The organism is Stenotrophomonas sp. 01N47 (assembly GCF_056399165.1).
In genome coordinates, this window is record NZ_JBFTQU010000003.1 from 1 (window position 1) to 57,099 (window position 57,099).

At 67.9% G+C, this 57,099-nt stretch carries 46 protein-coding genes and 1 pseudogene (1 of these 47 only partly in view); 25 read left to right on the forward strand and 22 right to left on the reverse strand.

Going from position 1 to position 57,099, the window contains the following annotated elements; genetic code table 11:
* Window positions 1-603 precede the first annotated feature (603 nt).
* The gene (locus AC1DKR_RS06265; RefSeq protein ID WP_099786370.1) at window positions 604-1,794 is read left to right on the forward strand and encodes a benzoate/H(+) symporter BenE family transporter; all 1,191 of its coding nucleotides are present in this window, start codon (window positions 604-606) and stop codon (window positions 1,792-1,794) included.
* Here AC1DKR_RS06265 and AC1DKR_RS06270 read toward each other — a convergent pair.
* The 4 genes from AC1DKR_RS06270 to egtB all read right to left on the reverse strand — a co-directional run bounded on the left by AC1DKR_RS06270 (window position 1,788) and on the right by egtB (window position 6,897).
* On the reverse strand, window positions 1,788-2,348 hold the full coding sequence (locus AC1DKR_RS06270) for a DUF2628 domain-containing protein (protein ID WP_363734088.1): 561 nt from the start codon (window positions 2,346-2,348) through the stop codon (window positions 1,788-1,790). The two genes, AC1DKR_RS06265 and AC1DKR_RS06270, sit on opposite strands and share 7 nt — an antisense overlap.
* A gap of 30 nt (window positions 2,349-2,378) precedes the next feature.
* Window positions 2,379-4,514, reverse strand: coding sequence for a lytic murein transglycosylase (locus tag AC1DKR_RS06275; RefSeq protein WP_478032174.1), 2,136 nt, complete (start codon window positions 4,512-4,514; stop codon window positions 2,379-2,381).
* Between the two features lie 137 nt (window positions 4,515-4,651).
* Window positions 4,652-5,629 carry an L-histidine N(alpha)-methyltransferase gene (egtD, locus tag AC1DKR_RS06280; RefSeq protein WP_363734090.1) on the reverse strand — a complete coding sequence of 326 codons (978 nt, stop codon included), beginning with the start codon at window positions 5,627-5,629 and terminating at the stop codon, window positions 4,652-4,654.
* On the reverse strand, window positions 5,626-6,897 hold the full coding sequence (gene egtB / locus AC1DKR_RS06285; protein WP_312786627.1) for an ergothioneine biosynthesis protein EgtB: 1,272 nt from the start codon (window positions 6,895-6,897) through the stop codon (window positions 5,626-5,628). Before egtB ends, egtD begins: the two co-directional genes overlap by 4 nt.
* Before the next feature lie 146 nt (window positions 6,898-7,043).
* Here egtB and AC1DKR_RS06290 point away from each other — a divergent pair, with 146 nt between their 5' ends.
* Entirely contained in the window at window positions 7,044-8,345 is a 1,302-nt protein-coding gene (locus AC1DKR_RS06290; protein WP_363734091.1) for a GGDEF domain-containing protein, read from the forward strand.
* Here the strand turns inward: AC1DKR_RS06290 and AC1DKR_RS06295 are convergent.
* Complete coding sequence (locus tag AC1DKR_RS06295) at window positions 8,327-8,719, reverse strand: YchJ family metal-binding protein (protein WP_032978546.1); 393 nt, start codon at window positions 8,717-8,719, stop codon at window positions 8,327-8,329. The genes AC1DKR_RS06290 and AC1DKR_RS06295 overlap by 19 nt on opposite strands.
* 73 nt (window positions 8,720-8,792) lie before the next feature.
* Between AC1DKR_RS06295 and AC1DKR_RS06300 the strand changes: the two genes are divergently transcribed.
* The gene (locus tag AC1DKR_RS06300; RefSeq protein WP_312110237.1) at window positions 8,793-9,572 is read left to right on the forward strand and encodes a sulfite exporter TauE/SafE family protein; all 780 of its coding nucleotides are present in this window, start codon (window positions 8,793-8,795) and stop codon (window positions 9,570-9,572) included.
* 169 nt (window positions 9,573-9,741) lie between these two features.
* On the opposite strand, the gene AC1DKR_RS06305 is transcribed toward AC1DKR_RS06300, so the two are convergent.
* The 4 genes from AC1DKR_RS06305 to folE all read right to left on the reverse strand — a co-directional run bounded on the left by AC1DKR_RS06305 (window position 9,742) and on the right by folE (window position 16,017).
* A complete protein-coding gene (locus AC1DKR_RS06305) occupies window positions 9,742-13,122 on the reverse strand; it encodes an ATP-binding protein (protein WP_478031821.1) in 3,381 nt (1,126 codons plus the stop codon).
* Window positions 13,123-13,138: 16 nt separating this feature from the next.
* The gene (locus AC1DKR_RS06310; protein WP_059065677.1) at window positions 13,139-13,840 is read right to left on the reverse strand and encodes a DUF4194 domain-containing protein; all 702 of its coding nucleotides are present in this window, start codon (window positions 13,838-13,840) and stop codon (window positions 13,139-13,141) included.
* Entirely contained in the window at window positions 13,827-15,296 is a 1,470-nt protein-coding gene (locus AC1DKR_RS06315) for a DUF3375 domain-containing protein (RefSeq protein WP_025875659.1), read from the reverse strand. The genes AC1DKR_RS06310 and AC1DKR_RS06315 overlap by 14 nt, the downstream gene beginning before the upstream one ends.
* A 109-nt stretch (window positions 15,297-15,405) precedes the next feature.
* A complete protein-coding gene (gene folE, locus AC1DKR_RS06320) occupies window positions 15,406-16,017 on the reverse strand; it encodes a GTP cyclohydrolase I FolE (protein ID WP_025875657.1) in 612 nt (203 codons plus the stop codon).
* A 597-nt stretch (window positions 16,018-16,614) separates the two neighbouring features.
* Between folE and AC1DKR_RS06325 the strand changes: the two genes are divergently transcribed.
* The 6 genes from AC1DKR_RS06325 (at window position 16,615) to AC1DKR_RS06350 (ending at window position 22,336) form a co-directional block, all read left to right on the forward strand.
* Window positions 16,615-17,070: a MarR family winged helix-turn-helix transcriptional regulator gene (locus tag AC1DKR_RS06325; protein WP_025875653.1), complete on the forward strand. Its 456-nt coding sequence runs from the start codon at window positions 16,615-16,617 to the stop codon at window positions 17,068-17,070.
* Window positions 17,071-17,177: 107 nt separating this feature from the next.
* A complete protein-coding gene (locus tag AC1DKR_RS06330; protein ID WP_025875651.1) occupies window positions 17,178-17,387 on the forward strand; it encodes a DUF1656 domain-containing protein in 210 nt (69 codons plus the stop codon).
* Entirely contained in the window at window positions 17,384-18,301 is a 918-nt protein-coding gene (locus AC1DKR_RS06335) for an efflux RND transporter periplasmic adaptor subunit (RefSeq protein ID WP_312787693.1), read from the forward strand. The genes AC1DKR_RS06330 and AC1DKR_RS06335 overlap by 4 nt, the downstream gene beginning before the upstream one ends.
* On the forward strand, window positions 18,298-19,758 hold the full coding sequence (locus AC1DKR_RS06340) for an efflux transporter outer membrane subunit (protein WP_428704823.1): 1,461 nt from the start codon (window positions 18,298-18,300) through the stop codon (window positions 19,756-19,758). The genes AC1DKR_RS06335 and AC1DKR_RS06340 overlap by 4 nt, the downstream gene beginning before the upstream one ends.
* 3 nt (window positions 19,759-19,761) lie before the next feature.
* A complete protein-coding gene (locus AC1DKR_RS06345; RefSeq protein ID WP_478031827.1) occupies window positions 19,762-21,801 on the forward strand; it encodes an FUSC family protein in 2,040 nt (679 codons plus the stop codon).
* Between the two features lie 136 nt (window positions 21,802-21,937).
* Window positions 21,938-22,336, forward strand: coding sequence for a hypothetical protein (locus AC1DKR_RS06350; protein WP_478031829.1), 399 nt, complete (start codon window positions 21,938-21,940; stop codon window positions 22,334-22,336).
* Window positions 22,337-22,524: 188 nt separating this feature from the next.
* Here the strand turns inward: AC1DKR_RS06350 and recD are convergent, their stop codons facing one another.
* Genes recD through recC form a run of 3 tightly spaced genes read right to left on the reverse strand, consistent with a single transcriptional unit; the run spans window position 22,525 to window position 31,414 of the window.
* Window positions 22,525-24,405 (reverse strand): exodeoxyribonuclease V subunit alpha, encoded by a 1,881-nt coding sequence (recD, locus tag AC1DKR_RS06355; RefSeq protein WP_478031831.1) that lies wholly within the window; start codon window positions 24,403-24,405, stop codon window positions 22,525-22,527.
* Window positions 24,402-28,076 (reverse strand): exodeoxyribonuclease V subunit beta, encoded by a 3,675-nt coding sequence (gene recB, locus AC1DKR_RS06360; protein ID WP_478031832.1) that lies wholly within the window; start codon window positions 28,074-28,076, stop codon window positions 24,402-24,404. The genes recD and recB overlap by 4 nt, the downstream gene beginning before the upstream one ends.
* Window positions 28,073-31,414, reverse strand: a complete 3,342-nt coding sequence (recC, locus tag AC1DKR_RS06365; RefSeq protein ID WP_478031834.1) for an exodeoxyribonuclease V subunit gamma — start codon at window positions 31,412-31,414, stop codon at window positions 28,073-28,075. Before recC ends, recB begins: the two co-directional genes overlap by 4 nt.
* 194 nt (window positions 31,415-31,608) lie before the next feature.
* On the opposite strand from recC, the gene AC1DKR_RS06370 reads away from it, so the two are divergent.
* From AC1DKR_RS06370 to AC1DKR_RS06395, 6 genes are read left to right on the forward strand one after another with little or no spacing between them, the layout of a single operon-like run.
* Window positions 31,609-32,397, forward strand: coding sequence for an ABC transporter ATP-binding protein (locus tag AC1DKR_RS06370; RefSeq protein ID WP_478031836.1), 789 nt, complete (start codon window positions 31,609-31,611; stop codon window positions 32,395-32,397).
* Complete coding sequence (locus tag AC1DKR_RS06375) at window positions 32,397-33,146, forward strand: MlaE family lipid ABC transporter permease subunit (RefSeq protein WP_006404088.1); 750 nt, start codon at window positions 32,397-32,399, stop codon at window positions 33,144-33,146. Before AC1DKR_RS06370 ends, AC1DKR_RS06375 begins: the two co-directional genes overlap by 1 nt.
* A 58-nt stretch (window positions 33,147-33,204) precedes the next feature.
* A complete protein-coding gene (gene mlaD, locus AC1DKR_RS06380; RefSeq protein WP_006404090.1) occupies window positions 33,205-33,729 on the forward strand; it encodes an outer membrane lipid asymmetry maintenance protein MlaD in 525 nt (174 codons plus the stop codon).
* A complete protein-coding gene (locus AC1DKR_RS06385; protein ID WP_478031840.1) occupies window positions 33,726-34,388 on the forward strand; it encodes an MlaC/ttg2D family ABC transporter substrate-binding protein in 663 nt (220 codons plus the stop codon). The genes mlaD and AC1DKR_RS06385 overlap by 4 nt, the downstream gene beginning before the upstream one ends.
* A complete protein-coding gene (locus tag AC1DKR_RS06390) occupies window positions 34,378-34,689 on the forward strand; it encodes an STAS domain-containing protein (protein ID WP_176022423.1) in 312 nt (103 codons plus the stop codon). The genes AC1DKR_RS06385 and AC1DKR_RS06390 overlap by 11 nt, the downstream gene beginning before the upstream one ends.
* A gap of 1 nt (window position 34,690) precedes the next feature.
* On the forward strand, window positions 34,691-35,692 hold the full coding sequence (locus AC1DKR_RS06395; protein WP_353102192.1) for an MlaA family lipoprotein: 1,002 nt from the start codon (window positions 34,691-34,693) through the stop codon (window positions 35,690-35,692).
* A gap of 110 nt (window positions 35,693-35,802) precedes the next feature.
* On the opposite strand, the gene AC1DKR_RS06400 is transcribed toward AC1DKR_RS06395, so the two are convergent.
* From AC1DKR_RS06400 to AC1DKR_RS06410, 3 genes are all read right to left on the reverse strand, one after another.
* On the reverse strand, window positions 35,803-36,348 hold the full coding sequence (locus AC1DKR_RS06400) for a glutathione peroxidase (protein WP_442244247.1): 546 nt from the start codon (window positions 36,346-36,348) through the stop codon (window positions 35,803-35,805).
* 135 nt (window positions 36,349-36,483) lie between these two features.
* Window positions 36,484-36,885 (reverse strand): hypothetical protein, encoded by a 402-nt coding sequence (locus AC1DKR_RS06405; RefSeq protein ID WP_478031846.1) that lies wholly within the window; start codon window positions 36,883-36,885, stop codon window positions 36,484-36,486.
* Between the two features lie 71 nt (window positions 36,886-36,956).
* Window positions 36,957-38,504, reverse strand: a complete 1,548-nt coding sequence (locus AC1DKR_RS06410; protein ID WP_478031848.1) for a DNA recombination protein RmuC — start codon at window positions 38,502-38,504, stop codon at window positions 36,957-36,959.
* A gap of 45 nt (window positions 38,505-38,549) precedes the next feature.
* Between AC1DKR_RS06410 and AC1DKR_RS06415 the strand changes: the two genes are divergently transcribed.
* A complete protein-coding gene (locus AC1DKR_RS06415; RefSeq protein ID WP_428704837.1) occupies window positions 38,550-39,155 on the forward strand; it encodes a glutathione S-transferase family protein in 606 nt (201 codons plus the stop codon).
* Between the two features lie 341 nt (window positions 39,156-39,496).
* On the opposite strand, the gene AC1DKR_RS06420 is transcribed toward AC1DKR_RS06415, so the two are convergent.
* The gene (locus AC1DKR_RS06420) at window positions 39,497-40,504 is read right to left on the reverse strand and encodes a zinc-binding alcohol dehydrogenase family protein (protein WP_080150189.1); all 1,008 of its coding nucleotides are present in this window, start codon (window positions 40,502-40,504) and stop codon (window positions 39,497-39,499) included.
* An 89-nt stretch (window positions 40,505-40,593) separates the two neighbouring features.
* Here AC1DKR_RS06420 and AC1DKR_RS06425 point away from each other — a divergent pair, with 89 nt between their 5' ends.
* Window positions 40,594-41,568 (forward strand): LysR family transcriptional regulator, encoded by a 975-nt coding sequence (locus AC1DKR_RS06425; protein WP_428704839.1) that lies wholly within the window; start codon window positions 40,594-40,596, stop codon window positions 41,566-41,568.
* Between the two features lie 12 nt (window positions 41,569-41,580).
* Window positions 41,581-42,210 carry a leucine efflux protein LeuE gene (gene leuE / locus AC1DKR_RS06430; RefSeq protein WP_165378510.1) on the forward strand — a complete coding sequence of 210 codons (630 nt, stop codon included), beginning with the start codon at window positions 41,581-41,583 and terminating at the stop codon, window positions 42,208-42,210.
* On the opposite strand, the gene AC1DKR_RS06435 is transcribed toward leuE, so the two are convergent.
* A complete protein-coding gene (locus AC1DKR_RS06435) occupies window positions 42,148-43,116 on the reverse strand; it encodes a LysR family transcriptional regulator (RefSeq protein ID WP_478031854.1) in 969 nt (322 codons plus the stop codon). The genes leuE and AC1DKR_RS06435 overlap by 63 nt on opposite strands.
* A gap of 110 nt (window positions 43,117-43,226) precedes the next feature.
* Between AC1DKR_RS06435 and AC1DKR_RS06440 the strand changes: the two genes are divergently transcribed.
* The 3 genes from AC1DKR_RS06440 (at window position 43,227) to AC1DKR_RS06450 (ending at window position 46,345) form a co-directional block, all read left to right on the forward strand.
* The gene (locus AC1DKR_RS06440) at window positions 43,227-44,303 is read left to right on the forward strand and encodes an aldo/keto reductase (RefSeq protein WP_080277669.1); all 1,077 of its coding nucleotides are present in this window, start codon (window positions 43,227-43,229) and stop codon (window positions 44,301-44,303) included.
* A 46-nt stretch (window positions 44,304-44,349) separates the two neighbouring features.
* The gene (locus AC1DKR_RS06445) at window positions 44,350-44,763 is read left to right on the forward strand and encodes a hypothetical protein (protein ID WP_140228099.1); all 414 of its coding nucleotides are present in this window, start codon (window positions 44,350-44,352) and stop codon (window positions 44,761-44,763) included.
* A gap of 154 nt (window positions 44,764-44,917) precedes the next feature.
* Window positions 44,918-46,345, forward strand: a complete 1,428-nt coding sequence (locus tag AC1DKR_RS06450; RefSeq protein ID WP_032978503.1) for an amino acid permease — start codon at window positions 44,918-44,920, stop codon at window positions 46,343-46,345.
* A 91-nt stretch (window positions 46,346-46,436) separates the two neighbouring features.
* Here AC1DKR_RS06450 and AC1DKR_RS06455 read toward each other — a convergent pair.
* Window positions 46,437-47,594 (reverse strand): annotated as a pseudogene (locus AC1DKR_RS06455) (dipeptidase); the annotation flags it as partial.
* 156 nt (window positions 47,595-47,750) lie between these two features.
* Here AC1DKR_RS06455 and AC1DKR_RS06460 point away from each other — a divergent pair.
* Window positions 47,751-48,569 carry a protein klaA gene (locus AC1DKR_RS06460; RefSeq protein ID WP_478031860.1) on the forward strand — a complete coding sequence of 273 codons (819 nt, stop codon included), beginning with the start codon at window positions 47,751-47,753 and terminating at the stop codon, window positions 48,567-48,569.
* Entirely contained in the window at window positions 48,566-49,432 is an 867-nt protein-coding gene (locus tag AC1DKR_RS06465) for a hypothetical protein (protein WP_478031862.1), read from the forward strand. The genes AC1DKR_RS06460 and AC1DKR_RS06465 overlap by 4 nt, the downstream gene beginning before the upstream one ends.
* Before the next feature lie 72 nt (window positions 49,433-49,504).
* On the opposite strand, the gene AC1DKR_RS06470 is transcribed toward AC1DKR_RS06465, so the two are convergent.
* Window positions 49,505-50,674, reverse strand: a complete 1,170-nt coding sequence (locus AC1DKR_RS06470) for a class I SAM-dependent rRNA methyltransferase (RefSeq protein ID WP_033832636.1) — start codon at window positions 50,672-50,674, stop codon at window positions 49,505-49,507.
* Between the two features lie 350 nt (window positions 50,675-51,024).
* On the opposite strand from AC1DKR_RS06470, the gene AC1DKR_RS06475 reads away from it, so the two are divergent.
* Together AC1DKR_RS06475 and AC1DKR_RS06480 are read left to right on the forward strand one after the other, a co-directional pair.
* The gene (locus tag AC1DKR_RS06475) at window positions 51,025-51,981 is read left to right on the forward strand and encodes a TerC family protein (protein ID WP_025875596.1); all 957 of its coding nucleotides are present in this window, start codon (window positions 51,025-51,027) and stop codon (window positions 51,979-51,981) included.
* A gap of 106 nt (window positions 51,982-52,087) precedes the next feature.
* Entirely contained in the window at window positions 52,088-52,858 is a 771-nt protein-coding gene (locus AC1DKR_RS06480; RefSeq protein ID WP_428704847.1) for a rhomboid family intramembrane serine protease, read from the forward strand.
* Between the two features lie 196 nt (window positions 52,859-53,054).
* On the opposite strand, the gene AC1DKR_RS06485 is transcribed toward AC1DKR_RS06480, so the two are convergent.
* The 3 genes from AC1DKR_RS06485 to AC1DKR_RS06495 all read right to left on the reverse strand — a co-directional run.
* Entirely contained in the window at window positions 53,055-54,170 is a 1,116-nt protein-coding gene (locus AC1DKR_RS06485; protein WP_312786213.1) for a glycerophosphodiester phosphodiesterase, read from the reverse strand.
* A 110-nt stretch (window positions 54,171-54,280) separates the two neighbouring features.
* Complete coding sequence (gene mnmE, locus AC1DKR_RS06490) at window positions 54,281-55,630, reverse strand: tRNA uridine-5-carboxymethylaminomethyl(34) synthesis GTPase MnmE (protein ID WP_478031867.1); 1,350 nt, start codon at window positions 55,628-55,630, stop codon at window positions 54,281-54,283.
* 3 nt (window positions 55,631-55,633) lie between these two features.
* A protein-coding gene (locus tag AC1DKR_RS06495; protein ID WP_478031872.1) for a polysaccharide deacetylase family protein crosses the window boundary here: on the reverse strand, window positions 55,634-57,099 show its 3' portion. The gene runs 1,204 nt beyond the window's last position; the window shows 1,466 of its 2,670 coding nt (coding positions 1,205-2,670); its start codon lies beyond the right edge, outside the window; the stop codon is at window positions 55,634-55,636.

Genomic DNA, 57,099 nt, shown 5'->3' on the forward strand with positions numbered 1-57,099 from the left:
GAATGATTCTGGCAACGTATCGCTTGCTTTAAAACAATTAATAGTTGCTTGATCAAACGTCTGCAAGATGGACAATCATCCTTCCTGCAGGCGCCTTCACAAGATACCTGCGCATACTTTCAAAGATCCTGGGAAGTGGCCTCAGCGCCATTCCCGTGTGCTGCGAAGTTTCCTTCGTAGCGAGCCGCCCATTATAGCCGGCTTTTCCGCTTCGTCAACACCTTTTTTCAAGGCCGTCTCACCGAAGTGGACGTTGTTGCCGATGCTGCTTCGTCGTTGGGCCCGAAGGCCTTTCGTCGTTGCGAGCCGCCTATTATGCCGGACTTTTCGAGTCCGTCAACACCTTCGTCCGATGATCTCGTCCGGCGGTGGTGGCGTTGCTGTTCGCGTTGCCGGCTTCCGAAGAAGTCGCCGCGCTGCAGCAAGGGAGCGAATTCTAGAGATCCTGCAGAATTCGTCAACACATTTTTTTCAGCAGCATGACAACGCCTCGGCTGCTGCATGCACAACGGGCGTGCAACGATCACGGCGGCGTTGCCCGCGCGTTGCGCGGTCAACGCCGCAGGCGCTATCTATAGTCGGATGCATACAGGAAGGAAGACGATGGACACGACGGTACGACAGGGATGGTGGCGCGATCTTTCGATGCCGGCGATCGTCGCCGGCTTCATCACCGTGCTGGTCGGCTTCGCCAGCTCGGCAGTGATCGTGTTCCAGGCCGCGCAGGCCGTGGGTGCCGACCAGGCCCACATCGCCTCGTGGATGTGGGCGCTGGGGCTGGGCATGGGCGTGACCTGCATCGGCCTGTCACTGCGCTACCGGGTGCCGGTGGTCACCGCATGGTCGACGCCTGGGGCGGCGATGCTGGTCGTCGGTGCGGGTGGCGCCTCTCTGTCCGAGGCCACCGGTGCGTTCCTGCTTGCGGCCGTGCTGGGCATGCTCGCCGGCTTCTCGGGAGTGTTCGCCCGGTTGATGAAACGCGTGCCCATGGCCCTGGCCGCCGGCATGCTGGCCGGTGTACTGCTGCGCTTCGGGCTGGACGTGTTCGTGGCGATGAACACCCAGCGCGTGCTGGCGTTGGCCATGTTCGCTACCTGGCTGCTGGGCCGCCGCCTGTTCCCCCGCTATGCGGTGATCGCCACCCTGCTGGTCGGCATCGCCATCGCTGCCAGCCAGGGTCTGCTGCATGCACAGCAGGTGCACCTGCAACTTGCGGTACCGCAATGGGTCACTCCCTCGCTGTCGTGGACGGCGATGGTCGGCATCGCCCTGCCCCTGTTCGTGGTCACCATGGCGTCGCAGAACATTCCCGGTGTGGCGGTGATGCGCGCCTCCGGCTACGACGCGCCGGTGTCACCGGTGATCGGCTGGATCGGCGTGGTCAACACGCTGCTGGCGCCCTTCGGTGCCTACGCATTGAACCTGGCCGCCATCACCGCGGCGATCTGCATGGGCCGTGATGCCCACGAAGACCCGGCACGGCGCTACACGGCGGCGATGGCGGCCGGCGCCTTCTATATCGTCATCGGCCTGTTCGGGGCCACCGTAGCGGCCCTGTTCGCTGCCTTTCCCAAGGAACTGGTGGCCTGTGTGGCCGGCATCGCCCTGTTCGGCACCATCGGCAACAGCCTGGCCAGCGCATTGGCAGTGGAGCGCGACCGCGAGGCCGCGCTGGTCACTTTCCTGGTGACCGCCTCGGGCATGACGCTGGCCGGTGTCGGTTCTGCGTTCTGGGGCCTGGTCGCCGGAACGCTCTGCCTGTGGGTGCTGCGGCCGCGTTCGCCGGCTCAGTGATAGGTCTGCAGGAGGCCCTGGGTGATGTAACGCAGCGCGTAGATCAGGCCCAGGCAGACCACCACGGCCGAGGCACGGGTGCCACCACGGCGAAGCAGCTCGGCGCGGATGCGGTTCGGCTGGCCGGCGTGGGTCGCCTGCACCCTTGCCAGCAGACGGCTGCAATGGCGCAGGTACAGGGCGTTGGCGAAGATGGCCAGGGCGATACGCGGGAGCAGCATGCCAAAGGCGATCTGCGGTATGCCCGCGTCGGCCAGCAGCATCAGGATCGGCAGCAGCGTGGTGACCAGGTAGAAGCCGATGGCGGCCAGGTACATCCGGCGATGCACCATCCACAGGGTGCCGAACAGGAAGGCGGGCCAGTTCCAACGGCGCGGAGGCTTCGGCAGCGCACTGTCCACATGCCAGAAACGACGGTAGGCGGCGGCATTGGGCCCGACCACCAGCGTCAGGTAATCGGCATCTTCCAGCGCCGTGTCTACATCGGCGTCAGCGCCGGGCGCCAGATAGGGGTTCTCGCTACCGTGCGAGGTCTGCGGATCGAGGGTGCTCATGCTGGCCATCCATGCCAAAGGGGGAGCCCGCTATAGCGGCGCGCTGGACAGGATCTGAAGCAGCACATGACGCCCGCCCGGTGCGACGGTGACCACGTCGGGACCGGCGTTGGCGGCCTCCAGGCAGACGTAGTCGCGCCAGCCGTCGCCGACATCGGCCATCCTGGCGGCACCTTCGGCGCCAGGGTTCCATGCCACCAGCGAGCGGCTGCCTTCGGTGCGGAGGTCGATGCGGCGCTTGAGCACCGGGTCGCGCAGCACATAGTGCCCGCCGGCCTGGGTGTAGATGCGGTCGCTGCGGCCCGGGTCACGCGGATCGCGCAGCGACCAGGGGCCCTGCTGGCGGCGCGGCTGGGCGTAGTTCTCGAACTTGTCGAGGTAGTCCAGGCCGTCGACGCCGTCGACATCGACCTTGCTGGCATCACCGACACGGAAGTAGTTGTGCAGCGCCTGGGTGATGGTGGCCGGAGCCTTGCCGGTGTTCTCGGTGACCAGCTGCTGGCGCAGTTCACGGCCGACACGGACGGTCATGGTCAGGCGCAGGCCGAGGTTGTCCAACGCCGGCGGGGCCAGGATCAGCTCGATGCTGCCATCGTCGAGCCGGCGCGCCTGCTGCAGTTCCCAGGGCAAGGTGCGCACGAAACCGTGGGCGGGCACGTCGTCGCCCTGCCCCTGGCGGCCGAAGTAGGGCCAGCACACCGGGCTGCCGCCACGGATCGGCGCGGGCAGCGCAGCACGCTTGGGCGAGAGCCACATCACATCGGGCTGGCCCTTGGGCACGAACGAGAGCAGTTGCCCGCCGAATACGCTGATCGCGGCGGTGGCCTGCGGGGTTTCCACCAGCCAGGCGTCGAGTCCCTGGAACTGGCCGCTGCTGACACCCTTTATCTGTTGCACGCTGGATCGACTCCGGATGGCCGGCGATTGCGCGGCACTGTAGTTGGTGGGAAGGCTGAAGCGGGTGGGCGTGGCCGGAACCTTCGCCTGCGGTTCGCTCTGCAGCGCGCGCAGGATGCGCTGGCCGGCGCGACCATCGGCGTCGGCCCAACCGAGCCGGCGCTGCTCGACCTGGATGGCACGACGACTGGCGGTACCGATCATGCCATCGGCGGCACCGATGTCATGGCCGCGCGCCAGCAACAGGGTCTGCAGCTGGCGGCGCTCGTCGCGGCCAAGTCCGGGATCATCGGTTGGCCAGGCGGTGACCAAGCCGTTGCCGCCACGCAGACGGTCGGCCAGGGTGGCGATGGCCAGGGCATAGCTCTCGGCCGCGTTGTAGCTGTAGATCGCGTCGTAGTTGCGGAACACCAGCAGCGCCGGGCCCTTGTTGCCGGCCGGCAGCAGCAGCGCGGCGCGCGCATCGGCGGGCAGGCCGGCCGGCGCCAGCGCGCTGCCGTCCAGGCCGGTCACGCCCAGTGCGCGCCAGTCGGTCAGTGCCCGGCGCTGGGTGCGGCCGGCCTGGCTGGCGTTGAAGCCGGCGGGGACGCGGACTTCCATGCCCCAGGGTTCGCCGGTTCGCCAGCCGGCACGCTTCAGATAGTTGGCGGTGGAAGCCAATGCATCGGGAATGCTGCCGACCAGATCACGACGGCCATCGCCATCACCATCGACGGCAATGCGTGCGTAGGTGCTGGGCATGAACTGGGTGTGGCCGAAAGCACCGGCCCAGGAACCGGTCAGGCCCTGCGCCTGCAGGTCGCCCTGGTCGATGAGCTTGACCAGCGCCAGCAGTTCGCCGCGGAAGAAGGGCTGCCGGCGGCCGGCACAGGACAGCGTGGCCAGCGACTGCAGCAGCGGGCGTTTGCCGAACACGCGGCCGTAGTCGCTCTCCACACCCCATACGGCGACGATGGTGACTGGATCGACGCCGTACTGCGCCGATACGCGCTGAAGCAGGTCACGGTGCTGCTGCAGCATGGCGCGACCGTCGTCCACGCGCTGGCGATCGACCAGTGCGGCCAGGTAGTCCCAGATCGGCGTAGTGAACTCCGGCTGCGCATCGAGCAGCGGCAGCACGGTTGGGTCGGGCTGCAGTCCGGCGGTGATCGCATTGAAGCGGTCAGCGGCAATGCCCTGGCTGGCGGCCGTAGCCTGCAGGCCCGCCATGCAGCGGGCGAACGCGGGATCAGCGGTTGCCGCTGCTGCCGGCGGCGCGGACGCTGGCATGGCAAGCGCGGCGGCCAGGCCGAGCGTGGTCAGAATGGGCATGGCGTCCTCCGTGTTGCCGGTGCTGCAGCCATGGTAACGCGGAGGGAGAGCAAGGTTGGCCGAGATTGCCGGCCAGCGGCCGGTACTACCTGTGCCTAGGGTGAGGGGCGCAGGAGGCGCAGGCCATAGGCGGGATCGTCCGCGTTCCAGCATGCCGCCACCTCCAGCCTTGCCTGCTGCAGCAGGTGGCCGAAGCTGGCGTCGGTGTACTTGTGGCTGTACTCCACGCGGATCGGTTCGCCAGCGCTGAAGTGGAAGGTGCGGCCGTCGAGATGCACGTCCTGCTCGCGCTGGCTGACCAGATCGGTTTCGATGCGCAGGCGCGCGGTGCTGTAACGGGCCTGGTGACGGAAGCCGTCGAGATCGAAATCGCTGCCGACCTCGCGGTTGAGACGCGCCAGCAGGTTCAGGGTGAAGGCGGCGGTGACACCGTCGGCGTCGTTGTAGGCGGCTTCGATCAGTGCCGGGTCCTTGTGCAGATCGATGCCGACCAGGGCCAGGCCGTGCTTGCCCATGGTCTGGCGCATTGCGCGCAGCAGCGCGATCGCATCCTCATCGGCGAAGTTGCCCAGCGTGGAGCCCGGGAAGAACAGCAGCCGGCGCGCGGCAGGCCGCTCTGGCGCGGGGACCTGCACAGGGCGGGTGAAGTCGGCACACACCGGCAGCATTTCCACGTCCGGCAGCGCCGGGGCCAGATGGTCGATGCTGGACAGCAACGCCGCGCGCGAGATCTCGATGGGCGTATAGGCCACCGGGTCCTGCAGGGCAGCCAGCAGGCGCGCGGTCTTGCGGCCGCTGCCGCTGCCCAGTTCGACCACATGCACGCGCGGACCCACCGCCTGCGCGATCTCCGGCAGCACCCGGTCCAGCAGGGCCAGTTCGGTGCGTGTGGGGTAGTACTCGCGGGTGTGGGTGATCTGCTCGAACAAGCGCGAGCCGCGCGCGTCGTAGAAGTACTTGGAAGGCAGCTGGCGAGAGGCCTGCGACAACCCCGCCACGGCGTCGGCAAGGATCTGCTGGCGGCCGGGGGTAAGGTCGGTCAGCGCCTGCAGCGCATCCTGGACGGTACTCATGAAAGATCCCTTGCCAGGCGCACGCCTGAGAACTGCCAACGCGCCGGTGGCATGAAGAAGTTGCGGTAGCTGGCCCGTACATGGCCGCGCGGCGTGGCGCAGCTGCCACCGCGCAGGACCCACTGGCCACACATGAATTTGCCGTTGTATTCGCCGAGGTTGCCGGCGAAGGGACGGAAGCCGGGATAGGCGCCATAGGCGCTGCTGGTCCATTCCCACACGTCGCCGAACAACTGGCGCAGTCCATCGCCCTGCCCTGCCATCGGGTGCAGATGGTCGTCGTCGGCGAAGTGGCCTTCGATCGGCTGCGAGGCGGCGGCCGCTTCCCATTCGAATTCGGTGGGCAGGCGGGCGCCGGCCCAGCGGGCGCAGGCATCGGCTTCGTAGTAGCTGAGGTGACAGACCGGCGCATGCGGATCGAGCTCGTGCCAGCCACCCAGGGTGAACTCGCGCAGCAGGTCATCATCCCAGTACAGCGGATGCTGCCACTGCTCGGCCTCGCGCAGCGCCCAGCCTTCGCTCAGCCACCAGCGCGGATCGCGGTAGCCGCCGGCGTCGATGAAGGCGCGGTACTCGGCGTTGCTGAGCGGGCGTTCGGCGATGGCATGCGCAGGAAGCAGCACGCGATGCACGGGCGATTCATTGTCATAGGCGAAGGCCGTGTGCTGCGGCCAGGCGGACGCACCGATGCTGACGATGCGTTCGCCCTGTTCGACCCAACCCTGCGTGCCGAGGGCGCTGACGGCGATGGGCAGGTCTTCGCGGTACGGCGGCTGCAGCGGATTGCACCAGAAGGCATGCTTGATGTCGGTGAGCAGCAGCTCCTGGTGCTGTTGTTCGTGCTGCAACCCCAGCTGCAGGTGCTGCAGGGCGTCGCTGCCGAGATCGCCATCGCGCAGTCCTGCCAGCACCTGCTCATCCACATGCTGGCGGTAGGCGTGGACCTGCTGCAGCGAGGGCCGCGACAGCAACCCGCGCTGAGGCCGTGCGTGAGCGGGGCCGAGACTCTTGTAGTAACTGTTGAACAGATAGTCCCAGGCCGGATCCCAGGGGGTGTAGCCGGGCTGGCTGGCCAGCACGAAGCGTTCGAAGAACCAGGTGGTGTGGGCCAGGTGCCACTTGGCCGGGCTGGCATCGGCCATGCTCTGCAGCAGGGCGTCTTCCGGGCTGAGGGGTGCGGCCAGCTGCACGCTGCGCCCCCGCACATGGGTGAAGTGGCGGGCGAGGTCACGCTGCGGGGCAGCGACGGCGGCGGGTACGCTGTCCATGCGACCAGCTTCGACCGCGACCGGTGAGCGCAATGTCATGGCCCGGTGGCGCGGTGTTCACATCAGGCTGCGCGTATTCAAGAAGGTCGCTGCTGCGCCGCTAACGGCAGTGCTGCGGCCGCGTCGTGACCGCGCTGGAATTCCGTGTGTCCCATCATCCGCTTCGACAGCCTGTGCACTATCTGTTCGTGCTGCCCGCCGTGCTGGTCGCACTGGTGCTGTGGGCGAGCCTGGAAAGCGATGATGTCGGCCGCGCCGGGCAGCGCATCCTGCCGTGGTTGCTGGCCTGCCTGGGTGCAGGGCTGGCGCTGCTGTACAACCAGGTGCGCACGCTGTGCCTGTTGCTGCTGGTGGCGCTGGCCTTCGCGGTGCTGCACCAGGACCTTGGGCACTACCTGCGCGAGGGCCGGGTGACGGCGTTGACGCCATTGCGCTTCCACGCGATCTCGACCTGGCTGCCGTTGCTGTTCACCGTCCATGCGTTGTGGCCAGAACGTGGCCGCCGCCGCCAGGACCTGCTGCTGAGGGCCACGACCAGCGGTGTTGCGGTGGCGATCTTCATCCTGCTTGCCGCACAGCAGCCACAGGGCATGCACGACCTGTTGTCGAACCGGCACTTCCCCTGGATTCCGAGCAACTGGAACGCGCTGGCGCAGCTGCCTGCCGTGCTGTTCCTGCTGGCCACCGCTGCGCTGGGATGGCAGGCGTGGCGCCAGCCCCGGCCGTTGCATACGGCGATGCTGCTGGCCCTGCTGTGCCTGTGGTGGATGCTGCCGCGGATCTTCCTGCAGCCGGTGCTGCTGCCGGCGCTGAGCGTAGCGGCGCTGCTGCTGATGCTGGGCGCGACCCTGCAGGAGTCCTTCCACATGGCCTTCGGCGACGAGCTGACCGGCCTGCCCGGTCGCCGTGCGTTCAACGAGACCCTCAAGCGCGCCACCGGCACTTACAGCATCGCGATGATCGACGTGGATCATTTCAAGAAATTCAATGACACCCACGGCCACGACACCGGCGATGACGTGCTGAAACTGGTGGCCTCACGACTGTCGCGGGTGGGCGACGGCGGCCGTGCGTTCCGTTATGGCGGCGAGGAATTCGCCGTGGTTTTCCTCGACCGCCCGGCATCGGCCTGCGTGGATGCGGTGGAGGCGCTGCGACAGGGCATCGAACAGAGCCGCATGCAACTGCGCGACCGCAGCACGCGCACCCGCGACGATACGCTCGGCCAGCAGCAGCGCGGGCGCGGCGGTGGCGGTGCGGTGGTGCAGGTAACCGTCAGCATTGGCCTGGCCGACAGCCGGGTCGATCGGCGCCCTGCCGGGGTGGTCAAAGCGGCCGACCAGGCGCTGTATGCGGCCAAGGAGGATGGCCGCAACCGCGTGTGCGCGCATGGCGGCCAGCGCGTGCTGGCCGTGCGCGGCAGCCAGGCTCAGACGGCGTCGAGGTAGTACCAGCGACCCTCGACCCGCAGGAAGCGGCTGTGCTCGGTCATTTTCACCGCGCTGCCGCCACCGACGCGGTAACGGGCGGTGAAGCGGACCTCGGCGCTGTCGCTGCCGGTCACCTGGTGGTCCTGCACGGTCAGGCCCAGCCATTGGGTGCGCTGGCCGGGGGCATCATCGAGCGACAGTTCTGCCGGACGGGTGTCCGGGTGCCAGGTGGCACGCAAGTAGTCCGGCAGGTGGCGCACATAGGCGCTGTAACGTGAGCGCATCAGACGCTCGGCATCCGGCGCGGCGTCGCCGGCATGGAAGCGCCCGCAGCAGGCGGCGTAGTCGGCGGCCAGGCCACAGGGACAGGGATCGGGGGCGGTTCGGCTCATGCGGGTATTGTCGCGTGGGCGGCGGCAATGTGACAGGCGTATGCTGTCGCGCCCCCCACTTCGATCGATCGCCGTGCTGGAACTGATTCCTCCTGAGTTGTGGTGGCTGGTGGTGATCGCCTTCATTGCCGGCCTGGTCGATGCGGCCGTGGGCGGCGGCGGACTGGTGCAGCTGCCGGGCCTGTTCACGGTACTGCCGCAGCAGACCCCGGCGATGCTGTTTGGCACCAACAAGTTCAGCTCGATGTTCGGCACCGGCGCAGCGGCATGGCGCTATGCGCGCAACGTGCGCTTCCCGTGGAAGCCGGTGCTGTTCGCCGCCGGTACGGCCTTCGTGTTCTCCTTCCTGGGCGCTACGGCGGTCAGCCTGTTGCCCAAGGACGCAGTGCGGCCGCTGGTACTGGTGCTGCTGGTGGCGATGCTGGCCTACACGCTGTGGAAGAAGGACTTCGGCGCGCTGCACCGGCCGCAGGACATCGGCCGCCGCGAGCTGGTGATCGCGCTGGCGATCGGTGCGGCGATCGGCTTCTACGATGGCTTCTTCGGGCCCGGCACCGGCAGCTTCCTGATCTTCCTGTTCGTGCGCTTCTTCGGGCTGGACTTCCTGCGTGCGTCGGCCGCGTCGAAGGTGGTGAACCTGGCGACGAACGTGGCGGCGATCTCGTTCTTCGTACCGACCGGCAACATCCTGTGGCTGTTCGCGCTGCCGATGGCGGCGGCCAACATCATCGGTTCGGTAGTGGGCACGCGGTTGGCGCTGAAGGGCGGCACGCCGTTCATCCGCAAATTGTTCGTGGGCCTGGTGGTGGTGCTGATCGCGCGGATGGCGTGGGATACGTTCCGTAGTTCGTGAATGCGATTGCCGGCCAGCGATCGGCACTACCACTATCGGGATTCATGACCTGGTAGGTGCCAACCTTGGTTGGCACGCTGTTTCCGGTCGCGAAGAGCAGCCGAGCATGGCTCGGCTCTACAGGGGATTGCCGGCCAGCGGCCGGCACTACCAGGGCGGGCCGAAGCGATCAGGCTTCGGCTTCTTCCGGTTCGTCGGCCTGCTGGCGGCTGCGCTCCGGCAGCTTCAGGCGCTTGCCTTCTTCGTCGTACTCGATGAGCAGCACGCCCGAATCGTGGCGGCCGCTGATCTCGACGAAGCAGGCGCCACCGATGAACGGTTCCAGCGTCATCACCGATTTCAGCGGGGTGGCCACCACCATCTGGAAACCGAAGTTGTCGAAGATGTTCATCGCCAGCGCGGTGAACTCGTTGTCGGCCTTGTCGAAGGCTTCGTCGAGCACGACTGCGGCATAGCTGGGCAGCTGGCTGTCGGCGCCGCCGAGCTGGTAGCGCAGTGCCGCGGCCAGGCAGGTGGTGGCCAGCTTCTGCCGCTGGCCACCGGATTTGCCGGCGCCGCTGCGGTAGATCTCGACCTGCTGGCGCGTTTCCACATCCAGCTCCACGCCGATGAACTCCACGTGCAGGCGTACGTCCAGCACCACTTCGCGCCAGCGCTTGTCTTCGCCTTCCTGCGAGCCGAGGCGGTTGACCAACTGGCGCAGGACGGTGAACTGCGTTTCGGCCAGGTCGCGCTGCTCGGTCTGCTGCTGCGACAACACCTCGCGCAGCTGCTGGTGGAACTCCTGCACTTCCGGCAGGCGCCGGTCGTTCAGTTCGATGGTCAGCAGGGTGCCACGGTTGAAGGGCACCTGCTCCAGGCTGGCGTTGACTTCGTCCAGGCGCTGGCCGATCGACTTGCGGGCCTCCGCGCTGTGACGCTGCAGCGCGAGCAGGTTGTTCTTGCTCTGGTTCTGCAGCAGGTCGAAGAAGCGTTCTTCATGCTGCGGCAGGCCATCGCGTTCAAGGCGTTCGAGGCGAGCGAGGAAATCCTCGGCCGAGGCCACCGACACGGTGAAGTCGCCCGATTCTTCCGGCCACTGCTGGATGAAGCGGCGGAAGCAGCCCAGCAGCAGGTTCTCGATGCGGTTGACGTCCTGCTGCGAAGACGAGAGCTGTTCGTTCAGCGCGTTGCTGACCTGGCGCATGTGCGCTTCCAGCGTTTCCAGGCTGAGCGGGCCCTGCTCCTGCAGGCGCTCGGCCAGGCCGGCTTCCTGGTCTTCGGCCAGCGCTGGCAGGACCAGTGCACGGCTCTGCTGGCGGGCACGGTCCAGGCGGTCGCGTTCGCGCACCAGCTGGCCGCGCTCGACGCGGGTGTCTTCGTAAGTGCGGCGGGCCTGCTCGATATCGGCGCGGGTGGCGTCGATCTGCTGGGCGATCCTGGCCAGGTCGGCATTGCCTTCGCGCAGGGCGTGCAGGCTGGCCTCGATGTCGGCCAGGCGCTGCTGCGGCGCGGCGACGTCGATTTCGTTCCAGCTGATGCCGACCAGCTGGTGGCAGGCCAGGCGACGTTCGTTGTCGCGGTCACGCTGGCTGCGCAGGCGCGCGATGTCGGTATCGCAGCTGGCGATACGGGCGGCCAGCTCCTGGGCTTCCTTCTCGAAGACGGCCAGCTTGTCGCGGTTGCTGAAGCCCAGCAGCCAGCGGCGCCGATCATTGACCGCACTGCGGTCGTCCTTCTCGAAGCGATCGCCCGGATGCTTGACCTGGCCTTCGCGGGTGATGCCGCGGTCGACGTTGCGCAGCTGCTTGGCGTCCACGCATTCGTAGTCGAAGCGCTTGCCCAGCTCGCGACGCAGCCAGCTTTCGAACACGTGATCGCGCAGTTCCAGCTTGTGCAGCAGCGACTTGGCGGACGGTTCGCGGGCGAACGCATCATCATTGCGACGCACGCGGTAGTAGGTGAAGCGCATCCCCAGGTGGGTGCGGTTCACCCACTCGGCGACGTCGTTGTAGTGCTTGTCATCGACCAGCAGCGATTGCGCGAAACCACCGAGCACGCGCTCGATCGCGCCCTGCCAGCCCTGCTCTTCCGAGCGGACCTGGATCAGCTCGCCGACGAACGGCAGGGCCGCTTCGGAAATGCCGGTTTCTTCGGCCAGGCGTGCGCGCAGCTTCTGCATCGGCGCAGGAATGCTGGAGGGCGTGCGCTGCATCGCCTCCAGTTCGCCACGCACTTCGGAGAAGCGCCGCTCGTCGTCGCGCTTGCCGCCCAACCGTTCGCTGATGGCGTCGTCCAGGGCGCTCGACGCACGCTGACGGTCTTCCAGTTCGGACTGCGCCTGCTCGACCAGCTCGGCGAAGCCATGTGCATCCTCGGGCAGCGCAGCCTGCAGTTTCTGTGCGGCGTCACGTGCCTGTGCCTGCTTGGCCAGGCGGCGATCACGTTCGGCTTCGGCGCGGCCCTGCTCGCGTTCCAGTTCCTCAATGCGCTCACCGCCCTGCTGGCGGCGCTGCAGTTCCAGCTCGGCCAGGCGCTCGGTGTGGTTGTCCAGCGCCGCGCGACGCTGCGCTTCTTCGCCCAGCAGGCCACGGTCGCGCGTATCCATTTCACGCAGGCGCGCTTCGATCAACAACTGACGGCGGCTTTCGCGGAAGCTGTCGATACCGAGCTTGAGCGCTTCGTCGTCGCCGCGACGACGGCTCATCGCCTGCAGGTCGCCATAGTGCTCGCGCGCCGGCTGCAGGGTTTCGACCTGACGCCGCGCGGTGACCACGGCCTGGTGCGCGCCATCGAGTTCGGCGAAATCGCTGACCAGTCGTTCGGCAGCGTCGAAGGTCTTCGGCGTGTCGAGCATGAAGTCGCGCAGGAAGACGTTCAGGTCACCCAGGTTCTTCGCCGACTGCGTCTTGTGCAGCAGCCGCAGCGCCATCTCGTTGTCGATGCCGAGCAGGTGGCGGAAGCGTTCGGCATAGCCGGAGAACGTGTCGAAGTGATGGACGTCGGCCAACTTCTGCTTGAGCTTGCGCAGGTCCAGATCGAAGCCGCCCAGATCCTTGGCGATGTCGAACGGACGCTCGGCAATCATGTAGTGCTTGCGCACGTCACCGGCGGAGGTGCTGCTGCCGGCGATCCAGAGCAGGCGTACCAGGCTGACCACGCGGCCATCGCCGGCGCGGTACTCCAGCACCAGCGCGGTCCAGGTCGCGCCCTTGCGCAGGTACTGGGTGGCGATTTCACCGGTGCCACTGTCCTGCTGGTCGGCCCACGCGCCGCGCACGTAGGACACCAGGTTGCGGTCGCGGCCGCTGCGTTCGGCTTCACGCGCTGCGGCGTTGAAGTCGACGATGGCCGGTGGCGTCAGCAGGGCGGACATGGCATCGAGCAGGGTCGACTTGCCCGAACCGGAGCGGCCGACGAACAGGAAGCCGCGCTCGGCGATCGGCACTTCGGTCAGGCCGTTGAAGGTGCCCCAGTTGTGCACCTGCAGGCGGCGCATGCGGAACTGCTGCAGGCGCGGGTCCGGCAGGCCTTCGTTGAACAGGGCGGGAGTGTGCTTGGAAATGGCCATGCGGTGCTCGGGTCTCTCAGGCTTCAGCGGCCGGGGTTTCGCGCAGCTGGCGGTAAACCGCCGACAGCTGGGATACGTCTTCGGCGGAGAACAGCAGCTTCAACGCCGGCGAGACTTCGTGGCGGTCTTCCTGGCCGCCGAGGCGGGTCAGGATGTGGTTGTCCTTCATTTTCTGCACCGCCGAGGCGACACGGCGGTTGAAGCCGGCGCGATCGGTGGACAGGTTCTTTTCGTAGATGGCCAGTGCTTCGGCCATTTCAGCATCGGCGACCACGGCGCGGTTGCCACGCGCATCGGCTTCGCCCAGCTGCTGGCGCAGGTACAGCAGCAGCACCGAATCGATGAAGGTCAACGGCGACGTGCGCAGCAGTACCGGTGCATCGACATCTTCGGTGTCGGCCTGGCGGGTGAACGCTACGCCACTGTCACGGTCGAGCACCAGTTCCAGGAACAGGTCCGACAGCGCCGAACGGATACCGGCTTCGCTGCGGATCAGTGCCGGCCACAGCTTGGCGTGACGCAGCTGGTCGATGCTGGGGCCGATCAGCAGCTGGCACAGCGCGCGGCGCGCATCCAGCGGCAGGCGGCCGGTATCGCCCATGTAGTAGACGTCGTTGCCGCGCCGGGGCTGGGCCATGGTCGCCACCGGCTCGGCCTGGTAAGCGTCTTCGGCCAGGTCGGCATGCGGTGCGTCGATGGGGTCTTCATGCCAGCTCATGGCGTCTCTCCTGGGTAAACCAAACCAGCGGGATGCGGGCACGACGGATCTGTCCGTCGCCACCTCGCCATTCGGCAAGCTCCTGTTCGCCGGCGATCACGCTGCCAAAGCGCGTGCCCAGCGAGAGGTAGCCGATGACACTGCCCAACCCCTGCGGCGCTTCGCGCTGCGACAGGGCCTGGGCGATGCTGAGTTTCGGCTGCCTGTCGAGCAGGTCGTGCAGGTCGCGGCGCAGGGTGCGGAAATCGATTTCCGACGACGCCACCAGATCGCCCACGCTTTCCAGGCTGATGCTGGCCGCATCGTTGTATTCGACGTTGCCATCGACCTGCGCGCTGCGCGGGTCGTGCAGCTTCCACTGCGACCACGAACGCAGGCGGCTGGTGGTCAGCTGCAGGTCGCGGCCGATGGCGCGTTGCGCCGGGAAGTCATCGCGCAGTGCCAGTGCTTCGGACTGCGCCTGCTTCAACAGCTGGTTGAGGCGGCGCTGTTCCAGGTAGCCACGGCTCTGCACGAAACCACGCAGGCTGCGCGCGAAGTTCTGCAGCACGTCATGCACCTGGCCACCACGCTCGAGCATGGTGCTGGTGAAGCCGCGCAGGAAGTTGCGCTCGTTGCGATCCAGCCGCCGGGCGAAGCCACGGGCCAGCAGCGTCTCCAGCGCGGCATCGAGCTGGGCGCTCTGTTCGGCGTCGTTGAGCAGGCGCCAGAACGCCTGGAAACTACGGCCCGCGTCGCTCTCGCCGATCACGTCCACGCCTTCGAACAGCTTGGACAGCACGTCGCCGCGCTCGCCTTCGTCATCGATGATGCGTTCGCGGAAATCACGGTTGAGCTGTTCGAAGTCGTCGCGCACGCGGCGGAAGTCTTCGGTCAGCTCGTCGGCCAGGCCGATGATCTGCCGCGTGCGTTCCAGCGCGCGCTTGCCGTCCAGGGCCGTCACCCGGCCAGCGCTGACACGGGCGATCTCGGCATCGATGCGGTCGCGCTCGTCGCGCAATGCGGACAGGCGTGCGTCCGGGTCGGCCTCGGTCTGCGCGGCCAGCTGCGACAGCTGCTCGATCACCAGTGCCAGACGGCTCTCGGTGGCGGCCACGCGGGCCTGCTCCATGCTGTCGGCGAAGCGGATCGCCTGCAGCGCCTGGGTCGAGAGCTCGTACTGCTCCTGGTCGGCGCCTTCAGGCAGCCGGCGTTCCAGCCAGCCCTGCGCGAGCCAATGGGCGACGTAGGCCTGCGCGGTCCGCGGCAGCTCGCGCGACAACTCGTCGCCGTTGAGCTGGTCCAGCGCACGCTGCAGGCGCTCGTTGAGGACCGATGCCGGCAACGTGCGATCGCCGTCCATCAGCAGGCCCTGCAGCAGGCCGATGATTTCCGGTGCGTGGTCGGCGGCGAGCAGCTTCCATTGCGGCTGTTCGCGCAGGTGGCGATAACGGGTGATGCGTTCGCGGTGCTTCATGCAGCGAGATCGGTCGGAAGGGCGCGGCGGCCGGCGCGCGCGCGAAGGCGCGGCGCAGGCACGGCGAAAGCGGCGGCCACGCGGGGCCGCCACCGGGAGGCGACGGCGCTCAGCGCTTGCCGCCCACTTCGATGAAGCGCAGGAACTCGGCGCGGGTGCGGGCGTCCTCGCGGAAGCTGCCCAGCATCTTCGAGGTGACCATGCTGACGCCGCGCTTGTGGATGCCGCGGGTGGTCATGCACTCATGGGCGCCTTCGACGACGACGCCAACACCGACCGGCTGCAGCACGTCCTGGATGCACTGGGCGATCTGCGCGGTCATCTTTTCCTGCACCTGGAAGCGGCGGGCGTAGGCTTCGACCACGCGTGCCAGCTTGCTGATGCCCACCACCTTGCCGGCCGGCAGGTAGCCGACGTGCACGCGGCCGATGATCGGCGCCATGTGGTGCTCGCAGTGGCTTTCGTATTCGATGTCGCGCAGGACGATCAGTTCGTCGTAGCCCGCCACTTCCTCGAAGGTGCGTTCCATGTAGGCGCGCGGGTCGTCGCGGTATCCGCTGAACCAGTCGCCATAGGCTTCGGCCACGCGGCGCGGGGTATCCAGCAGGCCTTCGCGGGTCGGGTCCTCACCGGCCCAACGCAGCAGGGTGCGCACGGCATCCTCGGCCTGGACCTGGGTCACTTCGCCCTGCGGGGCGGCCTTTTCGTTGTTCTTGCTCATTGCATACAGCGCCCGAACGGGGGGCGAGCATCGTACCCGACCGGGGGGTGGGTCGTCCTCTGGAGACGGTTCATCGGGGGGCCGCCCGGCGCCGGATTGCTATCGATCTGGAGCGGGAAGGGCGGCAGGGCAGGACACGCCGTAAACCCATCCATGGGGGCTCGGTCGGCGCATCCCTGCGCCTCACGGTCCTGCCCTGCCGCCCTTCCCGCTCCCTGACGGTTTCCTGCGGGCGCGGCCGGTCCGCCCGAAAGCGGGGTCAAAAGCTGGGGTTCATGGCCTCGGAGGGTGTCCTGGCTGCTGCTGTGGTGGGTGCGGACCGTTGGTCCGCACTGCTTCTGCCCTTGCCTTTAAAGAGCCAACCCACCACGCCCGCGGGATGTGGGGTAGGTGGCGGAGGGCCCGGCGGGGTAGGACCGTGAGGCGCATGGATGCGCCGATCGAGCTTACAGGGACGTACTTGCAGCGTGTCCTACCCCGCCCGGCCCTCCGCCACCCCAACCGATAGCCAGCAGGCGCAACGCTTTCCTCAGCACACCACCCATTCAGTAAAATCTATTGATAGGAATGAAATTAGTAGTATCCTATCTATTACTTATGGACCGCCCCCTCGACGAGCGCACCGTGCTGCAGATGCAGCTCAGCTCCGGCCTGCTGTACGCAGGGCGGCAGTGGCAGCGCCTGGCCGACAGCCGGTTGGGCAGCTACGGCATCTCCACCGCATGCACCATGCCCCTGCTGATGATCGGCCGCTCCGGCGGTGGCATCCGCCAGGTCGCGCTGGCACAGCAGCTGGGCATGGAAGGCCCTTCCCTGGTGCGCCTGCTGGACAAGCTCTGCGCCAGTGGGCTGGTCCGCCGCGAATGCGATGCCAGCGACCGCCGCGCCAACCTGCTTTGGCTGACCGAGGAAGGCCAGGCGTTGGTGCGCGAACTGGAAGACCAGTTGATCGGCCTGCGCCAGGACGTATTCGGCGAGCTTTCCATGGATGAACTGCATGCCGTGCTGAAGGCATGGCGCCTGCTGGCCGAGGCTGCCGACCGCATCACGTAAGCCCGTTGTCGGTGAATACCGCCGCTGCCGTGCATGCGCCAGCGGCTTTTGCCCGTTGCCGTTGTCCTGTTCCACCTCCCCTTCCCCTACCGTCCCCGCCCCTACCGATGCCCGGTGAATTCAGTCTCCACGGAGTGTTCGTCCCGACCCTGCTCGGGTTGATGGTGTTGGCCTACCTGGTCAACAGCGGCCTGCACGCGCTGCTGCAGCGTGCCGGTGCCTATCGCCACGTATGGCACCCGGCGCTGTTCAACCTGGCCTTGTACGGGATCGTGCTGGGCCTGCTGTTCCACCTCCTGCGTTGGATGCAATCGTGAACAAGATCGTGAAGAAGAGCCTGCCGGTGCTGCTTACCTGCGCAGCCGTGATCGTCGCCCTGCTGGTGCTGCGCCAGCTGTGGGTCTACTACATGGACGAGCCGTGGACCCGCGACGCCCACGTCGGCGCCGACGTGGTGCAGGTGGCGCCGGATGTGTCCGGCCTGGTCGAAACGGTGCAGGTAGCCGACAACCAGGCGGTGAAAAAGGGCGACCTGCTGTTCGTGATCGATCGCGCGCGCTACCGCATCGCGCTGGAGCAGAGCCGCGCCAGCCTGGCCGAACGCCAGGCATCGGTCGCGCAGCTGCGCCGCGAGATCGGACGCGACCGCAGCCTGCAGGATCTGGTCGCCGCCGAGGACGCCGAAGTGCGCCGGGCCAAGCTGCAGGCCGCACAGGCCGCATTGGCCACCGCACAGGCCGCGGTCGACCTGGCCGAACTCAACCTGGCCCGCACCGAAGTGCGTGCACCGGCCAATGGCCGGGTCAACGACCGCACCATGCGCGTGGGCGACTACGTGGTGGCCGGCAAGCCGGTGCTGGCGCTGCTGGATACCGGTTCGTTCCGCATCGATGGCTACTTCGAGGAAACCCGCCTGCGCGGCGTTTCCCCGGGGCAGCGCGTGGACATCCGCCTGATGGGCGAAGACACCCCTCTGCACGGCCATGTCGAAAGCATCGCCGCCGGCATCGAGGATCGCTACCGCAGCAACGGCAGCACCCTGCTGCCGAACGTGACCCCGGCCTTCGACTGGGTGCGGCTGGCGCAGCGCATCCCGGTGCGCATCGCCATCGACGAGGTGCCTGCCGGCGTGGAGCTGATCGCCGGGCGCACCGCCACGGTGACCGTGGATACCGGCCGCCACGTGCAGAACAAGAAGGCCGGCGCTGCGCCGACACAGGCGGGCCTGTGAACGCCGCCCTGCCCCGCCTTGGCCTGATCGTCGCGCTGGCCAGCCTGGCCGCGTGCAGAACCGTCGGCCCGGATTACGCATTGCCCGAAGGCTCGGCATTCAAGCGGCCGCAAGCGAATGCCGCGTTCATCGATACCCACAACCCCGAAGTGGCTGCCAACCAGGCACTGCCGGCACGCTGGTGGTCGCTGTACAACGACCCGGTGCTGGATGGGCTGATCACCCAGGCGCTGCGCGACAACGTCGAACTGAAGGCCGCCGACGCGCATCTGCGCCGCGCTGCTGCGGTGTACGAGCAGGCGATGGACGCCGGTGGCTTCGAGTACGAGGCCGAGGCCGGTGTCAGCCGCGCACAGTTGTCGGCCGAGTCGTTCCTGCAGGAGCACGAGCTGCCGGTGATCAACCTGGCCGACGGCAAGTTCGCGGTGAGCTACCAGTTCGACCTGTTCGGCAAGCTCAAGCGCGGTGCCGAAGCAGCCCGCGCCGACGAACAGTCGGTGGCCGCTGCACGTGACCTGGCCCAGGTGAGCGTGGTGGCCGAGGTGGCCGGCAGCTACCTGGAGATCTGCCACGCCAACCACGAACTGCATGTAGCCGAGCATTCCCTGCAGCTGCAGCAGCGCAGCCGTTCGGTCACCCAGCGGTTGATCAGCGCAGGCCGCGGCACGCCGCCGGAACTGGCGCGCGCCAATGCCCAGGTCGCGCTGCTGGAAGCCGCATTGCCCCCGCTGCAGGCGCAGCGTTCGGCTGCCGCCTATTCGCTGGCGGCACTGCTTGGGCAGACCCCGGGCCAGCTGCCGGCCGGGGTGATCGACTGCGCGCACGCACCCACCCTTGCCCAGCCGCTGCCGGTCGGTGATGGCCGCGCGCTGCTGCAGCGCCGTCCCGACATCCGCCAGGCCGAACGCAAGCTGGCCTCGGCCACCGCGCGGATTGGTGTCGCCACTGCCGAGCTGTACCCGGACATCCGCCTGGGCGCCTCGGTCGGCGCCGCCGGCCTGCTGGAAGACTTCGGCCAGCCGATGACCCAGCAGTGGTCGTTCGGCCCGCTGATCTCGTGGACGCTGCCGTCCTCGGGCACGCATGCACGCATCCACGCCGCCGAGGCTGGGGCCGATGCCGCGCTGGCCGAGTTCGACCATGCCGTGCTGCAGGCACTGCGCGAAACACAGACCGCACTGGACCGCTATGCGCAGGATCTGCGCCGCCTGCAGTCGTTGCGCGTGGCGCAGGAGCAGGCTGCGATGGCCGCAGAGCAGAACCGCCGGCTGTACCAGGGCGGCCGCACGCCGTACCTGTCCAGCCTGGATGCCGACCGCAGCCTGGCCAGCAGCGATGCCACCCTGGCCGCGGCAGAAGCCCAGGTCTCGCGCGACCAGATCCACCTGTTCCTGGTACTGGGCGGTGGCTGGCAGGACAGTGCCGCGTCTGCGGCTGCGCCGACGGCGGCGAGGTAAGCGATGAACGGGCTGACCGACCGCCAGGCCTGGCTGTTCTCGATCAAGACCTACCTGGCAGCGATCGTCGCGCTGTACATCGCCATGGCCGGCAACCTGTCGCGCCCGTACTGGGCGATGGGCACGGTGTACATCGTCAGCCAGCCGCTGCTGGGCCCGACCCGGGCCAAGGGCGTGTACCGCATCCTCGGCACCCTGGCCGCCGGCCTGGCCACCCTGCTGATGTTGCCCGCCCTGGTGGAAACGCCGCTGGTGCTGAGCGCAGCGATGTCGATCTGGCTGGCCGGCTGCCTGTTCCTGGCCCTGCTCAACCGTGGCCCGCGTGGCTACGCGTTCCTGCTGGCCGGCTACACCACTGCATTCATCGGTTTCCCGGCGGTGACTTCGCCGGAGACCATCTTCGACACCGTGGTGGCGCGCAGCGAGGAGATCATCCTCGGTACGGTGGTAGCGGTGCTGTTCGCCTCGCTGCTGTTCCCGGCCTCGGTGCGGCCGATGCTGGGCGCGCGCATCGGCAACTGGATGGAGGACGCGGCGCAGTGGTGCCGGCAGATCCTCGAGCGCGGCCGCGCGCATGCCCCACGCAACCGGCTGGCCGCCGACCTGGTGCAGTTCGAGGCGCTGATCGAGTTCCTGCGCCGCGATGATCCACGCCATGCCGGCGCGGCCGTATCGATGGAGCGCCTGCGCGAACGCATGCTGTTGCTGCTGCCGGTGCTGTCATCGATCGCCGACCGCCTGAGTGCGCTGCGCAGCGATGGACAGACCCTGCCCGAGGGCCTGCCGACGCTGGTCGATGACATCCACGACTGGATAGACACGCCGTCCAGTGCCAGCGACTACGCGCGCCTGCGCGCACGCATCAGTGCGCTGAAGCCACAGGTGGACCGCGATCTGCAGCACCTGCAGCTGGCCAGCCTGCTGCTGCGCCTGGAGGAGCTGGTGGACCTGTGGCAGGACTGCCGCACCCTGCAGCACGCAATCGACCAGGGCACCGCGCCGCTGGACCGTGCGCACTACCGCATCCGCACCGAACGCACCGCCACCGACAAGCACGTCGACTACGGCATGGCACTGTTCTCCGCGCTCAGCGCCGGCGTGGCGCTGATGAGCTACTGCGTGCTGTGGATCGGCCTGGGCTGGGAGGGCGGTGGCAACGGCGCGATGATGGCCGCGGTGACCGCCGCGTTCTTCGCTGCACAGGACGACCCGGCGCCGAGCATGGTCTCGTTCCTGGTGTGGGCGATGGTGGCTTCGCTGGTGGCCGGCGTGTACCTGTTCGGCGTGTTCCCCGCCGTGCACGACTTCGGCCTGCTGGCGCTGGTGCTGGCGGTGGCGTTCCTGCCACTGGGCCTGCTGTTGCACCACCCGAAGAGCGCGCTGTTCGCGCTGCCGCTGACGGTCAACCTGGCTGCGCTGCTCAGCCTGCAGAACACCTACAGTGCCAACGTGCAGACCTTCGCCAACTCGTCGATCGCGATGTTCATCGGCATTGGCTTTGCGGTGGTGATGACCCGGCTGTTCCGCTCGGTGGGTGCCGAATGGACCGCGCGCCGGCTGGTACGGCAGGGCTGGACCACCCTGGCCGAGGCGGCCGAAGGCCGTGGCCAGCAGGATCGCCAGCGCTTCGCTGCGCGCATGCTGGATCTGCTCGGCCTGCTGGCACCGCGCCTGGCGGCGACCCCGGAAGGCAGCGACATCGCGTCGGTGGACATGCTCAACGAGGCGCGCATCGGCCTGAACATCCTGCAGCTGCGCCGCGCCCGCCTGGAGCTGCCGGAGCGCAGCCGCGAAGCGGTCGAGCACATCCTGGAGGAAGTGGCCGTGCACTATCGCCGGCAGATCGCCGCACGCAAGCCGATTGTGGCGGCCGAGGCGCTGCGCGAACGGCTGGACACCTCGCTGGGACGGGTCGGCAGCGTGGCCGCCTGCAAGGCGCGCGACGAGGCGCTGATGGGCCTGGTCGGCCTGCGGTTCGCGCTGTTCCCGGAAGCGAAGGCGCTGACGTTGGGGTTGGCGGACGCCACAGCGCCGTCCGTCTGATGCGATCCGCCGGGCATGGCCCGGCGCTACCCTGTCCGCCTGATAGGAATCGCCGGGCATGCCCCGGCGCAGCCCTTATCCTCCGGTAGCGCCGGGCCATGCCCGGCGGCTTTTCACCAGACAACAGGAAGCTCCAATGAGTTACGACATGATGGTGTTCGAGCCCAGCGTCGCCCCGCGTGAAGCGGCGGCGTTCATCGCCTGGTTCGAGAAGCAGACGCAGTGGAACGAACGCCACGAGTACGACGACCCGGCGGTCAGCAGCCCGGCGCTGCAGGCGTGGTTTGCGGAGATGGCGGCGGTCTTTCCGCCGCTGAACGGCCCGCTGAGCAACGACGATGACGATCGCGCCGAAGTGACCGAGTACAGCATCGGCCGCGATGTGATCTATGGCGCATTCGCGTATTCGGTGGCCGAGCGCGCGCACGGGCTGGTGCAGGACCTGGCCGAGAAGCACGGCGTGGGGTTCTTCGATGTCAGCGCTGACGAAGCGGCGATCGTGTATCCGGATGGGCTGGTGTTGATGCCGGAGTAGGTTTGGCGGCAGGGCTGCGCCCTGCACCTGCCGAATCAACGGCAACGGCAAAAGCGGGCGATCCGTGGGATGGCGGGGTGGGTCCGGTTGCGGGGGACGCTGCAAGTACGTCCCTGTAAGCTCGGTCGCGCCATCCATGGCGCTCACGCCCCCGCAACCGGACACCGATGTGATGGTAAGGCTGGCGTTTAGAACAACGTGCCCTGCACGGTGGGTTCTTCGCCGCGCACCGGTTCCTCGGTCACCTCTTCCGCACCCAGCCGCCACGCCAGGCCACCAAGGCGGCTGGCATGTCGTTTCAATGCCGCCTCCAGCACCTCGGCGCTGCCGGCCACCTGCAGGCGCTGGCGGGCGCGGGTCAGGCCGGTGTAGACCAGTTCGCGCGACAACACGCGGCTGTCCTGCCTTGGCAGCTGCAACCACACTTCATCGAATTCCGAGCCCTGCGCCTTGTGCACGGTCATCGCGAACGCGCTCTCGTGTGCGGGCAACGCTGCCGGGTGGAAGGCGCGGGGCTGGTCGGCGGTCTCGCCGGGGAACCAGGCCACCATCGCACCGCTGCCATCGCGCAGGCAGATGCCGATATCGCCGTTGAACAGGCGGTGGCGGTAGCTGTTTTCGGTGATCAGCAGCAGCCGGCCCTGGAAGTAGCCCGGGGTGTTGCCAGCCAGCAGCTGTTCAACACGGCTGTTGAGGCCACGCGCGCCCTGCGGGCCTTCGCGCAGTGCGGTCAACACGCGCAGGCGGCCGGCCTGCTGCAGTGCCTGCGCGGGATCCGACGCGTCGGCCAGCGCGCGCCAATGGTCGAGCAGATGCTCGCGTTGGCCGCGCAACGGATCAGCTTCGCCTTCATGGAAGCGGACGCCCGCCAGTTCACCACTGCGCAGCAGGCGCAGGGCGGTGCCACTGTCACCGCCACGCACGGCCTGCGCCAGCGGCGCCAGGTCCAGCGCATCACTCTGCCGGTAGCCACGCTGCAACTGCACGCGGCGGCCTGCGAACGCGCGCGGCGGTGCCTGCGGCTGCAGCGTCGCCGCTGCCAGCAGTCCATGCAGCGCCTGCGCATCGTCGGCGCGGGTGCCGATGCCATCGCCGCTGGCGCGCAGGATAGCGCTGAGCACATCACCGGCTTCCACTGACGGCAACTGGTCGGGATCGCCGAGCAGGATCAGGCGGGTACCGCTGGCGATCGCGTCGACCAGCTTTGCCATCAGCGGCAGGTCGATCATCGAAGCTTCGTCGACCACCACCACGTCCACCGGCAACGGATTGTCGGCGTGATGGCGGAAGCGCGGTGAATCGGGAATCACCCCGAGCAGGCGATGCAGGGTGGTGCCTGTGCTGGGCAGCGCGGTGCACAGCGCCGGATCCAGCCCCTGCTCCTGCAGCCGCTGTACGGCCAGGCGCAGGCTTTCGGCCATGCGCTCGGCAGCGCGGCCGGTGGGTGCGGCCAACGCTACCTTCGGCACGGGCAGGCCCTGATGCTGCGCCTGTGCCGCCAACAGCAGCAGCAGGCGGGCGATGGTCGTGGTCTTGCCGGTACCGGGACCACCGGTGACCAGGGCCAGCGGGTGGCGCAGGGTTACGCCAGCCGCACGGGCCTGGTGGTCCTCACCCGTTGCGGCGTGCGGGAACAGACGCGCGAACAGTGGCGCCACGGCGGCCATGTCCGGTGCAGGCAGCGGATGGCGGCCGATGCGTTGCAGGCCGACAGCCAACTGCCGCTCGTATTCGCGGTAGCGGCGCAGGTACAGCAGACCGTTCTCCAGCACCAGCGGCGCTTCCGCGGCGGCGGCGCTGGCATCCTGCGGGGTCGCCACCCAGGGTGAGGCCTGCAGCTGCGCCAGCCACTGCGCAGGTTCGGGCCATGCCGGAATGCCATCGATCACGCGCTGGGGCTGGCGCGGATCGAAACCAGCGTGCCCCTGCGCCACGGCCAGCGAGGCCAGTGCGGCAGCCAGTGCCACGTCGTCCGGCGTGTCCTCGCGCAGGCGCTTGAGGCTGATGGCCAAGGCGTGGTCCAGGGTGCGCAGCTGGCCACTGCGATGCAGATCGCGCAGCAGGTTCATGCGGTTTCTCCGCGCGCGCGCGCCGCCATCTCGGCCTGGGCTGCTTCGCCGCCTGCAAACAAGGCATCCAGCGCATCCACCAGCTCAGGCGCGAAGCGCTGCACGTGCACGCCATTGCCGGCAATATCCAGACCCCGGCAGAACAGATAGCGGATACCGCCCATGTCGCGCGCGTAGTCGTATGCCGCGCCCAGGCGGAAGCGCAGCCAGCGATGCAGGGCCACGGTATAGATCAGCGCCTGCAGGTCGTACTCGCTGTGGCGCATCGCGATCTCCAGCAGGTCCGGGCTGTAGCCCGGCAACCGGTTGGATTTGTAGTCCAGCACATACCAGCGGCCATCACGCACGTAGGTCAGATCGATCTTGCCGGTCATCAGGCCTTCCAGCCTTCTGCGCAGGCCGAAACCGCGCCGCGCGCTGGAGATGCCGTGCTCGTGCAGCAGCTGCAGCAGCACCGGTACTGCGGTCGGCTCGATGGCGAAGTGGAACTCGATTTCGGCCCGGCGCTCATGCTCGGGCACGCTGCACAGCGCACCGCCTTCGGGCAGCGGTACGGTGAGGGTGTGGCCGACCAGCGGCACCAGCACCGCCACGCCATCGTCCAGATCCTCGTCGGCATAGCCTTCGTCGTGCAGCGAGCGGCGCAGCACGTCGGCCTGTCCCTCCGGTGCCGGTTGCTGCGGCTGCCAGTGCGACCACAGTGCGAAGTCGACGTTCTCCAGTGCATCGTGCAGCACATTGCCGAAGCGGCTGCCCATGAAGCGCGGATCCGGCGGTGCTGTGTCTGCTGCGGCGGCGTCCGGCAGCGCCGGTTCCAGCGGCAGCTCGGCACCGGCGGGTTCGTCGGCAGCCGGTGCCGGCAGTTCGGTGGCCGCCGCTTCGATATCGTCGCCGTTGCCAGCGTCGGCATGCGCCAGCTGGGTGAAGCTGTAGACCCACCAGTCATGTGGCACACGGCGGGTCAAGGCACGCACCGCAGGCAGCTCACCTTCGGTTTCGGCCAGCAGCTGCGGCAGGCGGCCCGGCGGCGTACTGTCATCCAGGTCCACGTCCGCGTGCGCACGCAGCGCCTGCAGGTCGCCCAGCAACGGCGTCAGGCGGGTCTTCGCATGGCCTGCCAGATCGCCGGCGGCGATCCACAAGGCATGCTCGGCGCGGGTCAGTCCCACGTACAGCAGGCGCGCGTCTTCTGCACGCTGTTCGCGCTCGCGCTGGCTGCTGGCCGCGTCCCAGGCGTCGTCCCTGTCCAGCTTCCAGTGCAGCTGGCGCTCGCCCTGCAGATGCACGGTGCAGTGGGTGGCGGTGTTCGGTGCGCCGCCATCGATGCCCACGAACGGCAGGAACACCAGCGGGTATTCCAAGCCTTTGCTCTTGTGCAGGGTGATGATCTGCACCCGTCGGGCGTCGGACTCCAGCCGCAGCAGCTGCTGCTCGTCATCCTGGTCGGCGTTGGCCATCTGCCCCTGCAGCCAGTCCAGCAGGCCGTGCATGCCCAGTGCCTGCGCGGAGGCTTCCTGCAGCAGTTCGCCCAGCTGCAGGTAGTTGGTCAGGCGCCGCTCGCCGTCGATCAGTGCCAGCAGGCGTTCGCCCTGCGCGGCGCAGACGTCGGCCACCACCGCGAACGGGCCGCCACGCTGCCAGCGTTCGCGCCAGTGCAGCAGCTGTGCCTGGAACCCGCGCTGCAGATCCCCCTCACGCTCCATGCTGGCAATCGCACTTGCGCGCTGCCCCAGCAGCACCGTTGCCAATGCAGTACGCAGTCGCCCTTCGTCGGCCGGTTGCAGCAACGCCAGCAGCAACGCACGCAGGTCACGGGCCTCGCTGGTGGCAAACAGGCTCTGCTTGCCGGCCGCCACCGCGGGAATGCCGACTGCGGCCAGCGCACGCTGCACCAGCGTGGCTTCGCGATGCGAGCGCACCAGCACGGCGATATCGCCGGGTTGCACCGGGCGCCCACGCAGCAGCGCGGTGCCGGCACGCGCCTCCAGCAGGATCTGGTGGATCGCGGCCACGCAGGCCTGGGTCGCCGCGTCGCGCGACGCATCGGCGCCAAGGGCCTTTTCACCGTCGCTGCGCAGCAGGCGCAGGGTCAGCGCCGGTGCGGCCCGGCCATCACGCAGGTAATCCTCATCGGTACGCACGCCACCGGGGCGCACCGGCTCGAACTGGATGTCGCGTTCGAGGAAGGCGTCTTCGCCAGCGTTGTCGTACAGCGCCTGCAGCGCGCGCAGCACGGCCGGGCGCGAGCGGAAGTTCTGGTCCAGCGCCGGTGCCTGCTCGGCCACCTGCTTGGCTTTCAGATAGGTATGGATGTCGCCGCCGCGGAAACCATAGATGGCCTGCTTGGGGTCACCGATCAGGAACAGCGCCGGTTGCAGCCCCAGTTCGTCCACCTCCGGCGAGGCGCCGAACACGGTATGGAAGATGCTCCACTGGCGGTCATCGGTATCCTGGAATTCATCGACCAGGGCGATGCGGTACTGCGCACGCAGCTGCTTCACCAGGTCCAGCCGCTGCGGGCCTTCCAGCGCGCGGGCGACGCCATCGATCAGATCGTCGTAGGTCTGCACGCGGCGCAGGCGTTTCAGGGTCAACAGACGCTGGGTGGCATCCTCGCGCAGCGCATGCAGGACGTTCAGCGCACTGGCCCGCAGCCACTGCTCACGCTCGGCGAGCAATGCGACATAGCGCGCCAGCGGTGCCTGCAGCGGCGAAGCTGGCGTGCGGTCCGGGAACTTCTTGTTGGTCTTGTCGGCAAGGATGTCCGGCAGCAGTGCGGGCAGGCGATCGCTGAGCAGCAGCTCGCGCGGGTCACCGCGCTCGGCCCAGGCCAGCACATGGCGGGCAAGCGACTGCAGCCAGCCCAGCTTGTAGGACACGCCGTTGAGCCACTTGTTCTCGACCGCCGTGCACAACGCTGCAAAGAAGGCCTCGCCGTGCGCGCACACGGCAGCAGCCAGTTCCGCCGCGACGGCCTCCAGTGCTGGCCGCGGGTCGGCGAGCGCCAGTGGCTGTGGTCGCGGATGCAGGGGGGGCGATGCCAGCAGCGCGCGCAGGTCAGCCGCCAGCGCATCCGGGGTGGACCACAACCAGGTCAGCGGTTCCAGCGTGGCCGGGTCGTTGGCGTGCACACGCCAGAGATCGGCGGCCAGTTCTTCCAGCAGTTCGCGATCGCTGGCCAGCAGTTCCGGCGGGTCGAAGGTATGCCCACTCTCCAGCGCGTGTTCGCGCAGCACGCGTGTGCAGAAGCCGTGGATGGTGAAGATCGCCGCCAGGTCGATTTCATCTGCAGCCACCTGCAGCCGCCGCTTCAACGCCTTGGCGCTTTCCGTGCCGTCCTGCAGGTGGCGTTGCAGCACCTGCCGGGTCAGTACCGTGTCGGGCGTTTCATCATCGCCGGGCGGCAGATCGACCAGGCGTGCGGCCAGGACCAGGCGTTCGCGGATACGCTTGCGCAGCTCCTGTGTGGCAGCGTCAGTGAACGTCACCGCCAGGATCTGGCCGATACGCAGGCCCTGCTCGACCACCAGACGGGTGAACAGCGTCGCCAGGGTGAAGGTCTTGCCGGTGCCGGCACTGGCTTCAATCAGTCGCGTGCCGTGCAGCGGCAGCGCCAGGTAGGGGTCGGGGAAACGCGTGTCGATGAAAGAGCCCTCGGCAACGCTGCTCATGCGTGGCCTGCCTGTGGATCATTGCCGAAGCTGCGGCCTTCGCGCACGGCGCTGAAGACCACCTGGCTGTTGCGCAGCAGGTCGGCGTAACTGGCGTCGTCGGCGAACGGGTCGGCGCCACGCAGCAGCAGCTGCCAGGCATCACTGCTGGCTTCACCCCAGCTGCGGTCGCTGCCATGCCATTGTTTCCAGCCTTCGCTGCGCTGCTTTTCCACCGGCGCGTTGAACAGCACCCAGCCGGTGTAGGGCGCGAAGCGAAGCGGTTCGCGCAGACCGCGCTGGCGCAGCTGCAGCAGCGCGCGCAATGCTGCGCGTGCTGCAGGCACGGTCAACGCAGGCAAGACATGCGGACCGGGGCCGGCATCACCGCCATCGTGGAACTGCACCAGCGGCAAAGCATCGCCGGCGGCGTTGGCCAACAGCCAGTCCAGCCCTTGGCGGATCACCGCGTTGCCGTTGAGGGCGCCAGCGCGCAGGCGCACCAGACCCTCGGGATGGCGATCGCCCACCCACCCATGCAGGCGCACACCGTCGATCTCCACTTCATAGCGGCGGCTCTCCAGCGGCGTGCCCTGCAACCAGCCGAGCATGGCCGTGGCGTACGGGCGGGTCTTGAGCTGCTCCACTTCGAACTGGCGCTCGCCGAGGATGCCCGACGGCAGCAGCCCGCGTGCGCGCAGCCGCGGGTACAGCGGCTCGCTGTCGCCGGCCAGCGTGGCCTGCACCACGGCCAGCTGCACGCTGCGCTTCTCCGGCCCGCGCGAGGACAGCACCAGCGGCTCCAAGTCGTCGACGTCCTGCACGTCGTCAGCCAGGCGCAGGCCCAGCGATTGCGCGAGGAACTGACCCGCCGGATCGCACAGGAAACGGCGCAGGCTCTCCAGCGAGACCTCCTCTTCCACCGCGTCCTCCACCGGTAGCGGCAATGCGGTGTCGAACCACGGCAGCAGACCACTGCGCTGCCCGCCCAGTCGCCCGGCGGCGGGATGCCACTGCCGGCGGTAGCTGAAGCGGCGTGGGTCGCCGTCACCGAAGGCGGCCGGCGAGAACGGCTGCAGCGCGTGGCGCACGGTGAAATCCCGCGTGGCAACCGGCGGATCCAGGTGATAGGCCGCGGCGGCGTCGATCAGTTCGCTGACCAGCACTGACGGCTCCCGCACGCTGCCATCGCGCGGGTCCGCGCCGAGATAGCTGAGGTAGAACACGTCCTGCGCCGCGGCGAACAGCTGCAGGAACAGGAAGCGGTCATCTTCGCGGGTGGAGCGGTCGCCCGGGCGGCGGCGCGGCGTATCCAGTTCGGCGGTGAGCTGGTTGAGGCCGGCGGCCGGATCTCGACGCGGGAAATCACCATCGTTGAGGCCGAGTACGCAGATCACCCGGAACGGCAGCAGGCGCATCGGCACCATGCGGCCGAAGCTGATGCCACCGGTCAGCAGCGGCGCCCGGGTGTCGGCCTCGGCCAGTGCACCGGCGAAGTGCGCACGCACCACCTCCGGTGGAACGCCGTCGGCGAACCCGGCCTTGTACGCATCCTCGGCGAACTGGTTGAGCAGCTTGCGCAGGCGCTCCAGCGCGCGCTGGCTGTTGGGTGAGCTGGGCGGCGTCGGCAGCAGCGCATCAAGCATCGACAGCAGGCGCTGCCGCCACAGCGCGGGGGTCAACAGTTCGCCGAGCCGGCGCTGGTAGACCACCAGCACGCGCAGCAGGCGCAACAGGCGGTCCAGCGCATCCAGCGCCCCGCCTTCCAGTTCGATCCACGGCGCCACCCCGGCCAGGTCCACCTCGCTGCCGGTGGCGTGGCCCAGCAGCAGGCGATCCAGCGCGAACTGCCAGGTGTAGGCGTCGTCACTGGGGGCCTGCAGCTGGCCGCGATGGTTGGCATCCAGGCCCCAACGGGCGCCCGCCTGCTGCAGCCAGCCATGCAGACGGTCGAAGTCGACCGCTTCCAGGCCGGCGGCCTCGGCCAACGGCGCACTGGCCAACAGATCAAGTACCTCGTTCAGGCCGAAGCGCGAAATCGGCAGGCCGAGCAGGTGCACGAACACGTCGGCCAGCGGTTCGCCGGCCAGCGGACTGCTGTCGGCCAGCGCATAGGGAATGTGCTCGTCGTCGCCACCACGCCCGCCGAACACCGCTTCCAGATAGGGCACATAGGGATCGATGTCCGGCGCCAGCACGGCGATCTCGCGCGCCTGCAGCGGCGGGTCGAAGCGCGGGTCCTGCAGCAGGCTGCGCAGCTGGTCGTGCAGCACCTGCAGCTCGCGCAGGCGGGTGTGGCAGGCGTGCACCTGCAGGCTCGGGTCGTCGCTGCGCAGGCCATCGCGCAGTTCACCGGAAGGCAATGCACGACGGTGGAACAGGTCGCGCTGCAGGCGATGCAGCAGGCTGTCGGACAGCCCGCCCTGGTCCATCGTCGGCCGCGTGTCTTGCTCCGGGTCGGAATAGGCCGCGATCTCGCCGGCCGGATGCACCACTTCATAGCTGCCCAGCACCGCCATGAAATCGCGGCCAGCCGCACCCCACGCTTCCAGCAGGCGGTTCTCGCCGGCGGCCTCGCCGAACGGGTCCGGCGCACCGCTGCGCAGGCGCTCTGCCAGGGTCTGCAGGTCGCCCCAGTAGGACTGCACCGGCGTGGGCAGATAGAAATGCAGTTCGCCCACCCGCGACTGGGTGGCCATCACCCGCAGTACGTCGGGCGAGATGTTGAGGGTGGCGAACGCCGACATCCGCGGCGGCAGGCCCTGCGGCAGCGGTTGGCCGGCGCCCTCGAAGCGGTCCAGGTACGCCTGGATGCGGCGCGCGCGGTAACCATGGCCGGCGGCGATGCTGCGCCACAGGATGGCCTGCGGATCGGCCGCGTCGGCGCCGGCTTCCCAGCGCAGCAGCCAGTCGCGGCGCCAGGCCTGGTACTTCTCGAACACCGAGGCCAGTTCGCCGGCCAGGGCCCAGGGTTTGAGCGCGTCGCCCCCGGCAAGATAGGACTGCAGCGCGCGCATCGGTGGCTGCGCCAGCAGCTGCGGATCGCGCAAGGCCTGGTACAGGCGCCAGTGCAGGGCGGCCGCGTCCAGGTCGTCGGCTTCGCCCTCGACATTGGCGTTCAACGCACGGGCGACGAACTCACCGGGGGTCAGGAATTCCAGGTTGGCGGCCACGCCATACTCGGCAGCCAGTGTCGCCTGCAGCCAGCGCCGCATCGCCACCTGCGGGATCAGCACCACCTCCGGCGCCAGCAGCGGCTGTCCCGGTACCGGCACACGCACGTTGCGCGCCAGCAGGGCAGCCAGCACGTCCAGCGAATTGGAATGGTAGAGGCGGAAGTCGCTGCCCGGGTCACTCATCGTGCACAGTGTGCAGCACACCCGCCCGTATTCAATCCCGGGGTACGGTGATCGCGACGGATTGTTCCGGTCGTTTTCGGAATTGTCCCGGTCTGGCGACGGTCCGGCCGTGCAACAATACTGCACCGTCCAGTCTGCTTATGTTCAGCAGTCTGACCCGATGCTTCAATGTCGAAAAAACGTTAAGGGTGCCCATGTCGGCTTCCACTCCCAGTCTGGTGCAGTTATCCAACGTCCGCATCGACCGGAGCGGGCGCACGATCCTGCGCGATGTTTCGCTGCAGGTGCCCAAGGGCAGCATCACCGCCGTGCTCGGTCCGTCCGGCAGCGGCAAGTCGACCCTGCTGGCGGCGCTGACCGGCGAACTGCGCCCGGTTGCAGGTGACATCACCCTGTTCGGCAAGCCCATCCCGCTGCGCACCGCCGAACTGCTGGAGATGCGCAAGAGCGTCGGCGTACTGCTGCAGGGCAATGGCCTGCTGACCGACCTGACCGTGGCCGAAAACGTCGCCCTGCCGTTGCGCACCCACACCCGCCTGCCGGCAGCGGTGCTGCGCCGGCTGGTGCAGATGAAGCTGCATTCGGTGGGCCTGCTGGCCGCCGCCGATGCCTGGCCGCGTGAACTGTCCGGTGGCATGGCCCGCCGCGTGGCACTGGCCCGTGCGTTGGCCCTGGACCCGCCGCTGATGATCTACGACGAGCCGCTGACCGGGCTGGACCCGATCGCCTCGGGGGTGATCATGAGCCTGATCCAGCGCCTCAACCACAGCTTGGGCCTGACCAGCATCATCGTCAGCCACCACGTGCACGAGACCCTGCCGATCTGCGACCAGGTGATCGCGATCGCCAACGGCGGCATCGTGTTCCAGGGCACGCCGGAGGCACTGCAGTCCAGCGAGGACCCGCTGCTGCGGCAGTTCCTGCACGGCCAGCCCGACGGTCCCATTCCATTCGACGCCGCACCGCGCGCGAGGGTTGCCTGATGCCGTTCGTGCAAGCCACCCGCTCGCTGGGTCGCGCCGGCCTGTTCTCGCTGACCGTGCTGCGCGGTTCGCTGCCGACCCGTGATTTCCTGGCCGAGCTGACCCGCGAGATCTACAAGATCGGTGCGCGCTCGCTGCCGATCATCGCCGTGGGCGGTGCCTTCGTCGGCCTGGTGCTGACCCTGCAGGGCTACCGCACGCTGACCACCTTCGGTGCGGCCGACGCGCTGTCGACCCTGCTCGGCCTGTCGCTGTACCGCGAACTGGCACCGGTGCTGACCGCGCTGCTGTTCATCGGCCGCGCCGGCAGCTCGATCGCCGCCGAACTGGGCCTGATGCGCGCGACCGACCAGATCAAGGCGCTGGAACTGATGGCCATCGACCCGGTGGCCAAGGCCGTGGCGCCGCGCTTCTGGGCGGCAGTACTGACCGTGCCGCTGCTGACCGGCATCTTCTGTTCGCTGGCGATCAGCGCCAGCTATTTCGAAGCGGTGCACGTACTGGGCCTGGACAACGGCGTGTTCTGGTCGGCGCTGCGTGGCAGCGTGGACTTCTGGGACGACTTCGGCGTGGCGATGCTGAAGTCGGCGATCTTCGGCGGCACCGCCGCACTGGTTGCCGCCTATGTCGGTTTCCACGCTGAACCCACCATCGAAGGCACCTCGGTCGCCACTACCCGTGCGGTGGTCAACGCCTCGCTGCTGGTGCTGATGTTCAACTTCGTGCTGTCGGCAATGTTGTTCACCTAACCCCTCCATCGGCGGCGCGCATCGGCGCGCGGCCACCACGACTGATCAGGTAATCCACATGGCCATCCGCGGTCCCAGACTCGAATTCTCCGTCGGCGCTTTCCTGCTGCTGGCCCTGGCCTCGCTGATGGTGCTGGCCGTCGCCTCGACCAACCAGCGCTGGAGCTGGGGTGGCGAAGGCTATGAACTCAAGGCGCGCTTCTCCCAGGTCGGCCAGCTGCGCAAGCAGGCGCCGGTGAAGATCGGTGGTGTCACGGTCGGCCAGGTCGCGGCGATCGACCTGGACCCGGTGAAGTTCGAATCGATCGTGACCCTGCGCATGGACAGCAAGGTCAAAGATCTGCCGGCGGACACCTCGGCCGGCATCTTCACCAGTGGTTTGCTCGGCGAGAGCTATATCGGTCTGCAGCCGGGCGGCGATCCGGACGTGCTGAAGCCCGGCGAAGAGATCGTCTTCACCCAGCCGGCCGTGGACCTGATCCAGCTGGTCGGCAAATACATGTTCAGTGGCGGCGCCGGTGGCGGCGCTGCTCCGAAGCCCAACGATGGCGCGCAGGCGCCTGCAACGGAACCGCAACCATGAAGATGAAACTGATCCCGGCCCTGCTCGCCTCGTCGCTGCTGCTGGCCACCCCGTTCCTGGCCCAGGCGCAGGCCGCCGCGCCCGCTGCTGTCGCCCCCCAGGGCCAGGCCGGCAAGGTGGTGATCGACGCCAGCACCCGCATCCTCAACACCCTGCAGCAGCGCCGTGCCGAATTCAGCGGCAACCCGGCGAGCCTGCGCAGCTACATCGACAGCGAGCTCAACCGCACCTTCGACCGCGACTATGCCGCGCGCCTGGTGCTGGGCGCGCACGCCCGTGGCGCCGCTGACGCTGACATCAAGCTGTTCGCCAATGCGATGGCCGACAACCTGATGCAGCGCTATGGCTCGACCCTGCTCAACATCCAAGGCAAGCCGAGCTTCCGCCTGAAGGGCGAAAGCCCGCTGCCGGGTAACCGCGGCGTGCGCGTGAGCACCGAGCTGGTGCGTGCCGGCAGCGAGCCGACGCCGGTCGAGTACTGGATGCGCAATGAAGGCGGCCAGTGGAAGATCTTCGATGTGAACATCGAAGGCATCTCCTACGTGCAGACCTTCCGCAACCAGTTCGATGCCCCGCTGCGCCAGAAGGGCATCAAGCAGGTGGCCAACGATCTGCGCAGCGGCAGCATGCAGGCCGGGCCGGCCGGCAATGGCAAATAAGGCGCTGGCGCTGCTGGAAGGTGACACCCTGCGCCTGCGCGGGGTGCTCGACCGTGCAGCGGTGATCGCGCTGTGGCCGCAACTGCAGGCCCTGCCGGCGCAGCTGTCGCGGCTGGAACTGGCGGAGGTCGAGCGCGTGGACAGCGCCGGCCTGGCGTTGCTGGCCGAGCTGGCCGCGCGCGCGCGCCAGAGCGGCCATCCGCTGACCATCTCCGGCGCCCCCGCCGGTTACAACGAACTGAGCGCGGCCTACCGGCTGTCGCCCGACCTGGACTTCAACGCTACTTCTGCTGCGAGCTGACATGAACGTCGTGCGCGTTTTCCCTCTGATCCTCCTGGCCGCCGCGCTCAGCGCCTGTGCCGGCAAGCCGGCACGCAACGACGCGCCGGTGGCCGACACCGTGGTGCCGGCGACGAGTACCGCCCCCGTCGATAGCGCAGCTGGTGCCGATGCACCTGCTGCGAACGCCATTGCCGACGCCCCCGTACCTGCTGCGGCCTCTCCGGCACCGGCTACCGCTTCGCAGGGTGCAACCGGCAATGACGCCGCCGCCACCGCTCCGGGCGGCGATGACGACTTCGACGCGCTTTACGGCGCCAACGGCAGCACCACCAACACCACCGCGTACGACCCGTGGGAACCGTTCAACCGCAAGGTGCACGGCTTCAACAACGCCGTCGACCGCGGTATCGCCCGTCCGCTGGCGACCGCCTATACCCACGTAGTGCCGCGCTTTGCCCGTACCGGCGTGAGCAACTTCTTCAGCAACCTGCGTGCACCGCTGACCATCACCAACCAACTGCTGCAGGGCCGCCCGGCCGATGCCTGGGACAGCCTGGGCCGGTTCCTGATGAACAGCACGCTGGGCGTTGGTGGCCTGTTCGATCCGGCCAGCAAGGCGATGGTGCCGCGTCGCAACGAGGACTTCGGGCAGACCCTGGGTGCCTGGGGCTGGCGTCGTTCGCGTTACGTGGAACTGCCGTTCTTCGGCCCGCGCACCGTGCGCGATGTGTTCGGCCTGGCCGGTGACATCCCGCTGTCGCCGATCCGCCGCATCGAGAGCGACAAGTACCGCATCGGCCTGCAGGGCCTGCAGCTGGTCGACACCCGCGCGCAGCTGCTGGCGATCGACGACCTGCGCGATACCGCGGTGGACGAATACGCGTTGGTCCGCGATGCCTGGATGCAGCGCCGCAACTACCAGATCGAGAACGACCTGCGCGGCAAGCGCGAGCGTGGCAGCGACGATGCGAACTCGCCGATCCCGGTCGATGCGATGCCGATGCCGCAGTGGACAAACTGATCTACGTTGGCACCGCATGAACGAAAAACCCCGCCTAGGCGGGGTTTTTTTTGGGCGCTGTGGGTCGGGTCGGAGCCCTTTCCCGTGGAAAGGGATCCGACCCCGGCCGATCAGGCAGCCAGCGCAGCCTCGACCGCCTCGCGCAGGCGCGCATCATCGGCGGCAACGTCCGGGGCGAAGCGGGCGATGACCTTGCCATCGCGACCCACCAGGAACTTCTCGAAGTTCCACAGCACCGCCGGCGCCGCGTGGATCGGAATTTCCTTGCTGGCCAGGCGCTCGCGCAGCGGGCCTTCGCCGATCGCCTGCGGCTGCGCGGCGGTCAGCTGCTGGTACAGCGGATGGGTGTCTTCACCGGCCACGCTGATCTTGGCGAACATCGGGAAGCTCACGTCGTAGGTCAGCTGGCAGAACTGCTGGATCTCCGCCTCGCTGCCCGGCTCCTGGCCGAGGAAGTTGTTGGCCGGGAAGCCCAGCACTTCCAGGCCCTGCGCGTGCTTCTCCGCGTACAGCGCCTGCAGGCCTTCGTACTGCGGGGTCAGACCGCACTTGGACGCCACGTTGACCAGCAGCAGTACCTTGCCCTGATAGTCGGCAAGAGAAGACGGCTGGCCGTCGATGGTGGTGAGGGAAACATCCTGGATCGAGGTGCTCACGCGGGGGCTCCGGCTACAACGGGGAAAGGCCCACCAGCATACCGCTGCACGTGACTGGTAGTGCCGGCCGCTGGCCGGCAACCTCAAGAATCTTCGGGAACGGTCAGGGCTGCCGGCCAGCGGCCGGCACTACCTTCAATCCACGCAGATCGTGCCCTGCGCCTTGCCACCGTCGATGCGCTGACGGCAACCGAAGTTCTGGCTGACATCACGCTGGCAGGTGCCGGTCGCCACCACGCCGGCAGCGACCTCGCCCGTCGCCAGGCACTGGCCACTGCAGTCGCTCTTGCTGCTGCAGGACTTGCCCGCGTCGGCATACGGAATCACGCACTGCACGCGTTGCAGTCGGCCCAACGGCTGTAGCGTGCCACCCGCAGCCCGGCAGTCCACATCGCGCGCTTCTGCATAGGCTGCAGCGGCTTCAGGGCTGTCGGCCGCCGTGGCTGCCGTGCCTGCGTCTTCACTGGCCGGTGGGGTGCTGCTGCAGGCGGCAAGCAGCGTGCCCAGGGCAAAGCTGGCAAGGAATCGGAGGCGCATGGCGGTACCTGATCGAGGTGAGCGGCGGCCAGCATACGCACAGCGCGATGCACGCGGCGTGTCAGCGCTGCTCAGGCCTCTTCACCCTCGTTGCCTTCTTCGCCAGCCTCCTCGGGCAGCAGGCTGTCGGGAAGCAACTGCCGACTCTGTTCGGCCGGCAGCGACTCGACGTCCCGCAGCTTGCGGGCGATGGCACGCGTGCGTACCCCCGTCTGGTCGATCTGCTTGCTGGCCTGGTCGAGCTTGGTCTTCACGCTGTCGAGCACGCTACCGAATTTGCCGAACTCGGTTTTGACGGCACCCAGCAGCGTCCACACTTCACTGGACCGCTGTTCGATGGCCAACGTGCGGAAGCCCATCTGCAGACTGTTGAGCAGCGCGGTGACGGTGGTCGGCCCGGCCACCACCACGCGATGCTCGCGCTGCAGCAGGTCGACCAGACCCGGGCGCCGGATCACCTCGGCATACAGTCCTTCGGTGGGCACGAACATCACCGCGAAATCGGTGGTGTGCGGCGGCACGATGTACTTCTCGCAGATCGACTTGGCCTGCACGCGGATCGCGCGTTCCAGCTGGATGCCCTGCAGGCGCACGCCCTCGGCATCACCCTGTTCCTGCGCATCGAGCAGGCGCTCATAGTCTTCGCGTGGGAACTTGGAATCGATCGGCAGCCAGACCGGCGTGTCGTCGTCGCGACGGCCCGGCAGGCGCACGGCGATGTCGACCATCTCGTTGCCGTCAGGACGCACCTTCACCGCGCGCGCGTACTGTTCCTGGGTGAGGGTCTGCTCGAGGATGTTCTCCAGCTGCACTTCGCCCCAGCTGCCGCGGTTCTTGACGTTGGTCAGTACCCGCTTCAGGTCGCCCACGCCGGTTGCCAGCTGCTGCATTTCACCCAGCCCGCGCTGCACCTGCTCCAGCCGTTCGGACACCAGCTTGAACGAATTGCCCAGCCGCGTTTCCAGTGTGGACTGCAGCTTCTCGTCGACGGTATGGCGCATCTGCTCGAGCTTCTGCGCGTTGTCGGCCTGCAGCGCGCGCAGCTGTTCTTCCAGGGTGGCGCGCATTTCCGAGATGCGCTGTTCGTTGCGCTGGGTCAGCTCCTGCAGGCGCAGGCCCAGGCTCTCGGTCAGGCGCTGCTGCGACTGCGCGCCCTCTTCGCGACCCTTGCGGGCATCCTCCACCAGGGCCTGCCGCAGCGCACCGAACTGGGTGTCGGTACGCGCGGTCAGTTCCTGCAGCTGCTGGCCAAAGGCATGGATGCGCGCCTCCTGCTGCTGGCCGAACACATCCAGCTGCACGCGCAGTTCCTGCAGGCGTTCACCCAGCGAGGCGGCACTGCGTTGCTGGCTGTCAGCCGCCTCGGCGCGGGCCTTGCGCGCATCTTCGCCCAGCGCTTCGCGCAGCAGATCCAGACGCTGATCGGTGCGGGTGGACAGATCGGTCAACGCGCGCGCGAACCCATCGAGCTGCTCGCGCAACTCGCTGCGGCCGACGCGCGCTTCATCACGCACGGCCTGTTCCAGCCGATCATGGGGCGGGCGGCGCAGCAGCGCCACCAGTTGCAGGACGAGCACGACCAGCAGCAGGCCGGCGACGAGGAGGAATTCGGTTTGCATGTGGCAAGTGTAGGCTGGCCCAGTCTCACGTGCTGAAACGAGCCCATGTTTGTACTGTACGGAAAGCCCAGCTCGATCAACGTGCGCAAAGTGCTGTGGCTGTGCGCCGAACTCGATCTGCCGTTCTCACATGATCCGGCACCTGCGCCGGACGTGCTGTCCACGCTGAATCCGAACCGGCAGGCACCGGTGCTGCGCGATGGCGACTTCGTGCTGTGGGAGTCCAACAGCATCTGCCGCTACCTGGCCACCCGCCAAGGACGAGTCGATCTGCTGCCGGGCGCTGCACAGGCCCGTGCCTTGGTCGAACAATGGATGGACTGGCAGGCCGGCGATCTCAACAGCGCCTGGCGCCACGTGTTCATGGCCCGCGTGCGCCAGCACCCCGACTTCGCAGACGACGCACGCGCCGAGGCAAGCCTGGAACAATGGAACCGTCTGATGACCGTGCTCGACCACCAGCTTGCCGCCAGCAATGCCTACGTGGCGGGCACCGACTTCAGCCTGGCCGACATCGTCCTCGGCCTGTCGACACAGCGCTGGCGCAGCACCCCCGGCAACAAACCTGTGCTGCCCCACGTAGACGCCTGGTTCGAACGCCTGCGCCCCCGGCCGGGCTTTGCCGAGCATGTGGACAACGGCGTGGCGTAGCACGCTTGCTTGGCTTCATCCACGCATGGCGTGGAGCTACTGTGTCGACCAAGGTCGACACCTACCAACAGCGGCGGGAAACCGTCGAAGGCGGGGCGGTGTGGGTTTGCGGGGTGTGAGCCGCATGGATGCGGCGACCAAGCCCCCATGGGTGAGGGCGCTTTGCGTGCGAAGCACTGCTTCGCAAGCGCCCGAACGCCCAGCCGCCAGCGGCTGGGCCGGCCTGGGGGTTCACGGCGCCCCCGCACACCCACACCGCCCCGCCAACCCACAGGAAGCCTGCTCTGGCTCTGGCTCTCGCTGTTGCCGTTGCCTCTGCGGGTGCCGGGCGCAGCCCGGCGTTACCAGCCTTCCAGCACGATCTTGCCCTTGGCCCGGTGGCTCTCCAGCAGCGCGTGCGCGCGCCGCAGGTTGGCCGCGTCAATGCGCCCGAAGTGCTCGCCCAGCGTGGTCTGCAGCACGCCGGCATCGACCAGATCGGCCACCCGGTTCAGCAGTTCGTGCTGGCGCTGCATGTCCGCGGTCCTGTACAGCGGCCGGGTGAACATGGATTCCCAGTGCAGCGACAGCGCCTTGCGCTTGAGCGCCATCACATCGATCTGGCCCGGATCATCGATCAGCCCCAGCTGCCCCTGCGGTGCCAGCAGCTCGACGAGCTGCGCATAGTGCTGGTCGGTGTGGGTCAGGCTGGCCACATGGTCCACCTGGGTGATGCCCAGCCGGGCCAGGCCCTCGGCCAGCGGCCGGGTGTGGTCGATCACATGGTGCGCGCCCATCGCCTGCACCCAGTCCTGGGTCTCCGGGCGCGAGGCGGTGCCGATCACCGTCAGCTTCGTCAGCCGGCGCGCCAACTGCACCAGGATCGAACCCACGCCACCCGCTGCACCGATCACCAGCAGGGTCTGGCCCTCGCCGCCGCCTTCGGCAATACGCAGGCGGTCGAACAGCAGTTCCCATGCGGTGATCGCGGTCAACGGCAGCGCCGCAGCGGCGGCATCGTCCAGGCTGGCCGGCTTGCGGCCAACGCTGCGCTCGTCCACCAGCTGGTACTCGGCATTGCTGCCCGGGCGATCGATCACACCGGCGTAGTACACCGCATCGCCGGGCTGGAACAGGGTCACCTCGCTGCCGACCGCATCGACCACACCGACCGCATCCCACCCCAGCACGCGCGGGCCGTCGGTGGCGGCGCCGCGCCGCACCTTGGTGTCGACCGGATTCACCGCCACCGCGCGCACCGCCACCCGCAGGTCGCGCGGGCCCGGCTGGGGCAGGGGCAGGTCGAGATCGATCAGGGCCTGCGGGTCGTCGATCGGCAGGCCGGCTTGGGTGTAGGCAATGGCACGCATGGGGGATATCCAGGGAGGAGAGACCACAGCGTGCGCCGTGCGCAGGGGGGCGGAAAGGCGCAGAATCGGTCAACACTTTCACTGCAGCAATGAAAATGGTCCGCTTCGACGATCTGCAGCTGTTTGTCCGTACCGCCGCGCTGGGCAGCTTCTCCCAGGCCGCGCGCGAGGCCGACCTGCTGCCGGGCCAGGTTGCCGCGGCGGTAGCACGGCTGGAACGCGAACTGGACCTGCGCCTGTTCGTGCGCACCACCCGCAGCCTGCGCCTGACCGCCGAAGGCGCGCTGTACCTGCCCTACGCACAGGAGGTTCTGAGCACCCTGCGCGAAGGCCAGGCGCGGGTGCAGGGCGAGGACGCCGAACTGCACGGCACCCTGCAGTTGTCGGCGCCGTCGGACTTCGGCCGCAACCTGCTGCTGCCGTGGCTGACCGCGTTCCGCGCTGCGCATCCACGGCTGCGCCTGCACCTGCGCCTGTCCGACGAAGTGGCCGACGTGTTCCGCGATCCAGTCGACGTGGCCATCCGCATCGGCCACTTCGACGACGCCAGCTACGTCGCCCTGCCCTTGGTGGAACAGAACCGGCGGGTGCTGGCTGCGTCGCCCGGGTACCTGCGGCAGCGTGGCACGCCCAGCCGCCTGGAAGATCTGCGCGAGCATGATTGCCTTGTCTACCAGCTCGGCGGCCGCGCCTACGACCGCTGGTCGTTCGAGATTGAGGGGCGCCGCGTGGTGATCCCGGTGCGCGGGCCACTGGTCTGCGACGACGCCGACGTGGTGCGGCGCTGGGCGGTCGCCGGCGAAGGCATCACCTACAAGTCCTGGCTGGACGTCCGCGACGACGTGCTGGAAGGGCGCCTGCAGGTGCTGCTGGATGGCATCGGCAGCCACATTCCCCTGCAGCTGGTCTGCCCCCATCGCAAGCAGTTCTCACCGGCGGTGCGGCAACTGCACGCGCAGCTGCGCCAGCATCTGCAACCGCTGCTGTCCGCCATGCCCGGCAATGGCGACACGCCCCTGTCGCCTGCGCCAGCACTGGCCGACAATGGCGCTCCCCCGTTGTAAGAGAGTCGCGCCATGCCGTGGATGGGCATCCAGGACCTGTGGACCTTCCTGCTCGCTGTGCTGGTGTTTCTGGCGCTGCCCGGGCCGGGCACCTTCACCCTGCTGACCGCTACCGGTCGCGGCGGTGTGCGCGGCGGCTACACGGCGCTGGCCGGCCTGCTGGTCGGCGACCAGATCCTGATGTGGCTGGCACTGGCCGGCGTGGCTGCGCTGCTGAAGGCCAATCCGACGGTGTTCCATGCCGTGCAGTATCTCGGCGCGGCGTATCTGGTGTGGGTAGGCATCAGCCTGCTGCGCACGCCCAAGGGTGACGGTGCCGAAGTTGGCCCGGTGCGCATGCAGCCCGGACGCTACTTCCACCAGGCGATCCTGGTCAGCCTGCTCAATCCGAAGGCGATCCTGTTCTACATGGCCTTCCTGCCGTTGTTCATCGACCCGAAGGCCCACCAGGGCATCGCTACGTTCGCCGCGCTGGCCGGGATCATCTTCGTGGTCAGCATCGCCTACTGCTCGCTGCTGATCTGGGTCGGCAACCTGGCCCGCCGCCGGTTGATCCAGCACCCGCGGGTCAGCGATGCGCTACGGCGCGTGGCCGGGCTGTTCCTGGTCGGCTTCGGCATCCGCCTGGGCCTGAACGGCTGAGATCCCGTCGGCGTGGCAGGCAGCGCGCAGGTGGTCGATGAACACCCGCAGCTTGGGCGCCATATGCTCGCGCGCCGGGTAGTACAGATGAAAGCCGGGGAACGGCGGCTGCCAGTCCTCCAGCACGCTGCGCAGGCGGCCGGCAGCCAGGTCGTCGGCGACCAGTGAGGCGAACCCCTGCGCCATGCCCAGCCCAGCCAGCACCGCCGCATAGGCCAGTTCGGCATCGTTGAACACCAGCCGGCCCTCGACGGCTACGTCCAGGTCACGCCCCTCACGGCTGAACTCCCAGGGCATCAGCCGGCCATTGGCGCGGCGATGGACGATACAGTCGTGGCCCTGCAGCTCCTGCGGGCTCTGCGGCACACCGTGGCGCGCGAAGTAGCCCGGCGTGGCCACCACCACCTGGCGCTCGGGCGGCCCGATCGGCACCGCGATCATGCCCTGCGCCAACGATTCCCCCAGGCGGATGCCTGCGTCGAAACCCTCGGCGACCAGATCGGTCAACGCCGGTTCCGCGCACAGTTCCACCTCCACCTGCGGATACCGGGCCAGGAAGGACGGCAGCGCCGGCAGGACCCGGCGCTCGGCAACGATGCGTGGCAGGGTGATGCGCAGCCGGCCGGCCGGCACGGTCCGCGCGCTGTCCAGGTCTTCGAAGGCCGATTCGATCTGTGCCAGCCCGCCACGTACGCGCTGCAGGAAGCGCGCACCGTGCTCGGTCAGGCCCACCCGGCGCGTGGTCCGTTGCAACAGGCGCACGCCCATCCGCGCTTCCAGCGCGCGCACGCTCTGTGACAGTGCCGAGGTCGAGACACCAAGCGCATCTGCGGCGCGGGTAAAGCTGGCGTGGTCGGCCACATGGACAAACGCGACCACCGCCGACAGCGGTGCGGAGGGATCCATTGTGAAGCCCTTCTTCATTGTCAGTTCGGATGTGTCCAGTTTATCCACAGGATCATCGGGCGGATGCTTTCCCTCCCGGCGGCACACCGCCTCCTCCAATGGAATGCCACATGTCACTTGATCACTACCGCCTGCTCGGTCGCTCCGGCCTGCGTGTCAGCCCGATGGCGCTGGGCACGATGACCTTCGGTGCCGATTGGGGGTGGGGCGCGGACGAAGCCGAGGCCCGCCGCATCTTCGATGCCTACGTCGAACGCGGTGGCAACTTCGTTGATACCGCAAACAACTACACCAATGGCAGCGCCGAGACGCTGCTCGGGCGATTCGCCCAGGGCCGCCGTGAACGGCTGGTGATCGCCAGCAAGTACACCCTGGCGACCGTGCCCGGCGATCCGAACAACGCCGGCAACCACCGCAAGAGCATGATGCGCTCGGTGGAGGACAGCCTGCGCCGACTCGGCACCGACTACCTGGATCTGCTGTACCTGCACGCCTGGGACGACACCACCGGGGTGGACGAGGTGATGCGCGGTTTCGACGATCTCGTGCGCAGCGGCAAGGTGCTGTATGCCGGCATCTCGGACACGCCGGCCTGGCAGATCGCCCGCATGCAGACCCTGGCCGACCTGCGCGGTTGGGCGCCGCTGGTGGCCCTGCAGATCGAATACAGCCTGATCCAGCGCAGCGTCGAACAGGAGCTGCTGCCGATGGCCGAGGCGCTCGGGTTGGGCGTGGTGGCGTGGTCGCCGCTGGGCAGCGGGGTGCTGACCGGCAAGTACAGCGCGGCTGATCTCACCACGGCCGAGCCGCCGGAGGCTACGCCGGGCGGTTCCCGGCGCAACGTGGCCCTCATCAATGGCGCGTTGACGCCACGTTCGTTGAACATCGCCGGGGAAGTCGCTGCCGTCGCGGCGGAACTGTCGCACTCGGCTGCGCAGGTCGCTCTGGCCTGGCTGCTGCAACGACCCGCGGCCGGGGCCATGCCGATCGTCGGTGCACGCACCCTGGACCAGTTCGAACACAACCTGGCGGCGCTGGATCTGGCGCTGCCGGCTGAGGCGTTGGCACGGCTGGATGCGATCAGCGCGGTCGCGCCTGCCTTCCCGCACGACTTCCTGCAGATGCCGCTGCCACGCATGCTGATGAGCGGTGGTACGCGCCTGCAGCCACGCGCGCTGGGCAGGTAACAGCGGGGGCGCGCTATGCTGGCGCCCCTCGTTGGACAAGAGCGCCATGGCCGCAACACCAACGCTCGCGGTCGCAGCAGCCCTGGTGCTGCTGCTTGCCAGTGGACCGGCCACGGCCGCACCGGACCACCGCTGCCTCAGCGGTGGCCGCGACAACACGATCCACCTGGAATGGCGCTGGCTGGACGATGGCCGCGCCGATGTGCGCTATGCCGGGCACAGCGAGCGCCTGCCGCTGCGGCGGGTCTCCGAACAGACCACGGTGCTGGACGAAGACCGCCCCTACCAGTTCGACACCGTCTGGGAAGAGCGCGTGGACGGTCGCATCAACGGTCACTACACACTGAGCACGCAGGGCGCACGGATCTACAGCTTCAGCTACGTGCGTGCCCGGGACGGTCGCCGCACGGACTTCGACGAAGACATCAACGCCTTCCAGGACGACGGCTGTCACTGGTAGGCGCCTGCGCTGAGGCCGTTTGTGCCGTTTCCGGCAGAGTGCCCAGCGTCCAGCGCGCGCTGTGTCGGCCATGACCCCCGTCAGTGGCAATGCTGCGCTGCGTTCGGTCACACTCGGGGACTTGTCGTTCTCAGTCACCCCTTCCGAGGCCTGCATGTCCCTGCTCCGGCGCAAGTCCCTAGATTCCGTCACCGTCCATGAAGCCGGCCGGCGTCTGGTCCCGACCCTCAGCTGGCCGCACCTGATCGCGCTGGGCATCGGCGCCATCGTCGGCACCGGCATCTATACCCTGATCGGCGTGGGTGCCGACCGCGCTGGCCCGGCCGTGCTGATCTCCTTCGCCATCGCCGGCGCGGTGTGTGCCTGCGCGGCATTGGCCTACGCAGAGCTGTCCACGATGATGCCTGCCGCCGGCAGCGCCTATACCTACAGCTACAGTGCCCTGGGCGAAGTGTTTGCCTGGGTGGTGGGCTGGAGCCTGATCCTGGAGTACTCGCTGGTGGTGAGTACCGTGGCGGTCGGCTGGTCCGGCTATTTCGTCGGCTTCCTGGAATGGGTACATACCCAGTTCGGCTGGGACCTGCGCCTGCCGGCGATGCTCGCGGCAGGCCCGCACGTCGATGGCGGCATGATCAACCTGCCCGCCATCGTCATCACCTGGCTGGTGGCCCTGATGCTGATGGCCGGTACCAAGGAAAGCGCCACCCTCAACGCGATCCTGGTCGTGTTCAAGCTGATCGCGCTGGCGATCTTCGTGGCGGTGGCCCTGCCGGCGTTCGACGCCAACAACCTGCAGCCGTTCATGCCTTACGGATTCGCCAAGACGCTGGGCCCGGATGGCGTCGAGCGCGGCGTGATGGCGGCAGCGGCGATCATCTTCTTCGCGTTCTACGGCTTCGACGCGATCTCCACCGCCGCCGAAGAAACCAAGAACCCCGGGCGCGACCTGTCCATCGGCATCATCGGCTCGATGGTCGGCTGCACCATCGTGTACGTGCTGGTGGCGCTGGCCGCGATCGGTGCGATGAGCTACACCGTGTTCGGCCAGAGTGCCGAGCCGCTGGCATTGATCATGCGCCAGCTGGGCCAGCCCACCGCCGCGATGCTGATCGGCGTGATCGCCATCATCGCCCTGCCGACCGTCTTGCTGGCCTTCCTGTACGGCCAGAGCCGCATCTTCTTCGTCATGAGCCGCGATGGACTGCTGCCGCGTGGCCTGTCCAAGGTCAACGCACGTACCGGCACGCCGGTGGCGACCACGCTGTTCACTGCCCTGGTGGTGTCGGCACTGGCCGGCGTTGCACGCCTGGACGAGATCGCCGCACTGGCCAATGCCGGTACCCTGGCCGCGTTCACCGCCGTTGGCATCTGCCTGGTGGTGCTGCGCGTGCGTGAGCCGAACCGCGAGCGCACCTTCCGCACGCCGTTGGCCTTCATTGTCGGCCCGCTGGCGGCGCTGGGCTGCATCTACCTGTTCATCAGCCTGCCGCACACCACCCAGCTCTACTTCCTGGCGTGGAACGTGGTCGGCCTGGTGCTGTACTTCGCCTACAGCCGTCGCAACGCGCTGATCGGCCGGTAAAGGTAGCGCCGGGCCAGGTCCGGCGGTCTTTGGGTCGTGCCGGCCGCTGGCCGGCAACCTTCGTATCAATTGGCTGCATGCAGTTGCCGGCTTCGCTGCACCCCTTGCGCAGCAGCCACGCGGTGATCTTCGGCAGCTGGCTGACATCGGGCAGGTCGCTCAGGCCACCACCGCCATCCCAGTCCAGACCGATGCCGACGTGCTCGGGGCCGACCACCTTCAGGATGTGCTCGAAATGGGCGAAGAAGTCGTCCAGGCTGGCGTGGCGCACCGGGTGTTCGTGGTCCAGTGCCTGCTCGGCCTTCTGCAGCGCCACGCCCTGTTCGATGGTCATGCCTTCCCAGCCACCCAGCTGCTTGCTCAGGGCTTCTTCGGCCTGCTTGCGCTCGGGCGACTTGGCGGTGTCGATCAGGTAGCCGCCATACGCGTTCACCTGGATCACCCCACCAGCCTTGGCCAGCTTGCGCAGGCGCGCGTCATCAAGATTGCGTGGGTGGTCGTAGACCGCCTTGGCCGAGCTGTGCGACAGCACGAACGGCACCGGCATCATCGCCAGCAGGTCGTCGAACACGGCATCGGAGGCGTGGGACTGGTCGATGACGATGCCCAGCTTCACCGCCTCGCGCACCAGGTCCTTGCCAGCCGGGCTCAGGCCCTTCCATTCAGCGCCCTTGGGGTCGGTGGCCGAATCGGCGAACTCGTTGTTGGCGAAATGCACGGTGCTGAGCAGGCGCAGGCCCGCACGGTGATAGAACGACAGCAGGCTGGGGTCGGCCACCAGCGGACTGGCGTTCTCCATGCTGATGTAGACCACGCGCTTGCCGGCGGCCTTGATCCGCGCCGCGTCATCGGCGGTCAGCGCCAATGCGAATCGCTCGGGATTGGCGGCCAGCATCTGCCGGATCTCCAGCAACCGCTGCAGGCCGTGGTCGCGCTCGGCCAGATGCGCGGCGGCCGTGCGGTCGCCCTGGTCGGTATAGATCGCCCAGAAGCCGCCATCAAGCGCACCTTCGACCATGCGCGGGTAGTCCACCTGCGAGAGTGCATTGCGGTCGTGCCGCTGCTCGATGTCGAAGCCGGTGCGGCCGAAATTGGCCGGCGTATCCAGATGACTGTCCAGGGTCAGCAAGCGCTGCTGCAGTGCCTTGGCACGGGCCAGCTCCTGCGCGCTGAAGTCGATGGCATGGGCGGACAGCGGCGCACTCAGCGCCAGGGCGAGCAGCAGGGACAGACGACGCAACGACGGCATGGGCATCCACCGGCAATGGGAAGGACACGACCATAGCGCCGCGACGGCCAACGCCGGTAGTGCCGTATTGACCCGCCAGCTCCATTACACTCGCCGGTAGCCGATAAATCAGCGTGCAGCATCGCGTGCTGCGTCGACCATGGAATGGAAGCATCGATGTCGAACTCCCAGCCTCCGGCGCTGCCCGTGCAGGGCCAGGCGCCCGTCCCCGCCAACACGGTCACCGTCGAGCAGCTCAAGCGTGATGTGCTGCCAACGTTGTTTGCCGGGCGTACCGACATCGGCCGCTATGGCCCGGCCGACCTGGCCAGCGCCAGCGCCGAGCCGGCCTGGCAGGATGGCAGCGCCAACGCGCTGGCCCAGGCGCTTGCCGAACTGGTCAGCCGGCTGTCCGAACACGATCCCAATGCCCTGCTGCAGCGCGCGGGGTGGTGGGAGCGGTTTACCGGGGCCGATATCGAAGAACGCCTGCGCCGGCGCATCGCGATGGGCAGCAACGTGGATGTGCTGGCCAGGATCGAGCGCGAGGCCATCGCCGTGCGCGCCAGCGTCGATCGACTGGATGCGCAGCTGATCGAGCATGACGTGCAGGGTGTGCGACTGCAGGTGTACATCGATGCGGGCGTGCAGTTCCTCCAGGAACTGCCAGCAACCGTGGACAGCGCCGATGATGCGCCGGTGCTCGACCGTCCAGTCGAGCGGCTGCAACGCCGGGTCGCCAACCTGACCGCCCTGCTGGCCAGCCATTCGATGAGCCGGATGCAGGTGCAGCTGGCACGCAGCCATGCCATCGACCTGCTGGACCGTTACAGCGAGACGGTGCAGATCCTGCTGCCGATCTGGCGCCAGACCATCCAGGCGCTGCACAACAGCGACAATGCCAGCCCGCAGATGATCGCCAGCGCTGCGCAGGCGCAGGACCAGCTGAAACAGGCCCTGCAGCAGTTGCTGCGCACATCGGGGGTGCCGGCATGAGCCCGCCGGTGCGCGATCCGCTGCAGATCCCGCCGGATCTGCAGGCGCGGGTGGAAGCCGTTCCGGGCCTGCGCGCGTTTTACCGGCGGGCCTCGCTGCTGCGGGTCTTCGGCCTGGCCTGCCTTCCGCTGGCGGCCACGGCGCTGGCCTACATGGCGCTGGCATTTACCGGCACCGAGCTGGGCCCCCCTTCGTGGGCACAGGTGCCGGCCGGCTATGGGGCGAAGGACACAGGCAAGCAGTTGCTCATCCTGCTGGTCATGACCCCCTTGCTGCTGGTGTGGATGTTCTTCGGCGTGCGCGACCTGCTCAGCCGCCATCGCCTTCGCCGCTTCGCCTGGTCGTTCGCGCTGGGTTCGATGCTGCTGTGCGGTGCATGGGGAAGCATGGGCATCACCGCACCCGCCATGGGCCAGGGCGATCGCCTCGACCATCGCCAGCTGGACGCGCTGATCACCAGTCCAGACTTCAGCGGCTTCAGCCCCCAGTGGCAGGCCTATCTGCGTGCACAGCAGGAGCTTCCCTACGGCGTGGCCTCGCCGGCCGTGGTCGCCACCGCCCGTGCGCTGGCCAAGGGCGAGGACATCGGTGTTCCGGTATCGCCGGCAATGCAGTCACGCTTCGAGAAAGCAGCCGGTCTGCCCCGCTCCGAACGGCCACAGCGATGGCATGACCAGCGTCTGCTGGGCTGGCTTCTGTTCGACGTCGGCTGGGTGCTGGCGTTGCTTGCGGTACCGGCGCTGCTTGCGCTGGGTACGGTGGCGATCGTGCTCGGCCGCCGCCTGCGCCGCAGGTCCGAAGTGATCAACGGGTTGCTGCAGCAGCTGCAGCCGGTTCCTGCGCAACCGCGCGCGCAGCTCTGAGGCTGGCGCACGGGGGCAGTCTTCCGCGCTGTGTGCGGGAGCCGAGCAGCACTCGGCTCCACGCGCCGTGGGTCAGTCCACCACGCGGCAGAACACGGCCTTCAGGTAACGCGATTCCTGCACGTGGGCCATGAACGGATGGTCCGGACCGGCGCCGGCCACCTTCAGGATCTGGATGGTGCGGCCCGAGAAGTACGCTGCACGACGCAGCATGTCCAGGAACTGGTCCTCGGCCACCAGGCCGGTGCAGGAGAACGTGGCGAACAGGCCACCGGGCTTGACCACGCCCAGCGCCAGCTTGTTCATGTCCAGGTACTTCTTCAGCGCGGTGATCACCTGGTCGCGGTCGCGGGTCATCTTCGCCGGGTCCAGGATCACCACGTCGTACTGCTCGCCGCGGTTGGCCGCATCACGCAGCCACGGGAAGATGTCGGACTGGACGAACTTCGGGCGCACGTTGTTCAGACGCGAATTGCCCTTGGCGATCTGGATGACGTCTTCATCGATGTCGATGCCGACCACTTCCGATGCACCGCGCGCGGCCGCATACACGGCGAAACCGCCGGTGTTGCAGCACAGGTCGAGCACGCTCTTGCCTTCCACCTGCTGGCTCAGCCATTCACGGTTCTCGCGCTGGTCGGCGAAGAAACCGGTCTTGTGCGCACCGGCCGGGTCGGCGCGGAACTTGATGCCGTACTCGGTGATCACCGACGCTTCGGTGGTGGTGTTGCCGTGGAAGTCGAAGCTTTCCTGCTTCTGCACGTGCTCGTCGGCGAAGCTGTGGAAGCGGCAGCCCGGGAACTGTTCGCGCAGCGCTTCGTAGATCCACTCACGGTGGCGGAACATGCCGGCGGCGAAGAACTCGACCACCACCAGATCGTTGTAACGGTCCACCACCAGGCCGGACAGGCCGTCGCCTTCACTGTGCACCACGCGCCAGGCGTCGGACACCGCGTCCAGCTTCAGCACCTCGCGGCGCAGCGACACCGCCTGGGCGATCTTGCGCGAGAACCAGCCAGCATCCACCGGGATCTGCGGGTCGGTTTCGAGGATGCGTACGGCAATACGCGAATGCCCGTTGTAGAAGCCACGGCCGATGAACTCGCCGTCCACGCCGACGACATCGACGAGCGAGCCGGGCTTGGGGCGGACGGTCGGCTTTTCGACCAGTTTCTGGAAAATCCACGGGTGGCTGGAACGCCACGCGTTCTTGAGGCGGACAACGGGGAGGGCGGTATTCATCCGCCTATTGTAAACCGGGCGCCGGGGTCAGATCCCCACAGGGGCTCTGACCCCTTGGTCGTTGTGGGAATGGGTCGGAGCCCCCAGCGGGGATCCGACCCCGGCCCAGCATTTGACGCCGGCCCCGCCAGGCCGCAGAATCGGCGGCAGAAGGGGAGTAGCTCCCAGACGTTGTCGCCGTCAATTCGAGCCCGCAGGCTCCGGTGCAACGGCAGTTCCGGCCCATCGGAACTGCGAGCGAGACCTTCGCCGTACTGGCGAAGCTCTGTCCCTGGATCCCCTCCCGATCCTCCGTTGCAGATCCTCGCCGTCCGGCTTGAGGCATTTTTCATTTCCCAACGGACAAACCCATGCAGACGATCGGTAATTTGTGGTTGTGGGGCGGCTTCGCAGCGGTGGTGGTCATCGCCCTGCTGGTCGACCTCGTATTGATGCGCCACGGTGGCCCGCACAAGGTCACTTTCAAGGAAGCCCTGTGGTGGTCCATCGGCTGGGTCGCGCTGGCGCTGGCCTTCAATGGCGGCCTCTGGTTCTACCTGAACGAGACCGCCGGCCAGGTCGTGGCCAACAAGGTCGGCCTGGAGTTCCTGACCGGCTATCTGGTCGAGAAAGCGCTGGCGGTGGACAACATCTTTGTCTTCCTGATGATCATGAGCTACTTCGCGGTGCCGGAGGAACAGCGCCAGAAGGTGCTGATCATCGGCATCCTGGGTGCGATCGTGCTGCGTACGATCATGATCTTCGCTGGCAGCGTGCTGATCACCCAGTTCCACTGGCTGCTCTATGTATTCGGCGCCTTCCTGCTCTTCACCGGCTGGAAGATGTGGTTCGCCGCGGGCCAGGAGCCTGACCTGGAAGCCAACCCGGCCCTGCGCTGGATGCGCAAGCACCTGCGCCTGCTGCCGGACTACGAAGGCAATGCGATGAGCGTCAAGCGCGACGGCGTGCGCTGGTTCACCCCGCTGTTCGCGGTGCTGATCCTGATCGCGGTGACCGACGTGATCTTCGCGGTTGACAGCATCCCGGCGATCTTCGCGATCACCACCGACCCGTTCATCGTGCTGACCTCCAACGTGTTCGCGGTGCTCGGCCTGCGTGCGATGTTCTTCCTGCTGGCCGGCATGGCCGACCGCTTCCACCTGCTGCCGTACGGCTTGGCCCTGGTGCTGGCCTTCATCGGCATCAAGATGATGATCATCGACCTGTTCAAGATCCCGACCCCGATCTCGCTGGGCGTGGTCGCGGTGATCATCGCCGCCACGGTGGTGCTGAGCCTGAAGAACCCGCCGAAGGAAGGCGGCGCCTGATCCTGGCCGATTGAACGCTGCGGCCGGTGGATTGTCCCGCCGGTCGCAGCCACTCTCCCGCGGCGGTGGCCTTGGTTTCGCGCCGGCCACCGCCATTGCTGAGGGTATGAACACGAACGCGCCCCTGCCCGCCGGCGACGCGCCGGCCGTCCGCAACGACCGCACGCGCATCCTGCGCGCCTTCAATGCCAGCCTGGCCGCCGTGCTGGTGCTGGTGGCTGTGTTCGCCCTGCAGGACCATTTCGACTGGCGGCCCTGGGCGGTCGCACCGCTGGAAGCCAAGGGCCTGCTTGGCCTGATCGGCGGACCGCTGCTGCATGGCTCGGTCGAACACATTGCCGCCAACAGCTTCGCCATCCTGATCCTCGGTACCTTGGCCGGCAGCGTCTATCCCAAAGCCACGCTGCGTGCCCTGCCCCTGTTGTGGCTGGGCTCGGGCATCGGTGCGTGGATGCTCGGCAACCCCGGCAGCTTCCATCTCGGCGCCAGTGGCGTCACCCACGGCCTGATGTTCCTGCTGGCCAGCCTTGGCCTGCTGCGCCGCGACCGCGCGGCGATCGCCACCGGGCTGATCGGCATGCTGTTCTACGGCGGCATGCTGATGACCGTGCTGCCGCATGCCGACGGTGTGTCCTGGCAGTCGCACATGGGTGGAGCCTTCGCCGGCATCATCGCCGCGCTGCTGTTCCGCAACGCCGATCCGCTGCCGCCGCGCCCGCGTTACAGCTGGGAGGACGAGGAAGACGAGGTCGAGCCGCTGGCCGATGACGAACTCGAGCCGCCGTCGCCGCAGCGCGTGCCGGTGCTGTGGCAGCCACGCGAGGGTCAGGACTATGTGGTGATCCCGTTCCGCCGGCCGGAAGACCCGCGCTCGTGATGCAACGGTAGTGCCGGCCGATGGCCGGCAAGCTCCTAAGCGTGTCGAGGTCGGATCCCCGAAGGGGCTCTGACCCTGGGCGCCGCATTCTCGCGTTCCGGTAGTAGCCGACCTTGGTCGGCGCTCATGCGTCCGGCGTTCCCATGCTTCCTGCTGCGACCGCGTGCCAACCAAGGTTGGCATCTACCAGAGCGGGTCAGTTCGCCGCGTTCACCGCCGCGCCTGTTCCATCCACCGCCTGCCGGCCCAGGGCCGGGTCATCGGTGAAGAAGGCATCGATGCCCGTCGCCAGGTAGGCGCGCATCTCCGCGATCGATCCTTCGGCGTTGCGCGCATTGTCCGCGCCCTTGCGCAGGTTGCTGGCCTGGAAGTGGTTCTCCGGGCGGAAGGTGTACGGAATCACCATCAGGCCCACCGCGTGCGCATCGCGCACCAGCGCCGTCGGCGTGCCCAGCGCACCGTTGGCATCCAGCGGGATGATCGAGCGCAGCTCCGGGCCGATGCCGTCGGCATAGGCCGCGATGTCCTTCAGCCCCGCCGGGGTCATCATCTGCGCATAGGTCAGCGCGCCGCCGGCCTTGGCGATGTCGGCCGGCTGCGTATCGCCCTTCCACAGCAGCTGCAGCAGGCGGATGTTGCTGCCGCGCGGGATCTTGCCGCGCAGGTAGCGCAGGTTGGCCGTCTCGAACGACTGGATGGTGACCGGGCCGACGTTGGTATAGGCGTTGCCGCGCAGCGCGGCCAGCAGCGTGTCTTCCATCGGCAGGCCGATCGACTGGAAGTAGGTCGGGTGCTTGATCTCCGGCACCAGGCCGATGCCACGGTTGGCACGACCGGCCTGCTGGACCAGGAACGCCAGGATCTCGTCCAGGCTGGCGATGCGGAACTGGCCGTCATAGGCGGTGCTGCGGAACTCCGGCAGGCGCTCGCGGGCGTACAGCGTCTTCAGCTCGGCCAGGGTGAAGTCTTCGGTGAACCAGCCTTCGACCGTCTGCCCGTCGATGACCTTGCGGGTCTTCCGCTTGGCGAATTCCTTGTGCTCGGCCACATCGGTGGTGCCACCGATCTCGTTCTCATGGCGGGCCACCATCACCCCGTCCTTGGTCATCACCAGGTCCGGTTCGATGTAGTCGGCGCCGTCGGCGATGGCCTGCGCATAGGCCGCCAGCGTGTGCTCGGGCAGCAGCGCGCTTGCGCCGCGGTGGCCGTAGACCGACACCTTGGGCGCGGCGGGAGGGGAGGATTCAGCACTCATGGCCACCGATGGTGCCACGGCCAGCGACAACAGCAACGCACGACCCCACGACTTCACTGCGACTTCCCCAAGCGGTTTGTGATGGGCGTCAGTATGCGGCGGGAATGTGACAGGTTGGGGGAGCTGATTTCCCTGGATTGCCGGCCAGCGGCCGGCACTACCAAGGCTTACTTGCCGATGCAGAAACTGGAGAAAATCCTTCCCAGCAGATCATCGGCACTCATCTGCCCGGTGATTTCGCCCAGCGCGTCGTGCGCCAGCCGCAGCTCCTCGGCCGCCAGCTCCAAGTGCTCGTGCACCAGCTCGCCATCCGCCCGCTGCGCGTGTTCCTGTGCGCGTTCGATCGCATCGACGTGGCGGGTGCGTGCGGAAAACTCTCCCTCCACCTGCTCCCCTGCGCCGGCCGAAGCGATCGAACGCAGCCGCACGTGCAGGTCATCCAACCCCGCGCCGGTCGCAGCGGAGACGAGCACGCGGTCCGGGTCGTCCAGCACCGGCATCGCATCCAGCAGATCCGACTTGTTGTGGATGTAGACCTTGTGCGGCACCGCCAGTACCGCTTCGCCGATCGCGGCTTCGCCGGCTGCCGGATCGCGTGCATCCAGCACGATCAACGCCAGGTCGGTGCGCTCGATCTCCGCGCGCGCGCGACGCATGCCTTCGCGTTCGATGGCATCGCCACCGTCGCGCAGTCCAGCAGTGTCGACCAGAGTCAGCTCCAGGCCATCCAGGCGGATGGTCTCGCGCAGCGTGTCGCGGGTGGTGCCAGCGATGTCGGTGACGATGGCACGCTCGCTGCCGGCCAGCGCGTTCAACAGCGAACTCTTGCCGGCATTCGGTGGCCCGATCAGCACCGCATGCAGGCCATCGCGCAGGCGGCGGCCACGCTCTGCGTCGCGACGCAGCAGGGCCAGATCGCTGCGGGCCTGTTCCAGCCCGCGCCGCACCTGTGCACCACCCAGCGTATCCAGCGGTTCGTCGGCGAAATCGATGGCTGCTTCCACGTGGATGCGCAGCAGCACCAGCTGTTCGACCACCGCCTCGATGCGGCGCGAGAACACGCCGTCCAGTGAACGTCGTGCCGCGCGCGCAGCGCGGTTGTCCCCGGCCGCGATCAGATCGGCGATGGCTTCGGCCTGTGCCAGGTCGAGCTTGCCGTTGAGAAACGCGCGCTCACTGAACTCGCCGGGCCGCGCCTGCCGCGCGCCCAATGCAATGCAGCGCGCGACCAGTTGCTGCAGCAGCACCGGGCTGCCATGGCCCTGCAGCTCCACCACTTCTTCGCCGGTGAAGCTGTTCGGCGCCGGGAACCACAGCACGATGCCATCATCGATCACCTCACCGTCTGCATCGCGCAGGCGCGCGTAATGCGCATGCCGCGGGCGCAACGTCGGTGCGCCGAGCGCGTTGGCAATCGCTGCGGCACGCGGGCCTGACAGGCGCAGCAGGCCCACGCCACCCGCGCCGGGTGCGCTGGCAATGGCCACGATGGTCTCGGTACGCTTCATATCGTTCATCGCTCAGAGCTTCTCCAGCTGCGCGCGCGCCTGCGCCGCACCACTGCCTTGCGGTTGCAGGGCCAGGTAGGTGGTGTAGGCCTGCTTCGCTTTGGCCTTGTCGCCGGCGTTGAAGTAGGCATCGCCCAGGTTGAGATGGGCCACCGCGCGCGACGGATCGATCTTCAGGGTGTTCTCCAGCCAGCGCGCCGCTTCGGCGTAGCGCTGCTGGCGGTAATAGACGAAGCCGAGGTTGTTGGCCGCCTGGGCGAAATCAGGGCGCAGCTTCAGCGCCTCGGCGAACTGCACGGCGGCTTCGTCGTAGCGCTTCTCGCGGTACAACTGCAGGCCACGGTCATTGGCCTGCTGCGCGCGCTGGCGGTCGGAGGCCGGTCCGGCCGTCGGCACCACCAGCTTGGCCTTGCCACCCTGCAGGTCGGCCACGGTCACTGGCGCTTCGCTGTTCTTGCCGTCCTGGGCAGCGTCGACCTTGTTGTTCAGGGCGATCGCGTCGGCTGTCAGCTGCCGCGTGTCGGCGTTGAGGTATTCCTGGCTGTCCGGCACCTGGAACACGAACTCGCCCCCCTGCGAGCCGGGCAGGCTGCCGAAGGCCGGCGTCTGCTGCGAGACCGCCGACACCGCCGGCGCCACATAGGCGGCCAGCTCGGTACCGGTGATCAGGCCATCGCCATTGAGATCGCCCTTGCCGGCCAATGCCTGCAGCAGCACCCAGGTAAACACCGAGTGTCCGTTCGGGCCGGCATCGGCCACCTGCTGGTCGGCGCCGCCAGCGGTCAGCATCTGCCGCGCGCTGCGGCGTGCATTCTCGCGCAGGAACGACGACGACGACGGGCCGCCGCGGGTCAGGCCAAGGCCGCTGTAGCAGGCATCCATCACGAACATCACATGCTTGGCCTGCATGCTCTCGGCGATGTTCTGGATATCGGTCATCGCGATCGCGTCGGTGGCGAATTCCTTCGGGTCCGAATCAACCGGAATGATGTAGCCGAGGTCGCGCCCGGATGCCAGCTGACGGGTAGCACCGTGGCCGGCGAAGAACACGAACACGCGATCATTCCTGCCGGTGCGGTCGTCGGACAGCCGATCGTGGAAGGCGGCCAGGATGTTGTTGCGGGTGGCCTGTTCGTTCTTCAGCACGATCACCTGCGAGGACGGGAAGCCGAACTGCCCGGTCAGCGTATCGGCCACGGCCTGGGCATCGTGGCTGGCGTATTCCAGCTTCGGCCACTTGGCGTAGTTGTCGATGCCGACCACGATCGCCCACGATTTTTCATAGCCGGTGGTGACGGTGGCATCGCGGTCGCTGCCCTTGCGCGGCCGGGCGACGCTGAAGTCGCGGCCATTCCAGCCGGCGAACTGGTATCCATCGGCGATCAGCCGGTCCAGGATCTGCGGCAGTGCCTTCACCGCGCGGTCGTGGATATCGTGGAACAGGATGATGCCGCGCTGTTCCTTGTTCACCTGGTCGA

Bases quoted from the DNA above. Each gene is read 5' to 3' on its own strand.
- AC1DKR_RS06265 (WP_099786370.1), top strand. From the start codon at position 604: ATGGACACGACGGTACGACAGGGATGGTGGCGCGATCTTTCGATGCCG.
- AC1DKR_RS06270 (WP_363734088.1), bottom strand. From the start codon at position 2,348: ATGAGCACCCTCGATCCGCAGACCTCGCACGGTAGCGAGAACCCCTAT.
- AC1DKR_RS06275 (WP_478032174.1), bottom strand. From the start codon at position 4,514: ATGCCAGCGTCCGCGCCGCCGGCAGCAGCGGCAACCGCTGATCCCGCG.
- egtD (WP_363734090.1), bottom strand. From the start codon at position 5,629: ATGAGTACCGTCCAGGATGCGCTGCAGGCGCTGACCGACCTTACCCCC.
- egtB (WP_312786627.1), bottom strand. From the start codon at position 6,897: ATGGACAGCGTACCCGCCGCCGTCGCTGCCCCGCAGCGTGACCTCGCC.
- AC1DKR_RS06295 (WP_032978546.1), bottom strand. From the start codon at position 8,719: ATGAGCCGAACCGCCCCCGATCCCTGTCCCTGTGGCCTGGCCGCCGAC.
- AC1DKR_RS06305 (WP_478031821.1), bottom strand. From the start codon at position 13,122: ATGGCCATTTCCAAGCACACTCCCGCCCTGTTCAACGAAGGCCTGCCG.
- AC1DKR_RS06310 (WP_059065677.1), bottom strand. From the start codon at position 13,840: ATGAGCTGGCATGAAGACCCCATCGACGCACCGCATGCCGACCTGGCC.
- AC1DKR_RS06315 (WP_025875659.1), bottom strand. From the start codon at position 15,296: ATGAAGCACCGCGAACGCATCACCCGTTATCGCCACCTGCGCGAACAG.
- folE (WP_025875657.1), bottom strand. From the start codon at position 16,017: ATGAGCAAGAACAACGAAAAGGCCGCCCCGCAGGGCGAAGTGACCCAG.
- AC1DKR_RS06325 (WP_025875653.1), top strand. From the start codon at position 16,615: ATGGACCGCCCCCTCGACGAGCGCACCGTGCTGCAGATGCAGCTCAGC.
- AC1DKR_RS06330 (WP_025875651.1), top strand. From the start codon at position 17,178: ATGCCCGGTGAATTCAGTCTCCACGGAGTGTTCGTCCCGACCCTGCTC.
- AC1DKR_RS06345 (WP_478031827.1), top strand. From the start codon at position 19,762: ATGAACGGGCTGACCGACCGCCAGGCCTGGCTGTTCTCGATCAAGACC.
- AC1DKR_RS06350 (WP_478031829.1), top strand. From the start codon at position 21,938: ATGAGTTACGACATGATGGTGTTCGAGCCCAGCGTCGCCCCGCGTGAA.
- recD (WP_478031831.1), bottom strand. From the start codon at position 24,405: ATGAACCTGCTGCGCGATCTGCATCGCAGTGGCCAGCTGCGCACCCTG.
- recB (WP_478031832.1), bottom strand. From the start codon at position 28,076: ATGAGCAGCGTTGCCGAGGGCTCTTTCATCGACACGCGTTTCCCCGAC.
- recC (WP_478031834.1), bottom strand. From the start codon at position 31,414: ATGAGTGACCCGGGCAGCGACTTCCGCCTCTACCATTCCAATTCGCTG.
- AC1DKR_RS06370 (WP_478031836.1), top strand. From the start codon at position 31,609: ATGTCGGCTTCCACTCCCAGTCTGGTGCAGTTATCCAACGTCCGCATC.
- AC1DKR_RS06375 (WP_006404088.1), top strand. From the start codon at position 32,397: ATGCCGTTCGTGCAAGCCACCCGCTCGCTGGGTCGCGCCGGCCTGTTC.
- mlaD (WP_006404090.1), top strand. From the start codon at position 33,205: ATGGCCATCCGCGGTCCCAGACTCGAATTCTCCGTCGGCGCTTTCCTG.
- AC1DKR_RS06385 (WP_478031840.1), top strand. From the start codon at position 33,726: ATGAAGATGAAACTGATCCCGGCCCTGCTCGCCTCGTCGCTGCTGCTG.
- AC1DKR_RS06390 (WP_176022423.1), top strand. From the start codon at position 34,378: ATGGCAAATAAGGCGCTGGCGCTGCTGGAAGGTGACACCCTGCGCCTG.
- AC1DKR_RS06395 (WP_353102192.1), top strand. From the start codon at position 34,691: ATGAACGTCGTGCGCGTTTTCCCTCTGATCCTCCTGGCCGCCGCGCTC.
- AC1DKR_RS06405 (WP_478031846.1), bottom strand. From the start codon at position 36,885: ATGCGCCTCCGATTCCTTGCCAGCTTTGCCCTGGGCACGCTGCTTGCC.
- AC1DKR_RS06410 (WP_478031848.1), bottom strand. From the start codon at position 38,504: ATGCAAACCGAATTCCTCCTCGTCGCCGGCCTGCTGCTGGTCGTGCTC.
- AC1DKR_RS06415 (WP_428704837.1), top strand. From the start codon at position 38,550: ATGTTTGTACTGTACGGAAAGCCCAGCTCGATCAACGTGCGCAAAGTG.
- AC1DKR_RS06420 (WP_080150189.1), bottom strand. From the start codon at position 40,504: ATGCGTGCCATTGCCTACACCCAAGCCGGCCTGCCGATCGACGACCCG.
- AC1DKR_RS06425 (WP_428704839.1), top strand. From the start codon at position 40,594: ATGAAAATGGTCCGCTTCGACGATCTGCAGCTGTTTGTCCGTACCGCC.
- leuE (WP_165378510.1), top strand. From the start codon at position 41,581: ATGCCGTGGATGGGCATCCAGGACCTGTGGACCTTCCTGCTCGCTGTG.
- AC1DKR_RS06435 (WP_478031854.1), bottom strand. From the start codon at position 43,116: ATGGATCCCTCCGCACCGCTGTCGGCGGTGGTCGCGTTTGTCCATGTG.
- AC1DKR_RS06440 (WP_080277669.1), top strand. From the start codon at position 43,227: ATGTCACTTGATCACTACCGCCTGCTCGGTCGCTCCGGCCTGCGTGTC.
- AC1DKR_RS06445 (WP_140228099.1), top strand. From the start codon at position 44,350: ATGGCCGCAACACCAACGCTCGCGGTCGCAGCAGCCCTGGTGCTGCTG.
- AC1DKR_RS06450 (WP_032978503.1), top strand. From the start codon at position 44,918: ATGTCCCTGCTCCGGCGCAAGTCCCTAGATTCCGTCACCGTCCATGAA.
- AC1DKR_RS06460 (WP_478031860.1), top strand. From the start codon at position 47,751: ATGTCGAACTCCCAGCCTCCGGCGCTGCCCGTGCAGGGCCAGGCGCCC.
- AC1DKR_RS06465 (WP_478031862.1), top strand. From the start codon at position 48,566: ATGAGCCCGCCGGTGCGCGATCCGCTGCAGATCCCGCCGGATCTGCAG.
- AC1DKR_RS06470 (WP_033832636.1), bottom strand. From the start codon at position 50,674: ATGAATACCGCCCTCCCCGTTGTCCGCCTCAAGAACGCGTGGCGTTCC.
- AC1DKR_RS06475 (WP_025875596.1), top strand. From the start codon at position 51,025: ATGCAGACGATCGGTAATTTGTGGTTGTGGGGCGGCTTCGCAGCGGTG.
- AC1DKR_RS06480 (WP_428704847.1), top strand. From the start codon at position 52,088: ATGAACACGAACGCGCCCCTGCCCGCCGGCGACGCGCCGGCCGTCCGC.
- mnmE (WP_478031867.1), bottom strand. From the start codon at position 55,630: ATGAACGATATGAAGCGTACCGAGACCATCGTGGCCATTGCCAGCGCA.